This window comes from Hydrogenophaga sp. OTU3427 (genome assembly GCF_038440225.1).
Lineage (GTDB): Bacteria > Pseudomonadota > Gammaproteobacteria > Burkholderiales > Burkholderiaceae_C > Hydrogenophaga.
Window position 1 is genome coordinate 1 of record NZ_JASATI010000037.1, and the last position, 49543, is coordinate 49543.

At 67.7% G+C, this 49543-nt stretch carries 40 protein-coding genes; 17 read left to right on the forward strand and 23 right to left on the reverse strand.

The features are described 5' to 3' along the window. Positions 1-180: 180 nt before the first annotated feature. From AAHB17_RS18325 to AAHB17_RS18345, 5 genes are all read left to right on the forward strand, one after another. Entirely contained in the window at positions 181-942 is a 762-nt protein-coding gene (locus AAHB17_RS18325; protein ID WP_342132200.1) for a transporter substrate-binding domain-containing protein, read from the forward strand. Positions 943-1022: 80 nt separating this feature from the next. Beyond that, the gene (locus AAHB17_RS18330) at positions 1023-1712 is read left to right on the forward strand and encodes an ABC transporter permease (protein ID WP_342132201.1); all 690 of its coding nucleotides are present in this window, start codon (positions 1023-1025) and stop codon (positions 1710-1712) included. After that, on the forward strand, positions 1709-2422 hold the full coding sequence (locus AAHB17_RS18335) for an ABC transporter permease (RefSeq protein ID WP_342132202.1): 714 nt from the start codon (positions 1709-1711) through the stop codon (positions 2420-2422). The genes AAHB17_RS18330 and AAHB17_RS18335 overlap by 4 nt, the downstream gene beginning before the upstream one ends. Positions 2423-2436: 14 nt before the next feature. Beyond that, positions 2437-3567, forward strand: coding sequence for a succinylglutamate desuccinylase/aspartoacylase family protein (locus AAHB17_RS18340; protein WP_342132203.1), 1131 nt, complete (start codon positions 2437-2439; stop codon positions 3565-3567). 8 nt (positions 3568-3575) lie between these two features. After that, complete coding sequence (locus tag AAHB17_RS18345; RefSeq protein ID WP_342132204.1) at positions 3576-4343, forward strand: ABC transporter ATP-binding protein; 768 nt, start codon at positions 3576-3578, stop codon at positions 4341-4343. Positions 4344-4355: 12 nt separating this feature from the next. Here the strand turns inward: AAHB17_RS18345 and AAHB17_RS18350 are convergent, their stop codons facing one another. Beyond that, on the reverse strand, positions 4356-5273 hold the full coding sequence (locus AAHB17_RS18350; protein WP_342132205.1) for a LysR family transcriptional regulator: 918 nt from the start codon (positions 5271-5273) through the stop codon (positions 4356-4358). Positions 5274-5414: 141 nt separating this feature from the next. Between AAHB17_RS18350 and AAHB17_RS18355 the strand changes: the two genes are divergently transcribed. Genes AAHB17_RS18355 through AAHB17_RS18380 form a run of 6 tightly spaced genes read left to right on the forward strand, consistent with a single transcriptional unit; the run spans position 5415 to position 12631 of the window. Beyond that, positions 5415-6278 carry a fumarylacetoacetate hydrolase family protein gene (locus AAHB17_RS18355; RefSeq protein WP_342132206.1) on the forward strand — a complete coding sequence of 288 codons (864 nt, stop codon included), beginning with the start codon at positions 5415-5417 and terminating at the stop codon, positions 6276-6278. Positions 6279-6293: 15 nt separating this feature from the next. Next, positions 6294-8372 carry a hydantoinase/oxoprolinase family protein gene (locus AAHB17_RS18360; RefSeq protein ID WP_342132207.1) on the forward strand — a complete coding sequence of 693 codons (2079 nt, stop codon included), beginning with the start codon at positions 6294-6296 and terminating at the stop codon, positions 8370-8372. A 23-nt stretch (positions 8373-8395) separates the two neighbouring features. Further along, entirely contained in the window at positions 8396-10177 is a 1782-nt protein-coding gene (locus tag AAHB17_RS18365) for a hydantoinase B/oxoprolinase family protein (protein WP_342132208.1), read from the forward strand. Further along, positions 10174-10551, forward strand: a complete 378-nt coding sequence (locus AAHB17_RS18370; protein ID WP_342132209.1) for a hypothetical protein — start codon at positions 10174-10176, stop codon at positions 10549-10551. The genes AAHB17_RS18365 and AAHB17_RS18370 overlap by 4 nt, the downstream gene beginning before the upstream one ends. Positions 10552-10561: 10 nt before the next feature. Then, positions 10562-11644 carry a CobW family GTP-binding protein gene (locus tag AAHB17_RS18375; protein WP_342132211.1) on the forward strand — a complete coding sequence of 361 codons (1083 nt, stop codon included), beginning with the start codon at positions 10562-10564 and terminating at the stop codon, positions 11642-11644. Between the two features lie 24 nt (positions 11645-11668). Next, a complete protein-coding gene (locus AAHB17_RS18380; protein ID WP_446719620.1) occupies positions 11669-12631 on the forward strand; it encodes a Bug family tripartite tricarboxylate transporter substrate binding protein in 963 nt (320 codons plus the stop codon). Positions 12632-12637: 6 nt separating this feature from the next. On the opposite strand, the gene AAHB17_RS18385 is transcribed toward AAHB17_RS18380, so the two are convergent. After that, positions 12638-13093: a cyanophycin metabolism-associated DUF1854 family protein gene (locus AAHB17_RS18385; RefSeq protein WP_342132213.1), complete on the reverse strand. Its 456-nt coding sequence runs from the start codon at positions 13091-13093 to the stop codon at positions 12638-12640. Further along, the gene (locus tag AAHB17_RS18390; RefSeq protein WP_342132214.1) at positions 13090-15363 is read right to left on the reverse strand and encodes a cyanophycin metabolism-associated ABC transporter; all 2274 of its coding nucleotides are present in this window, start codon (positions 15361-15363) and stop codon (positions 13090-13092) included. Before AAHB17_RS18390 ends, AAHB17_RS18385 begins: the two co-directional genes overlap by 4 nt. Before the next feature lie 206 nt (positions 15364-15569). On the opposite strand from AAHB17_RS18390, the gene AAHB17_RS18395 reads away from it, so the two are divergent. Continuing rightward, complete coding sequence (locus AAHB17_RS18395; RefSeq protein WP_342132216.1) at positions 15570-17747, forward strand: cyanophycin synthetase; 2178 nt, start codon at positions 15570-15572, stop codon at positions 17745-17747. 7 nt (positions 17748-17754) lie between these two features. Continuing rightward, the gene (cphA, locus tag AAHB17_RS18400; RefSeq protein WP_342132217.1) at positions 17755-20325 is read left to right on the forward strand and encodes a cyanophycin synthetase; all 2571 of its coding nucleotides are present in this window, start codon (positions 17755-17757) and stop codon (positions 20323-20325) included. A gap of 417 nt (positions 20326-20742) precedes the next feature. Here the strand turns inward: cphA and AAHB17_RS18405 are convergent, their stop codons facing one another. From AAHB17_RS18405 to AAHB17_RS18435, 7 genes are all read right to left on the reverse strand, one after another. After that, on the reverse strand, positions 20743-23244 hold the full coding sequence (locus tag AAHB17_RS18405; RefSeq protein ID WP_342132218.1) for a penicillin acylase family protein: 2502 nt from the start codon (positions 23242-23244) through the stop codon (positions 20743-20745). Position 23245: 1 nt separating this feature from the next. Next, a complete protein-coding gene (locus tag AAHB17_RS18410) occupies positions 23246-24205 on the reverse strand; it encodes an LD-carboxypeptidase (protein ID WP_342132219.1) in 960 nt (319 codons plus the stop codon). Positions 24206-24221: 16 nt separating this feature from the next. Then, positions 24222-25649, reverse strand: a complete 1428-nt coding sequence (gene tadA, locus AAHB17_RS18415) for a tRNA adenosine(34) deaminase TadA (protein WP_342132220.1) — start codon at positions 25647-25649, stop codon at positions 24222-24224. A gap of 16 nt (positions 25650-25665) precedes the next feature. Beyond that, complete coding sequence (locus AAHB17_RS18420; RefSeq protein ID WP_342132221.1) at positions 25666-26310, reverse strand: FMN-binding negative transcriptional regulator; 645 nt, start codon at positions 26308-26310, stop codon at positions 25666-25668. Between the two features lie 91 nt (positions 26311-26401). Then, positions 26402-27322 carry a UbiA family prenyltransferase gene (locus AAHB17_RS18425; RefSeq protein ID WP_342132222.1) on the reverse strand — a complete coding sequence of 307 codons (921 nt, stop codon included), beginning with the start codon at positions 27320-27322 and terminating at the stop codon, positions 26402-26404. After that, positions 27319-29979 (reverse strand): hypothetical protein, encoded by a 2661-nt coding sequence (locus AAHB17_RS18430; RefSeq protein WP_342132224.1) that lies wholly within the window; start codon positions 29977-29979, stop codon positions 27319-27321. Before AAHB17_RS18430 ends, AAHB17_RS18425 begins: the two co-directional genes overlap by 4 nt. A 215-nt stretch (positions 29980-30194) precedes the next feature. Then, positions 30195-31160, reverse strand: a complete 966-nt coding sequence (locus AAHB17_RS18435) for a tripartite tricarboxylate transporter substrate binding protein (RefSeq protein WP_342132225.1) — start codon at positions 31158-31160, stop codon at positions 30195-30197. 134 nt (positions 31161-31294) lie between these two features. Between AAHB17_RS18435 and AAHB17_RS18440 the strand changes: the two genes are divergently transcribed. Then, a complete protein-coding gene (locus AAHB17_RS18440) occupies positions 31295-32317 on the forward strand; it encodes a LysR family transcriptional regulator (RefSeq protein WP_342132226.1) in 1023 nt (340 codons plus the stop codon). Positions 32318-32324: 7 nt separating this feature from the next. Here the strand turns inward: AAHB17_RS18440 and AAHB17_RS18445 are convergent, their stop codons facing one another. The 3 genes from AAHB17_RS18445 to guaB form a co-directional block, all read right to left on the reverse strand. Further along, entirely contained in the window at positions 32325-32954 is a 630-nt protein-coding gene (locus AAHB17_RS18445; protein ID WP_342132227.1) for a 2'-5' RNA ligase family protein, read from the reverse strand. A 37-nt stretch (positions 32955-32991) separates the two neighbouring features. Then, complete coding sequence (gene guaA, locus AAHB17_RS18450) at positions 32992-34608, reverse strand: glutamine-hydrolyzing GMP synthase (protein WP_342132228.1); 1617 nt, start codon at positions 34606-34608, stop codon at positions 32992-32994. Positions 34609-34679: 71 nt separating this feature from the next. Then, the gene (gene guaB, locus AAHB17_RS18455; protein WP_342132229.1) at positions 34680-36149 is read right to left on the reverse strand and encodes an IMP dehydrogenase; all 1470 of its coding nucleotides are present in this window, start codon (positions 36147-36149) and stop codon (positions 34680-34682) included. Between the two features lie 72 nt (positions 36150-36221). On the opposite strand from guaB, the gene AAHB17_RS18460 reads away from it, so the two are divergent. Continuing rightward, positions 36222-36788, forward strand: a complete 567-nt coding sequence (locus AAHB17_RS18460; protein WP_342132230.1) for a DUF4124 domain-containing protein — start codon at positions 36222-36224, stop codon at positions 36786-36788. Between the two features lie 22 nt (positions 36789-36810). On the opposite strand, the gene AAHB17_RS18465 is transcribed toward AAHB17_RS18460, so the two are convergent. Next, positions 36811-37140 carry an RnfH family protein gene (locus AAHB17_RS18465; RefSeq protein WP_342132232.1) on the reverse strand — a complete coding sequence of 110 codons (330 nt, stop codon included), beginning with the start codon at positions 37138-37140 and terminating at the stop codon, positions 36811-36813. Beyond that, the gene (locus AAHB17_RS18470; protein WP_342132233.1) at positions 37137-37586 is read right to left on the reverse strand and encodes a type II toxin-antitoxin system RatA family toxin; all 450 of its coding nucleotides are present in this window, start codon (positions 37584-37586) and stop codon (positions 37137-37139) included. Before AAHB17_RS18470 ends, AAHB17_RS18465 begins: the two co-directional genes overlap by 4 nt. Before the next feature lie 56 nt (positions 37587-37642). Between AAHB17_RS18470 and smpB the strand changes: the two genes are divergently transcribed. Beyond that, positions 37643-38128, forward strand: coding sequence for an SsrA-binding protein SmpB (gene smpB, locus AAHB17_RS18475; RefSeq protein ID WP_342132234.1), 486 nt, complete (start codon positions 37643-37645; stop codon positions 38126-38128). Positions 38129-38132: 4 nt separating this feature from the next. On the opposite strand, the gene AAHB17_RS18480 is transcribed toward smpB, so the two are convergent. The 8 genes from AAHB17_RS18480 to rimP form a co-directional block, all read right to left on the reverse strand. Then, positions 38133-39272, reverse strand: coding sequence for an enoyl-CoA hydratase/isomerase family protein (locus AAHB17_RS18480; protein WP_342132236.1), 1140 nt, complete (start codon positions 39270-39272; stop codon positions 38133-38135). Next, positions 39272-40189 (reverse strand): DMT family transporter, encoded by a 918-nt coding sequence (locus tag AAHB17_RS18485; RefSeq protein ID WP_342132238.1) that lies wholly within the window; start codon positions 40187-40189, stop codon positions 39272-39274. The genes AAHB17_RS18480 and AAHB17_RS18485 overlap by 1 nt, the downstream gene beginning before the upstream one ends. Positions 40190-40299: 110 nt before the next feature. After that, positions 40300-42126 carry a translational GTPase TypA gene (gene typA, locus AAHB17_RS18490; protein WP_342132239.1) on the reverse strand — a complete coding sequence of 609 codons (1827 nt, stop codon included), beginning with the start codon at positions 42124-42126 and terminating at the stop codon, positions 40300-40302. Then, positions 42123-43103, reverse strand: a complete 981-nt coding sequence (truB, locus tag AAHB17_RS18495) for a tRNA pseudouridine(55) synthase TruB (RefSeq protein ID WP_342132241.1) — start codon at positions 43101-43103, stop codon at positions 42123-42125. The genes typA and truB overlap by 4 nt, the downstream gene beginning before the upstream one ends. 2 nt (positions 43104-43105) lie before the next feature. Further along, complete coding sequence (gene rbfA, locus AAHB17_RS18500; protein WP_342132243.1) at positions 43106-43477, reverse strand: 30S ribosome-binding factor RbfA; 372 nt, start codon at positions 43475-43477, stop codon at positions 43106-43108. 15 nt (positions 43478-43492) lie between these two features. Further along, complete coding sequence (gene infB, locus AAHB17_RS18505; protein WP_342132244.1) at positions 43493-46411, reverse strand: translation initiation factor IF-2; 2919 nt, start codon at positions 46409-46411, stop codon at positions 43493-43495. A gap of 29 nt (positions 46412-46440) precedes the next feature. Further along, positions 46441-47940 carry a transcription termination factor NusA gene (gene nusA / locus AAHB17_RS18510; protein WP_342132245.1) on the reverse strand — a complete coding sequence of 500 codons (1500 nt, stop codon included), beginning with the start codon at positions 47938-47940 and terminating at the stop codon, positions 46441-46443. Between the two features lie 93 nt (positions 47941-48033). Beyond that, the gene (gene rimP, locus AAHB17_RS18515) at positions 48034-48615 is read right to left on the reverse strand and encodes a ribosome maturation factor RimP (protein ID WP_342132246.1); all 582 of its coding nucleotides are present in this window, start codon (positions 48613-48615) and stop codon (positions 48034-48036) included. A 270-nt stretch (positions 48616-48885) separates the two neighbouring features. Here rimP and AAHB17_RS18520 point away from each other — a divergent pair. Further along, a partial coding sequence (locus AAHB17_RS18520; RefSeq protein ID WP_342132247.1) for a glutathione binding-like protein occupies positions 48886-49543 on the forward strand: 658 nt, incomplete at its 3' end.

Here is a 49543-nt window from a genome sequence, read left to right on the forward strand (position 1 = left end):
ATCTATAAGGCACGGGTAGGTGGCCAAGTGCGTCAGTGCTGTTCAGCCGAACGATTGGCCCCAGGAAAACACCAAGCCGCTGGCACCGTGCCTGCCCGGGCGGCCACCTAGAATAGAAAACCTGTCCGGGCCCGAGGTGCAGGCCGCACCCCGCCCGCCAACCTTTTTTTCAGGATGCCCATGAAAAAGCTGCTTCTGACGCTGGGACTGGCCGCCGCCGCTGGCGCCGCTTCCGCGCAAGACCTCAAGGTCGCCATCGACCCGACCTACGAGCCCTTCACCTACAAGACCGCCGACGGCAAGCCGACCGGTTTCGATGTCGACATCGCGCTGGCCATCTGCGAGCAGATCAAGCGCAAGTGCGTGTTCGTCGAGCAGGTCTGGGACAGCATGATCCCCGGCCTGCAGGCCCGCAAGTACGACGTCATCATCAGCTCCATGTCGGTGACGGAGGACCGCAAGAAGGTCGTCGACTTCAGCGACCGCTACTACAAGACGCCCAGCAGCATCGTCGTCAAGGAAGGCACGGCCTACAGCGGGCCGGCCTCGCTCAAGGGCAAGAAAATCGGCGTGCTCAAGGGCAGCACGCAGGAGAAGTTCGCCATGGGCGAACTCAAGCCTGCTGGCGTGACTGTCGTGCCCTACGAGGCACAGGACCAGGTCTACCTGGACATCAAGTCCGGCCGGCTGGACGGCACGGTGGCCGACAAGGTCGAGGTGGGCGGCGGCTTCCTGAGCAAACCCGAGGGCAAGGGCTACGGTTTTGTCGGCCCCGACCAGTACGACGTGAAGTACTACGGCTCGGGCATCGGCGTGGCCATGCGCAAGGGGCAGGACAAGCTCAAGGGCGAGATCAATGCCGCCATCAAGGCCATCCGAGGCGATGACCGTTATGCCAAGATCAGCAAGAAGTATTTCAGCTTCGACCCCTACGGCAACTGATTCGGGAGACCGGGCCACACCAGCCACCCTGACCGGGGCGCCTCGTGCGCCCCGTGTCGTTTGATCGAATGGGCCACCCCTTGAGCGACTACTACCTCTCCATCCTGCAAGGCGCCGCGCTCACGGTGGGCGTGTCGCTGGCCGCCCTGCTGGTCTCGATCGTGCTGGGCTTGCTGGGCGCCACCGCCAAGCTGTCGGGCCGCCCGCCGCTGGTGGCCGCCGCGACCGTCTACACCACCCTGATCCGCGGCGTGCCCGAGCTGGTGCTGATGCTGCTGGTCTTCTACGGCGGCACCATCGGCCTCAACGCCCTGATGGAAGCCTTGGGCAGCGGTGAAGGCATCGACATCAACCCCTTCGTGGCCGGCGTGCTGACCATCGGCTTCATCTACGGCGCCTACATGACCGAAACCTTCCGGGGCGCCATCCTGTCCATTCCCAAGGGCCAGATGGAAGCGGCCTGGGCCTTTGGCATGGGGCCGGCGCAGACCTTTGTGCGCATCACCCTGCCGCAGATGGTGCGCTACGCCCTGCCCGGCTTCACCAACAACTGGCTGGTGCTGATCAAGGCCACCGCGCTGGTGAGCCTGATCGGCCTGCAGGAGATGACCTACCTGTCCAAGCAGGCCAGCGCCGCCACGCGCGAGCCGTTTGCCTTCTTCCTGTTTGCCGCCGCCCTGTTCCTGGTCTACACCTCGGTGTCGCTGTGGGTGCTCAGGCGCATCAACGCCCGCTACAGCCTGGGCGTCAAGCGGAGCACGACGTCATGAACTGGGCCGTCATCTTCGAGCCGGCCAACCTGGCGCTCTACGGCGAAGGGGTGGTCACCACGCTGTGGCTGCTGCTGTCCTCGCTGGCGGTGGGTGCCGTGCTGGCGCTCTTCTTTGCGCTGGCCCTGACCAACGGCCCGGCGCCCGTGCGCTGGCTGGTGGCGACCTACACCTACTGCATACGCGGCACGCCGCTGCTGATCCAGGTCTACCTGATCTACTACGGCCTGGCCCAGCTCGACTGGATACAGGCGCGCTGGGACGCCGTCTGGCCCTGGACCCATTTCAAGGAGCCCTTCTTCTGCGCCCTGCTGGCCTTCAGCCTCAACACCGCGGGCTACACCGCAGAGATGCTGGCCGGCGCCATGCGCGAGACCAGCGCCGGCGAGATCGAGGCCGCCCAGGCCATGGGCATGGGACGCTGGCAAGCGCTGCGCCGGGTGGTGCTGCCCAGCGCCGTGCGCCGCACGCTGCCGGCCTACAGCAACGAGGTGGTCATGATGCTGCACAGCACCAGCCTGGCCAGCACGGTGCCGGCCATGATGGACGTGACCGCCGCCGCCAGCCGCATCTACTCCGATTTCTACCTGCCCTTCGAGGCCTACCTCTTCGCCGCAGGCATCTACCTGAGCATCACCTTCGTGCTGGTGGGTGGCTTCAAGCTGGCCGAAAAGCGCTACCTGGCCCACCTGGCGCCCCGCCAGCACTGACACCGAGTTCAGCCATGGACACCCGACAACACCTCCTGCCGGCCGCCAGCCTGGGCCGGCAGACCACCGTCACCAGCCAACACTTCGGCACCCCGGGCGCCCGCCCCAAGGTCTACCTGCAGGCCAGCCTGCACGCCGAGGAACTGCCGGGCATGCTGGTGGCACACCACCTGCGCCAGCGTTTGCAAGCGGCCGAAGCCACTGGCCAGGTGCGCGGCGAGGTGGTGCTGGTGGCGGTGGCCAACCCCATTGGCCTGGCCCAGCGCCTAGACCACAAGCCCATGGGCCGCTTCGACTTCAACACCTCGGAAAACTTCAACCGACACTTCCCCGACCTGGCCCAGATCGCCTACGAGCGCGTGCAAGGCCACCTCACGCAGGACGGCGCCGCCAACGTCGCTGCCGTGCGCGAGGCCATCGCGGGCTGGCTGGCCGGACAGACACCCCAGACCGAACTCGAGGGCCTGCGCCACACCCTGATCGGCCTGGCCTTCGACGCCGACGTGGTGATCGATCTGCACTGCGACGGCGAGGCCGCCATGCACTTCTACACCGAGCGCCATTGCTGGCCGGTGCTGGAGCCGCTGGCGCGCTACCTGGGCGCCGAGGCCGTGCTGCTGGCCGACACGGCCTCCAACGGCGGACCGTTCGACGAACAGCTCTCCGGCCTGTGGTCGCAGCTGCCGGCCTTGCTGCGGGCGGCGGGCCAGGACCTGCCGCTGCCGGTGGGCTGCGCCAGCACCACGGTCGAATTGCGTGGCGAGGCCGACGTGAGCCACCCGCTGGCCCAGCAGGACAGCGCGGCGCTGTGGGCCTACCTGCAGCACCTGGGCGCGGTGGCCGGCCCGGCGCCCGCCGTGCCCGCCGCCTTGTGCGAAGCCACCCCCCTGGCCGGCTCCGAGAGTCTGAAGGCGCCCTGCCCCGGCGTGCTGGTCTTTGTCGCCGACATCGGCCAGCGCCTGGCCGTGGGCGACCCGGTGGCCGAAATCATCGACCCCACGCTGGGCACCGCGGCCACCGTGCGCGCGGGCACGGCCGGCGTGTTCTACGCCCGCATCCCGCACCGTTACATCCAGGCCGGCCTGGAGATCGGCAAGATCGCCGGCCGCATTCCTTTCAGAACCGGCAACCTGCTGGGCAACTGACGCACGACATGACCTTCAAACTCCAGGCCCTGGACATCCACAAAAGCTACGGCGGCCACGAGGTGCTCAAGGGCGTCTCCCTGCAGGCCCAGGCCGGCGACGTCATCAGCATCATCGGCAGCTCCGGCTCGGGCAAGAGCACCTTCCTGCGCTGCATCAACCTGCTGGAGAAGCCGCAGCAAGGCCGCATCGTCGTGGCCGGCGAGGAGCTGAAACTCAAGCCCGCCAGGAACGGCGAGCTCCATGCCGCCGACCCCGCCCAGCTGCAGCGCCTGCGCACCCGGCTGTCCATGGTGTTCCAGCACTTCAACCTCTGGGCCCACATGACGGTGCTGCAGAACATCATCGAGGTGCCGGTGCACGTGCTGGGCGTGCCGCGCGAGCAGGCGGTGGCCACCGCGCGCAAGTACCTCGACCTGGTCGGCCTGAAAAACGTGGACGACCGCTACCCCGCGCACATGAGCGGCGGCCAGCAGCAGCGCGTGGCCATTGCCCGCGCGCTGGCGGTGGAGCCCGAGGTGATGCTGTTCGACGAGCCCACCAGCGCTCTCGACCCGGAGCTGGTGGGCGAGGTGCTGCGCGTGATGCAGGTGCTGGCCGAACAGGGCCGCACCATGGTGGTGGTGACCCACGAAATGGGCTTTGCCCGCGAGGTGTCCAGCCACCTCATCTTCTTGCACCAGGGCCGCATCGAGGAACAAGGCCCGCCGCGTGCCGTGCTGGGCGCGCCCAAGAGCGAGCGGCTGGCGCAGTTCCTTTCGGGCAACCTCAAGTAGGGCGGCCCGTCTTCATGCGGGCTCGTGCAGCTGTCCGCCCCAGCCTTCCACCGTGTCCTGGATCAGCCGCGACACCAGCTTGCTGGCGGCCGTGAGCTGGCCCTGTTTGGGCAGGGCCAGGGTGACATGGCGGCGGCATTCGGGGTTGACCAGGCGCGCGGCCTGCAGGCGGCCGGTGCGCACATCGTCGGCAATCGAAAACGGGCCCAGCAACGCGTACAAATGGCTGGTCTGCGCCACCAGCTCCCTTTGCAGCCGCAAGGAGTCCGCCTCCACGTCCGCCAGCAGCGCAAACCCCTTGCCACGCGCGGACTCGTCCAGCACGGCCCGCCAGTGGGCCGGCCGGCGCGGCAACACCAGACGCAGCCCCTCCAGCCTGGCGAAGTCCACCGTATCGCCTTTGGTGAGCGCGTCGCCCGGGCGTGACACCAGGTAGGTGCCCACGGTGGACAGCAGCTTTTCATCGGGGCTGCTGGGTTTGCTGTAGCGGAACAGCACCGCCATGTCCACGCTGCCGGTGTCCAGCAGCGCGTCCAGTTCCGCGCCCTGACCCTCCCGGATGTTGAGCCGGATCTTGGGGTAGTCGGCCTGCAGGCGCAGATAGACCTGGGTCATGAGCGGGTGGGCGGCCGAGGGCAGTATGCCCAGCCGGACCTCGCCCATGGGCACGCCCGCATCGGCCCGGATCTCGGCCAGCAGCTGATCGGTGTCGCGCAGCCAGCCGCGCACACGGGCCTCGATGTGCTGGCCGAGGTCGGTCAGCACCACGCCGCGCCCCGTGCGCTTGAACAGGGCACCGCCACAGGCCGCCTCCAGTTCGCCGATCTGCCGGCTGATGTGGGACTGCACGGTGCGGCGGTGGGCCGCGACCTTGGTGAAGCTGCCGAGTTCGACGACGTCGAGAAACAGCCGGAAGTCGTTGGGATTCATCGCCTGCCTGCCTGGTTGTGACATGCCAATCCAAGCATGTCTGAAATCTCGGATTGCATTCTATTCAGATGGCCAACCGCTGCCTAGACTCCACCCCATCGACACCGTGCCCTTGGGCGCACACCACCGGAGAACACCCAGATGCGTTTCGCAAGTTTTGAAATCAATGGCATGGCCAGCTACGGCCTGGTGGACAGCGAGCAGCGCTGCTGGCCCGTGCCGGCCGCGTTCCTGGCGCGCTTTCCCGACCTCCAATCGGCGATCGCCGCCCAAGCTCTGACCGAGCTGGCGCAAGCCGCACAGGCATCGGGCACACCGGTGGCCCTCGAACAGCTGCGCCTGCTGCCGGTGCTGCCCAACCCCGGCAAGCTGATCTGCGTGGGCCTCAACTACAAGAGCCACGTGGCCGAAACCAAACGCGCCGACAGCGATTACCCCTCGCTGTTCCTGCGTTTCAACGACAGCCTGGCCGCCCACGGCGACGCCGTGCTGCGCCCGGCCTTCTCCGAGCGTTTCGACTGGGAAGGCGAGCTGGCCTTCGTGATCGGCCGGGGCGGCCGCCACATCGCCAAGGAAGATGCCTTCAAGCACATCGCCGGCTACGCCTGCTTCAACGACGTCAGCGTGCGCGACTGGCAGCGCCACACCCACCAGTTCACGCCCGGCAAGAACTTCCCCGGCACGGCGCCCTTTGGCCCGGTGCTGGTCACCACCGACGAGGTGCCCGACGTGACCACGCTGACGCTGGAGACCCGGGTCAACGGCCAGGTGATGCAGCACGCCAGCCTGGGTGACCTGATTTTCGACATCCCCACCATCGTCGCCTACGTCTCGCGGTTCACCCCGCTGTCGCCCGGCGACGTGATCGCCACCGGCACGCCTGGCGGCGTAGGCGACCGGCGCGAGCCGCCGCTCTACATGAAGGACGGCGACGTGGTCGAGGTGGAGATCACCGGCCTGGGCGTGCTGCGCAACACCATCGGCACCGACCACGGCGCCGCCTGACCCGGAGACACCCCCATGGCACACGCACCCCAACTCCGCATCGCCGTCGACATCGGCGGCACCTTCACCGACATGGCTGCCTTTGACGAGGCGACCGGCCAGTTGCTGTTCGGCAAGGCCCTGTCCACCCACGGCGAACTCGTCAAGGGCATCCAGTCCACCATCGACAGCGCCGACATCGACTGGCGCGACGGCAACCTGTTCCTGCACGGCTCCACCATCGCCATCAACACGCTGCTGGAGCGCAACGGCGCCCACACCGCGCTGCTGATCACCGAAGGCTTTCGCGACATCTACGAGATCGGCCGCGTCAACCGCCCCGACGCCTACAACCTGTTCTTCAACAAGCACCAGCCGCTGGTCAAGCGCTCGCTGCGTTTCGAGGTGGCCGAGCGCCTGCGCGCCGACGGCAGCCTGCACAAACCGCTGGACGAGGCCGCCGTGCGCGAACTCGCCAAGGACCTGCGTGGCCAGGGCGTCGAGGCGGTGGCCGTGCTGCTGCTGCACAGCTACCGCAACCCGGCGCACGAGCAGCGCGTCAAGCAGATCCTGCAGGAAGAGATCCCGGGGGCCTTCGTCTGCGCCTCGCACGAGCTGAGCCAGGAATACCGCGAGTTCGAGCGTGTCTCCACGGCCGTGGCCAACGCCTACGTGGGCCCGCGCGTGTCCGAGTACCTGGGCCAGCTCGAGGATCATCTGGCCGGCAAGGGCTTCGGTGGCGACTTCTACATCGTGCAGTCCACCGGTGGCCTGTTCCCGGTGGAGCATGCCAAGGTCGGTTGTGTGCGCATGCTCGAATCCGGCCCCGCGGCCGGTGTGATCGGCGCCCAGGCCATCTGCGCCCAGCTCGGCATGGGCGACGCCATCGCCTTCGACATGGGCGGCACCACCGCCAAGGCCGGCGTGATCAGCGATGGCCGGCCCCTGACCACCGGCTCGGCCCTGATCGGTGGCTACGAGCGCGCCCTGCCGATCCAGATCCCCATGATGGACATCCACGAGGTCGGCACCGGCGGCGGATCGATCGCCCGCGTCGAAACCGGCAACGCGCTGCGCGTGGGGCCGCAGAGCGCCGGCTCCATCCCGGGCCCGGTGGCCTATGGCCGCGGCGGCACCGAACCCACCGTGACCGACGCCAACCTGGTGCTGGGACGGCTCGATGCCGAGCACTTTCTGGGCGGTGAACTGAAGCTGGACATGGCCGGTTGCCAGCGCCAGATGGCCGAGCGCATCGCCGGACCGCTGGGCCTGGACCCGACCGCCGCAGCCGACGGCATCCTGCGCATCGCGGTGACGCAGATGTCGCACGCCGTCAAGGCCGTGACCACCGAACGGGGCCTGGATGCCGGCAGCTTCACCATGGTGGTGTACGGCGGCGCCGGCCCACTGCACGCCTCGGCCATCGCCCGCGAGATCGGCATCCGCAAGGTGCTCATTCCCTACGCACCGGGCTACTTCTCGGCCTACGGCATGTTGTTCAGCGACCTGCGCTACGACTATGTGCGCTCGGTGTTCCGCAAACTCGGCGACGTGTCCTTCGAGGACATCGAAGCCGCCTACAAGACCATGGAGGACGAGGGCCGCGCTGCGCTCGCGGCGTCGGGCATACAGGCCGACGGCGTGGTGATCGAACGCGCCGCCGACATGCGCTACGTGGGCCAGGAACACGCGGTGACGGTGGACCTGCCGCTGGCCTTCTTCGCGAGCAAAGACCGTTCGGCGATCAAGCAGCAGTTCGACGAACTGCACAAGGTGCGCTACGGCACCTCGGCGCCCAAGGAGCCGGCCGACCTGGTGAGCCTGCGCGTGACCGTGCTGGGCACCATGAAAAAGCCGCCCAAACACAGCGTGGCCGCCGGCAGCGCCACGCCCACCCCGGGCGCGGTGCGGGCCGTCAAGCCGGTCTACTTCCGCGCCGGCGGCTGGGCCGACACCCCGGTCTACATCCGCGACCGCCTGCTGGCCGGCAACGAGATCACGGGCCCGGCCCTGGTCGAAGAACACGCCTCGACCACGGTGGTGCAGCCCGGTGACGCGCTGCGCGTGGACGAACTCGGCAACCTGCAGATCGACATCGGCTCGGACCGTTCCTGAACGCGCGCCCCCAAGGAGAACCCATGAACACCCCCACCGCCCCCCAGGCTGTCGACCCCGTCACCGTCGAGATCATCCGCAACGGCCTCTATGCCGTGACGGAGGAGATGAAAACCAACCTCACGCGCACCGCCTACAACCTCATCATCTACGAGGCGCTGGACTTCACCGTCGGCCTGTTCACCAAGGAAGGCGACACCGTCTCCATCGGCCTGGGCCTGCCCATGTTCATCCGCGGCATGTCCGAGACGGTCAAGGCGAAGATCAAGCACTTCGGCTACGAGAACATCCTGCCCGGCGACATCCTGGTCACCAACGACGCCTACACGACCGGCAGCCACCTGAACCACTTCACGTTCACGATGCCCATCTTTCACGAGGGCCGGCTGGAGGGTTTCACCTGCTGCATGGCGCACTGGCTGGACGTGGGCGGCACGCTGGGCAACGTGACCACCGACATCTTCAGCGAGGGCATACAGATCCCCATCCTGAAGTACCAGCGCGAGGGTGTGGTCAACCAGGACCTGATCGACATCATCGCCATGAACGTGCGCCTGGCCGAACGCGCGCTGGGCGACCTGCGGGCGCAGATCACCGCCATCACCACCGGCGAGCGCCGCTACGTGGAGCTGCTGCAGCGCTACGGCGCCGAGGCGGTCAACGCATCCATCCGCCAGATCATGGATTCGAGCGAGGCCGTGGCGCGCAAGAACACGCTCTCCATCCCCGACGGCGTGTACGAGGCCGAATCCTTCATGGACGACGACGGCCTGGAGATCGGCAAGCGCATCCCCATCCGCGTCAAGGTGACGGTCAGCGGCGACGAGATGACGGTGGACCTGTCGGACGTGAGCAAGCAGGTGCGTGGCTTCTACAACAGCGGCTTCACCACCGGCATCGCCTGCGCGCAGGTGGCCTACAAGTGCCTGACCACGCCCACCGACTACCCGGTCAACGACGGCTCGTTCCGGCCCCTCAAGGTCATCATGCCCATGGGCACGGTGATCAGCGCCGAGCGCCCCTACCCGATGCGCGTGTGGATGACCTTCCCCATGACGGTGATCGACACCATCTTCAAGGCGCTGGCGCCAGCGATTCCGAACCGGTCGATTGCCGGCCACCACGCCGACCTGGTGTTCCCCAACATCCACGGCATCAGCCCCGAAGACGGTCGCCTGTTCATCGTCGGCATCGGCCCGCTGGGTGGCGGCTGGGGCGCCAAGAGCAGCGAGGACGGCGTGTCGGTCACGGTCTGCATCAACGACGGCGACACCCACAACAGCCCGACCGAACAGCTCGAAGCCAAGTACCCCGTGCTGGTGGAGAAGTACGAGATCCGCCGCGACAGCGCGGGTGCCGGCCGCCACCGGGGCGGCCTGGGCGCCGAGATGGTGGTGCAGGCGCTCTCGCCCTTCACCGTGACCACCCGCATCGACCGTGTGCACTGCAAGCCCTGGGGTCTGGAGGGCGGCGGCGATGCCATGGGCAACGGCCTGGCCGTGCGCCACAAGGGCGAGTGGAAAACCGACCACCTCAACGCCAAGATCTTCAACGTGCGCCTGGAGCGCGGTGATGCCTACAAGATGCTCTCGGGCGGTGGCGGCGGCTTCGGCAACCCACTCGAACGTGAGCTGGAGCTGGTGGCCGAAGACGTGCGCGAGGGCTACGTGAGCGCCCAGGTGGCGCGCGAGGTCTACAAGGTGGCGCTCGACGCCCGGGGCCAGGTGGACCAAGCGGCCACCAGCGCCCTGCGCAGCGGCGCGGCACCGGCCGCCGCCGAAGACCTGGCCTGGGACGGGCAGTGAGCACCGCCGTGGCCGATCCGCGTGCCGAGCGCCTGGCGCATCTCTGGAGCCGGCTGGCGGCCCAGCACGTGACGCTGGGCGCCGGCTGCGGTTGCATGACGGGCGGGGTCAGCGTCTCGCTGGAGGACTTCGAGCTCGACATCGTCGATTACCTCTGGGCCGAAAGCGAAAGACTGGGCCAGGCGGACGTGGAGGCCTTTCTGCTGGCGCCTGGCCCCATCCACGAACAGACCAGACCGGTGATGCTGCTGCTGGACCGGCTGGAGCATGGCGAGTCCGACGAGGCCGTGGCCGACTGGCTGTTGAGCCGACTGGCCCGCACGCTCGATTCCTTCGCCCGGCTGCACGGCCCGGCCGGCGCCAGCGACGACTGAGGCGCGCACCATGCCCTTCATCTTTCCCGCACTGGACAGCGCCGATGCCACCGATGCGGGCCAGCGCGTGCCCATCACCGTGCTGACCGGCTTCCTGGGCAGCGGCAAGACCACCTTGCTCAACCGCCTGCTGCGCCAGCCCGACATGCACGGCACGGCCGTGGTGATCAACGAATTCGGCGCCGTGGGCCTGGACCACGACCTGGTGGACCACACCGATGAACAGATGGTGTTGCTGGCCAACGGCTGCATCTGCTGCACCGTGCGCGGCGACCTGGTCGAGGCCTTCGAGCGCCTGGCGCAGAGCCCGCAGGCCCAGCGCGGCGAACTGCGCCACGTGGTGGTGGAAACCACCGGCCTGGCCGATCCCGCACCCATCCTGCACACACTGATGGGCGACCCGCGCCTGGCGCGCCAGTGGCGCCTGGCGGGTGTCGCCTGCACCATCGATGCGTTCAATGCCATGGCCACGCTGGACCGGCACCGCGAAGCGGTCAAGCAGGCCGCCGTGGCCGACCACCTGCTGCTGACCAAGACCGACCTCGTCGCCGACGCCATGTTGGCCCCCTTGCTGGAGCGGCTGCAGGGCATCAACCCCCTGTCCACCGTGGCCCGGGGCCCCGATGCCGCGCTGCAGGCGCTGGTGGGTTTGCTGAGCCGACCCAGCGCCGCGCGGTCGTCGCTGCCGGCGGACGAGGAACGTTCGTTCTTCTTTCCGGTGTCCGGTCCGGCGCAGCACGACCCAAGCCGGCACGACGACCAGATCCGCTCGCACGTGATCGTGCGCGAGCAGCCACTCTCGCGCGAAGGCTTCATGGCCTGGCTGGACATGCTCTCCAGTCTGCGTGGCAACGACCTGCTGCGTGTCAAGGGCATCGTGCAGCTGGCCGACGACCCCGAACACCCGATGGTGATCCACGGCGTGCAGCACCTGTTCCACCCGCCCGAAACGCTGGCGCGCTGGCCCAGCGAGGACCGGCGCACCCGCATCGTCTTCATCACCCGAAACATCGATGCCGAGGACATCGAGGCCACGCTGAGCGTGTTCGAAAGGCGCAGCCGCCGCGACCGCCGTCCCGCCCAACCTGTTTAATCACCCGTAGGAGACAACACCATGATGAAGAAGCTGATGGCCTTTGCCGTGTTCGGCGCTTGTGGCCTTTCGCCCGCCCTGGCGCAGGTCAAATTTCCGGAGGGGATGATCAAGCTGATCGTGCCGTTTGCCGCCGGCGGCGGCGTCGACCAGGCCGCCCGCCTGCTGGGCCGCCAGCTCCAGACCGACCTGGGCGTGCCGGTCATCATCGACAACAAGGCCGGTGCCAGCGGCACCATCGGCGGCAAGGCGGTGCAGACGGCGCCGCCCGACGGCTACACCCTGCTGTTCTCGGCCGCCACCCATGTGCTGGCCAAACAGGTGCTGGCCTCGCCTCCCTACGACCCGGTGACCGATTTCGCGCCGGTGGCGCGGGTGGGTGAGGCTTCGCTGCTGCTGGTCATCCCACCCAACGCGCAGCCGAAAAACGTGCGCGAGGTGCTGGACGCTGCGCGCCAGCAACCCAATGCCTGGACCGCCGCCGTGCCGGCCCTGGGCGCGCCCAGCCACCTGGCCACCCTGCTGCTGGCCAAGCAGGGCAACCTCAAGCTGACGCTGACGCCTTACCGGGGGACGGCCCCGGCCCTGGCCGATGTGGCCGGCGGCCACGTGCAGATCCTGCTGGACTCCATCATCTCGCTGCAGTCCATGGCCAAAAGTGGCAAGGTCAAGCCCATCGCCACCACCTCGGCCAAACGCAGCAGCGCCATGCCCGACGTGCCCACCGCGGCCGAAAGCGGCTTCCCCGGCATGGTCTACGAGTCCTGGTACGGCGTCTGGGCGCCCAAGGGGCTGCCCGACGAGCGCGTGCAGTTGCTGAACAAGGCCATCAACAAGGCCGTGGCCGAACTCAGCAAGTCGGGCTCGTTCACGGCCCTGGGCATCGAACCCGTGACCGAGTCGGTCGACCAGTTCCGCAAGTACATCACCACCGATGTGGCCCGCAGCGCGGAACTGCTCAGGGAATCGGGCTTCAAGCCCGAGTGATGGAACTCAAAGGAACCGGTCCAGCAGCTTGCGGCTGTGCCGGTCCAGGGCCGAGACGTCGCGGATCATGAACTGCACGCCGTGGGCGTCGGCGATCAGCATCACGCCGCCGCCCATGCGGCGGATGTCTTCCTCGCCCTTGAGCTGCAGCGTCGCCCGGCCACGGTCGGTCTCGATGTCCCAGGTGCTGGGCGTGGCGAAGCTGCTGACACCAAACAGGCGCAGGATCTCGGGCATGAACTCGCGCCGGCGGAGTTCTTCGTCGACCAGTTGGCGGGCGCTGGCGTCGAGCGTGTCCAGCGACTCCAGCCAGGCCAGTTCGTGGCCGTCGGCGCCGACGATGCCGATCATGCGGTCGGGCGCGCTGATGGGGTAGGCCCGCACCGGCACCACGCCCTCGTGGGCGATGCCGTCCGCCGTGGTCAGCACCAGCCGGCCCAGGTTGTTGCGTTGCAGGTTCATTCGCCGCTCCCGCCTTCTTCCAAGACATCGGCATGCCGGGCCTGCGCCTGGTAGAGCCGGAAGTAGGCGCCTTCGCGCGCCATCAGTTCGTCGTGGCTGCCCTCTTCCACCTTCTGGCCCCGGTCCATCACCACCAGGCGGTCGGCCTTGCGCAGCGTGGACAGGCGGTGGGCGATGGCGATGGTGGTCCGGCCCTTGACCAGGTTGTCCAGCGCCTTCTGGATTTCCTTCTCGGTCTCGGTGTCCACCGACGATGTGGCCTCGTCCAGGATCAGGATGCGCGGGTTGATCAGCAGCGCGCGCGCGATGCTGATGCGCTGGCGCTCGCCGCCCGACAGGCCCTGGCCACGTTCGCCCACCAGCGAGTCGTAGCCCTGGGGCAGGCGCAGGATGAATTCGTGCGCATGGGCGGCGCGGGCCGCCGCGACGATCTCCTCGCGCGTGGCGTCGGGTTTGCCGTAGGCGATGTTGTCGGCGATGGTGCCGAAGAACAGGAAGGGCTCCTGCAGCACCAGGCCGATGTGGCTTCGGTACTGGGCCACCGGCAGCGAGCGGATGTCGACGCCGTCGATCCGGATGGCGCCTTCCGAGATGTCGTAGAAGCGGCAGATCAGGTTGACCAGGGTGCTCTTGCCCGAGCCGCTGTGGCCCACCAGGCCCACCATTTCGCCCGGGGCGATGTGCAGGTCCAGGCCGCGGATGACGGCGCGGTTGCCGTAGCGAAAGCCGGCGCCTTCGATGGTGATGCGGCCCTCCACACGGGGCAGGTGCACCGGGTTGACCGGCTCGGGCACGCTGGAGACGTGGTCCAGGATGTCGAAGATGCGCTTGGCGCCCGAGGCGGCCTTCTGCGTCACCGAGACGATGCGGCTCATCGAATCGAGCCGGCTGTAGAAACGGCCGATGTAGGCCAGGAAGGCGGTCAGCACGCCCACCGTGATGGACTGGTGCGCCACCAGCCAGATGCCGAAGCCCCAAACCACCAGCAGCCCGATTTCGGTCAGCAGCGAGACGGTGGGCGCGAACAGCGACCAGACGCGGTTGAGCTTGTCGTTGACGTCCAGGTTGTGCTTGTTGGCGTCGCGAAAGCGCTGGGCCTCGCGGTTTTCCTGGGCGAAGGCCTTGACCACGCGGATGCCGGGAATGGTGTCGGCCAGCACGCTGGTGACCTCGGACCAGACGCGGTCGATCTTCTCGAAGCCGGTGCGCAGCTTGTCGCGCACCACGTGGATCATCCAGCCGATGAAGGGCAGCGGCAGCAGCGTGGCCAGTGCCAGCCAGGGGTTGATGGAGAACAGGATGACCGTGGTCATGCCGATCATCAGCACGTCGGTGGCGAAGTCCAGCAGGTGCAAGGAAAGGAAAACGTTGATGCGGTCGGTTTCAGAACCGATGCGCGCCATCAGGTCGCCCGTGCGGCGGCCGCCAAAGTACTCGAGCGAGAGCTTGAGCAGGTGTTCGTAGGTGGTGGTGCGCAGGTCGGCGCCTATGCGTTCGGACACCAGGGCCAGGATGTAGGTCTTGGCCCAGCCCAGCCCCCAGGCCAGCAAGGCCGCGCCCAGCAGGCCGCTGAGGTACATCACCACCAGCGACATCTCCACCGCCTGACCGTTCTGGTAGGGAATCAGCACCTCGTCGATCAGGGGCATGGTCAGGTAGGGTGGCACCAGGGTGGCCGCGGTGGAGGCCAGCATCAGCAGGAAGCCGGCCAGCAGCTGCCCCTGGTAAGGCTTGGCGAAACGCCACAGGCGCAGCAGCATCCAGGTCGATGGCGGCACCGTGTTTTCCTGCGCGCACGAGGGGCAATCCTCCTGGTCGGGGTCCAGCGGCGCCTTGCACAGCGGACAGGTGGCCTGCATCACCAGTTGCGGCGGCCGGCCCTCGCTCAAGGCCTGTTGCGCCAGGCCAAACTGGTTCACCAGGCGGGTGGCGGCCATCTGCTGCGCCAGGGTGTAGCGCCACACCGCCAGGCGGCCTTGTGGGTGGACCAGCTCGATCTGACCGACGCCGGCATGGTCGCTCTGGCGCAGGGCGAGGCCCGCGTCCAGCGGCCATTCAGCGGCCAGTTTGGGCGTTCCGTCGACCGCCTGCGTCCAGGCCTGCAGGCGGGCCGCCCCCACCAGCAGCAAGCCCGGCGCGAAGCACAAATCGGCGTTGAGATCGGTTTCCAGCCAGGCCAGCGGCGCGCCGTCCGGGCCGCCCGACAAGGCGCTTTGCCACACGCCGGGGCGGGATTCTGAAGCGCCGCTGGGCGCTGACATGGTGGTCATGCTGGAAAATAAATGTTTGTAACCGCTTTGGACCCGCCTCGGAGTGGGTACAAAATCGCGTTTCTGGTGCACGCCCCGTGGCGTTGCCTGGTTCACCTTGAAGGCCACATCAGGCCAGAAGATTGTAAGGCTGCCCCTCTGACCGCAGAACCGACATCCGCCCTGTCCAGCACGCCCCCGCGGCGCGGCTGCGGGCGACCATTCCCATGACTGAAAAAGACATCAAGATCCTGCGTCTGGCCTACCTGCGCGGCCCCAACATCTGGACCTACCGCCCGGTGGTCGAAGCGCTGGTCGACATTGGCGCCCTGGAGGATTGCCCGTCCAACACCCTGCCCGGCTTCACCGAGCGCCTGAGCGCCTGGCTGCCCGGCCTGGCCGAACACCGCTGCGGCGTGGGCGAGCCCGGCGGCTTCCTGCTGCGCCTGCGCGAAGGCACCTGGCCGGCGCACATCATGGAACACGTGGCCATCGAGCTGCAGAACCTGGCCGGCTCGCAGGTCGGTTTCGGCAAGGCGCGCGAGACCGAGCAACGCGGTGTCTACAAGCTGGCTGTGCGGGCCCGCCAGGAAGACGTGGGCTTCGCCGCCGTGCACGCCGCCCGCGAGTTGGTGCTGGCCGCCATCCATGACCAGGCCTTCGATGTGAAGGCCACCGTCAAGCAGCTCACCACCCTGGTGGACCGCCTGTGCCTGGGCCCCAGCACCGCGGCCATCGCCGATGCGGCAGCCGACCGTGGCATTCCGTCCATCCGCCTGACCGACGGCAACCTGGTGCAGTTGGGCTACGGCTCGCGCCAGCGCCGCATCTGGACCGCCGAGACCGACCGCACCAGCGCCATCGCCGAAAGCGTGTCGCGCGACAAGGACCTCACCAAGTCCCTGCTCAAGGCCTGCGGTGTGCCCATTCCCGAGGGCGAGATCGTGCACAGCCCGGGCGAGGCTTGGGGCGCGGCGCAGGACATCGGTCTGCCGGTGGTGGTCAAGCCCACCGACGGCAACCACGGGCGTGGCGTGTCGCTGGACCTCAACACGCAGGCCGAGATCGAAGCGGCTTTCCCGGTGGCTGAAGCCGAAGGTTCGGACGTCATGGTCGAGCGCCACATTCACGGCGAAGAACACCGCCTGCTGGTGGTGGGTGGCAAGCTGGTGGCGGCCTCGCGTGGCGAGGTGGCCAGCGTTACCGGCGACGGCGTCCACACGGTCGAGCAGCTGATCGAACTGCAAATCAACAGCGACCCGCGCCGTGGCGAGGAAGAGGGTTTTCTGCTGGACACGATTCGACTGAGCGAACACACCACGGCGGTGCTGGAGCTCCAACGCCAGGGCCTCACCGGCGCCAGCGTGCCCGAAGCCGGTCGCCACGTGCTCGTGATGCGCACCGGCAACATGGGCCACGATGTCACCGATGAGGTGCACCCGGACGTGGCCGAGATGGCCGCGCTGGCGGCCCGCGTGGTGGGCCTGGACATTGCCGGCATCGACCTGGTGGCACGCGACATCTCGCGTCCTCTGGCGGAACAGGGCGGCGCCATCGTCGAGGTCAACGCCGGCCCCAGCCTGCTGATGCACCTCAAGCCCGCCATCGGCAAGCCGCGCCCCTGCGGCGAGGCGGTGGTCAACCACCTGTTCAGCGCCAGCGACAGCGGCCGCATCCCGGTGGTGGGCGTGACGGGTGGCCCGGAGCGCACCGTGGTCGCCCGCCTGCTGGCGCGCACACTGCAGCTCAGCGGCCCTCTCACCGGCCTGGCCTGCGCCGCGGGCCTGTACATCGGGCAGCAGCGCGTCATCTCCGGCAAGCCCACCGACTGGGAAGCCGGCCAGCGCACGCTGATCAACCGCAACATCGAGGCAGCGGTGATCGAGAACAGCCCGCAGAGCATCCTCAAGGAAGGCCTGGCCTACGACCGCTGCCAGGTCGGCATCGTCACCGGCGTGCCCGGCCCCGAGGGCATGGACGATCCTTACATCCACGACATGGAGCGCATGCGCCTGGTGCTGCGCACCCAGGTGGACGTGGTGCTCAAGCAAGGCTGCGCGGTGCTCAACGCCGACGACGAGATCGCCCGTGGCCTGGCCGAGCTGTGCGATGGCGAGGTCATCCTCTACGGCACCGACATCGACGCCGCCGCCATGAAACAGCAGTGCGCCGACGGCGGCCGCTTCGTGACCGTGCGTGGGCACCAGGTGGTGATGTGCCACCAGCAGGTGCAGACGCCCCTGCTGGACCTGGACCAGCCGGCCATGGCCCAGCTGCTGGAGCGCGGCGCGCTCGGCCTGTCGTCCTTGCTGGCGGTGGTGGCCGCGGCCTGGGCCCTGGACCTGTCGCCTGGCCTGGTGCGCGCCGCTATTGAATCGAGCGCACCCGTTCTCACCGAATCCTGATCACGACATGCAAGTCTCACGCCTTCGCGCCTTGCGCGGCCCCAACCTCTGGACCCGGCACACCGCCGTCGAGGCCATCGTCACCTGCAGCGAGCAGGAGTGCAGCCTGGAGCACCTGCCTGGCTTCGATGAGCGGCTCAGCCGCCTGTTCCCGGCCATGGGCGCCCTGCCCCAGCCGCCGTCCGACGGCAAGCTCAGCACCGCCCACGCCCTCGAACGCGTGACGCTGGCGCTGCAGGCCCAGGCCGGCTGTGCGGTCAGCTTCAGTCGGACCACGCCCGCGCCCGAGGACGGCGTCTACCAGGTGGTGGTTCAGTACAGCGAAGAAGCCGTCGGCCGGCTGGCCTTCGACCTGGCCTGCAAGCTGTGCCAGGCGGCGCAGGACGACCAGCCCTTCGACCTTGAAGACGCGCTGCACCAGTTGCGCGAGATCGACGAGGACGTGCGCCTGGGCCCCTCCACCGGCTCCATCGTGGACGCCGCCGTGGCCCGTGGCATCCCTTACCGCCGCCTGACCCAGGGCAGCCTGGTGCAGTTCGGCTGGGGCGCGCGGCAACGCCGCATCCAGGCGGCCGAGGTGGACGCGACCAGCGCCATCGCCGAATCCATTGCCCAGGACAAGGAGCTGACCAAGAAGCTGCTGCAGGCGGCCGGCGTGCCGGTGCCCATCGGCCGCCCGGTGGACGGTGCCGACGACGCCTGGGCCGCGGCCCAGGAGATTGGCCTGCCGGTGGTGGTCAAGCCGCGCGATGGCAACCAGGGCAAGGGGGTCGCGGTCAACCTGACGACCCGCGAGCAGGTGGTGGCCGGTTACGAAGCGGCGCGGCATTTCCGCGACGACATCATGGTCGAGAAGTACCTGCCCGGCATCGACTACCGCCTGCTGGTGGTGGGCAACAAGCTGGTGGCTGCCGCCCGGCGCGACCCGCCGCTGGTGATCGGTGACGGCCAGCACACGGTGGCCGAGCTGGTGGCCCAGGTGAACACCGACCCGCGCCGTGGTGAAGGGCACTCCACCTCGCTGACCAAGATCCGTTTCGATGACATCGCCCGCGCGCGCCTGGCCGAACAAGGCCTGAACGAACACAGCGTGCCCTCCCTGGGCCAGCGGGTGGTGCTGCGCAACAACGCCAACCTGTCCACTGGCGGCACCGCCACCGACGTCACCGACGAGGTCCACCCCGACGTCGCGGCGCGCGCCATCGCGGCGGCGCTGATGGTGGGCCTGGACATCTGCGGCGTGGACGTGGTGTGCGAGAACATCGCCCGCCCGCTGGAAGAGCAGTCGGGCGGCATCGTCGAGGTCAATGCCGCGCCCGGCCTGCGCATGCACCTGAGCCCTTCCTTCGGCAAGGGCCGCAACGTGGGCGAGGCGGTCATCAACCACATGTTCCCCAACGGCGAGGACGGCCGCGTGCCCGTGGTGGCCGTGACCGGCACCAACGGCAAGACCACGACCGTGCGCCTGACCGCCCACCTGCTGCGCGCCAGCGGCCAGCGCGTGGGCATGACCAACACCGACGGTGTCTACGTCAATGGGCGCCAGACCGACAGCGGCGACTGCAGCGGCCCGCGCAGCGCGCGCAATGTGCTGATGCACCCCGACGTGGACGTGGCCGTGTTCGAGACCGCGCGCGGCGGCATGCTGCGCGAGGGGCTGGCCTACGACCGCTGCCAGGTGGCGGTGGTGACCAACCTGGGCGCCGGCGACCACCTGGGCCTGAACTACATCACCACGCTGGAAGACCTGAGCGTGCTCAAGCGCGTGATCGTGCTCAACGTGGCCAGCAGCGGCATGGCCGTGCTCAACGCGGCCGACCCCGAGGTGGCCGAGATGGCCGACGAATGCCCCGGCCAGGTCACCTTCTTCGCCCAGGACGAGCACCACCCGGTGATGGCCATGCACCGGGCCCAGGGCAAACGCGTGGTGTTCGTGCAGGACGGCCACGTGGTGGCGGCCGAGGGCGCGCGCGAGGTGCGCATTCCCCTGGCGCAGATTCCGGTCACGCGCGGCGGCACCATCGGTTTCCAGGTCGACAACGTGTTGTCGTCGGTGGCGGCGGTGTGGGCCCTGGCCGTGCCATGGGAGCAGATCTGCGAAGGCCTGGCCAGCTTCGAGAGCAATGCCCGCGCGGTGCCGGGGCGCTTCAACCTGTTCGACCACAAGGGCGCGACGGTGATCGCCGACTACGGCCACAACCCCGACGCCATCCAGGCCCTGACCAGCGCGGTGCTCAACATGCCGGCGCGTGAGCGTTCGGTGGTGATCAGCGGCGCCGGCGACCGCCGCGACGAGGACATCCGGCAGCAGACCCGCATTCTGGGCACGGCCTTCGACGAGGTGGTGCTGTACGAGGACGCCTGCCAGCGTGGCCGCGTTGAGGGCGAGGTGGTCGCGCTGCTGCGCGAAGGCCTGCAAGGCGCCACCAAGACGCGGCGCATCCACGAGGTCAAGGGCGAGTTCAACGCCATCGACCTGGCGCTGGACCACCTGCAGCCGGGCGACCTGTGCCTGGTGCTGATCGATCAGGTGGAAGAGGCGCTGGAACACATCGCCAAGAAGACGGGTTCCGCCTGACTTTTTGAGTTGTTGACGGGTTTCGCGCCGCCGCCTTGGGCAGGGACAGGCGACGCGTGCGCGTGGGCTGCGGCCACTCGCGGACGGTCCATTCGCAGCGCCAATGTCATGGCGTCAACACCGTGGTGGGTGTGCGCCTTCTGTGGCAACCGCAATTCGGCCTACGCCCACGCGCCCACCCCGCCTGTCCCCACCGAGCTTGTTGGCACGCCCACGTGGGCACGCCACGGATTGCTCACAGGGGGTTGGTGGGGTCTGCGGGCATAGGCCGAATTTGCGGTTGCCACAGAAACGGCGCGCCCACACGGCCTTGATGGAAGAATGTGGGTGTACCTGTGCTTCCGACCGCGAGTGGCCGCAGCCCGCAGACCACGCCAGCCACCTGGCGCGAGGTCTACGAACGAAACGTAACGCAGATCACGGCATCAAGGTCAAAGAGGACAGGAACTCACCCGGCGACATCTTCAAGGCCCGGTAGCGCACCGCCGCCCACTCCGACGACATGTCCCGGTAGCGATCAGAGAACACGTTGCCGCTCTGCCCCGTCTGGTAGATGAAGCGCGAGTTCTCCAGGTCCGACAGGTCGTACAGCGCCCGCAGACTCGCCGCGTGTCGGTTGGCGTAGGGGGCGTCGGCCTTGTCCAGGTGGTACTGGCCCACGTTGACCGTGAACGGGTCGCCACCGGTGGGCACCCGCACCTCGAACAGCTGGGCCAACGGCGCCACGCTGCTGAAGGGACGGTGGATGGACAGGGCCGGGTGGGCCGCGCCCCAGGTCCACTTCGCCACATCGCCGCCGTGGCTGCGCTGCAGCCGGTCCAACGCGCGCGTGAGCGCTTCGCCAGAGGCCTGGGCGCAACCCGAGGCACCACACCAGGCCTTGTCGTCGCGCGCCAGCATGCCTTCCACACCGGCGCGGAACAGGCGCTTGCCGTACAGCTTTTCAAACCTCGCCTGGCCCACGCGGCCACCGATCACACCACGCGTGAACTCGTCGATCCAGGCGCTGTAGATCAGGGGCGCGGCGCTGTCGGCGCGCATGTGGCCGTCAAAGCCCTGGAGCTGCGCCTGGGCGGCGCTCGCCAGCGGGTGGGCCGATGGGGCCTTCTGCAAGTGGGGCAACAGCAGCATGGTGGCGCCCGACCACTGGTCGCCGTGCAGGGCCTGCATGCTGGTCAGGTCGTGCTTGGGGGTCTTCTCCAGCAGTTGCTCGATGCGCTGCTGGCGCCAGGGCGGCGCCCAGTCCTGCGTGAGGAAATGGGGGTAGTCCGGCCCATGCACGCGCTGGTTGGCGGTGGCGATCCAGCCGCGCGCACCGTCGTCCTGCGGCGTGGCTTCATAGGGCAGCCAGCCGCTCCAGTCGTAGCGGGCGTCCCAGCCGGGGGATGGCGCCACGCCCCGGATGTCGTTGCGCGGGTCGCGCAGCGGCACCTTGCCCGCCGCCTTGTAGGCGATGCGGCCGCTGACGTCGGCCGCCACCACGTTCTGCATGGGCGAATGGAAATGGCGGTAGGCCTCGATCAGCTCGGGCACCGAGCGCGCCTGGTTGGCCAGCACGCCGGCCAGCACGTTGCTGTTGTCGGCGTCCAGCGCGGTCCAGCGCAGGGCCAGCACGAAGCGCGTGGTGTCCAGCACCTCGCCATGCGTGGGCTGGGCGTCGCTGAGCACCGGGCCGTGGCGGGTGTGGCGCACCACGTGGCTCACGTCGGGCTGGCCCTTGACATGTATGGTCTCGCTGCGGGTCTCGAACGTGGCCCAGGCGGTCTGGCCCACGGGCGCCGGCACACGGTACTGCGCCGGGTTGGCCGGGTTGATCTGTTCCAGATAGAGATCCTGCACGTCGGGGCCGGTGTTGGTGAACCCCCAGGCCACCTGGTCGGTGCGGCCCAGCACCACCGAGGGCAGGCCCGGCAACGTGGCGCCGATCACGTTGAGGGCGGGTTGGCCATCGGCGGCCGGGGCATGCAGGTGGGCGAAATACCAGATGGCCGGCGCGCTCAGGCCCAGGTGCGGGTCGTTAGCCAGCCAGGGTTTGCCGGTGGCGCTGCGGCTGCCGGCCACCACCCAGTTGTTGCTGCCCTTGCCGTCGACGTTGCCCACCTCGTGGGCCCAGGCGACCACGTCTTCGGCCAGGCGCGCGCGCCACGCGTCGGCCACGCCCCGCGGCACGGGCGCTGGGACGGCCGAGGTCTTCTGCTCCACCGGCTTGTAGACCCCGAGACTACGGTAGAGCTGGGCCAGATCGGCGCTGGCGGCCGGTGGCTCGCCGGGATACGGCGGCAAGGCCTGCCACAGGGCCGGCGTGTCCAGCACCTGCAACAGGGAGAGGCGGGCAAACTCGGTGCCCCAGTTGCCGCCCAGGTCCAGCGCCATCATCAAGGACCAGCCCATGCTGTCCAGCGCGTCCCAGTAACGCCCTGCCCTCGCCGCTTCGCGGGGGTTCACCTGCAGGATCTGGAACTCGGGCGACAAGGCCTGCGTGCCTTCGGCGAAGAAGGCGTTGACGCCCTGCGCATAGGCTTCGATCTGTGCCTTGGCCTGGGGCGGCAGCCTGTCCCACTGGGCCTGTGCGGCCTGGCGGATGCCAAGGGTGCGCATCAGCTTGTCGGTCTCCAGCGTGGCCGGGCCCAGCACGGCCGACAGTTCGCCACGCACGACGCGGCGGTTGAAGTCCATCTGCCAGCCCCGCTCCTGCGCGTGCACGTAGCCGATGGCACGCATGGCGTCCAGCGGCGACTGCGCGAGGATGTGGGTCACGTCGGCCGCGTCGCGCTTGACCTCGACCGGGGCCCGCAGCACGCTCAGGCGCAGCTGCCCATCGGTCATCGGCAGGCTGCGCTGGATGTACAGGGCCAGCGCCCCACCCGCGACCACGAGCAGGGCCAGCAGACCCCACAACAGGCGTCGTGTCCAGCGCACCTCAGTCTTCCTGGTCGTGGTCGTGGCCATGGGCCCAGAGCAGCATGGCGTCGCGCCCCTGCACCACCAGGCGGACCGTCTGCCCCACGGGCAGCAGCACCTTGGTGGGGACGTGGCCAAAGGGCAGGCCGGTGAGCACGGGCACCTTCAGTTGCGAACGCAGCCACGACACCACGGCGGGCATGCCGAATCCACGGTCGTAGCCGGGCACGAGCTTGTAGCCGCTGAAGGCGCCCAGCACGATGGCCTTTTGCTGGCCCAGCACGCCCGCGTGCAACAGCTGCGTGAACATGCGCTCGACGCGGTAGGGGTGTTCGCCCACGTCCTCGACGAACAGGATGCCGCCCTGGACGGCGGGCAGGTAGGGCGTGCCCACCAGCGAACACAGCACGCTGAGATTGCCGCCCCAGAGGGTGGCTTCCGGTGTCATCCAGTCGGCCAGCGCGGGCTGGGCCTGCAGGTCGGCGGCAGGCAGCCGCCAGCCCGCGCCCTCGCCATGGCCTTCCAGCAAGTCGTCGAAACAGGCTTCCATGATCATGTCCGGGCTGCCGTCGGCTTCGACCTCGGCGCCAAAATCCTCGCCCACGGCTGGCCCGGCCCAGGTGGTGGCACCGGTCTTGGCCAGCAAGGCCAGCTGCAGCGCGGTGAAGTCGCTCAGACCCACCCAGCGGCAGCCCTGGGCGATGCTCCTGGCGATGGCCTTGTAGGGCAGGCGCTCCAGCAGGCGGGTCAGGCCGTAACCGCCCCGCGAGATCAGCACCACGTCGGCGCCACTGGCGGCGGCTCGGGCCAGGGCCGCGAGCCGGGTCTCGTCGTCCCCGGCAAAACGTTGGTGGTGGGTACGGGCTGCGGGGTCGAGCTCGACCGCGTGCCCCAGGGCCTTGAGCCGGGCCACGCCGCGCCGGAAAGCCGGCTTGTCGCGCACCGCGCTGCTGGGGGAAACGATGTAGATGTGGGACATGGGAGGTGGAAAACGATCAGGCGCTGAATTGTCGCAGCGCGGCCTGGGCGATGACCGCTCCGTGCTCTTGCACGAAGTGGCCCGCCTGCGGAAGGACCATGGGCTCGGGGCAGCCGCGGATCTGCGCCCGCAAGGCCTGCATCACGGGCAGGCCCAGCACGGGGTCTTGCGCCCCCACGGCCATCAGGCTGGGGCCCGTCCAGCGCTCGCGCCAGAATGCGCCGGCCTGGCGCGAAAGGGCCGCGCCGTCGGCATCGGGCGCATCGGGCACCAGGGGCGGAAAGGCCCGCAGCGCCGCGCGGTGGCCCCGGTCGGGGAAAGGCGCGTTGTAGGCCGCGCATTCGGCGGCGCTCATCTGCGGGTTGCCGCGCGCGAACAGGCGCGCGACGTCGAACTCGGGCTGCTGGGCGCACATCTCCCGCCAGGCCAGGAAACCCGGCGACAAGGGCACATCGCCGGTGGCCAGGGTGGTGTTCATCACCAGCAGCGCCTGGTAACGCTCGGGCGCGGCCATGGGCAGGGTCAGGCCCAGCAGGCCGCCCCAGTCCTGCACCACCAAGGCCACACGCCGCAGGTCCAGCCGCTCGATGAGTTCCAGCAACACCTCGCGGTGCCAGGTGAAGCGGTGGGCGGCCTCCTTCTTGGGTTTGTCGCTTTTGCCAAAACCGATCAGATCGGGCGCCACCACGCGGTGCCCGGCCGCAAGGAACACCGGGATCATGTGCCGGTAGAGGTAGCTCCAGGCCGGGTTGCCGTGCAGACACAGCCAGGTGATGGGCGCGTCCGCCGGGCCTTCGTCCAGGTGGTGCAGGCGCAGGCCGTACAGGCTGGGCAGGTCGCTCACATAGCGAGGCGCCCAAGGGTAGCCGGGCAGATCGGCAAAACGGCCGTCGGGCGTGCGCAGCGCGTCGTCGCGCAGCGGATGGGGGTTGTTCGCGCGGCTGGCCTGCCGGCGTTCAGCAAAAAAGGATTGCAGCACGTCGGCGCAGTCGCCGGCCAGCACGCCAGAGGTGACCTGGGTCTGGTGGTTGAGCCGGGGTTCGCCGAACACATCCAGCACCGACCCGGCCGCGCCGGTCTTGGGTTCGGCCGCGCCAAAGACGACACGCGACACCCGGGCATGCAGCGCCGCCTGCGCGCACATGGCGCAGGGCTCCAGCGTCACATACAACTCGCAGCCGTCGAGCCGGTAGTTGCCCAGGCGCGCGGCAGCTTCACGCAAGGCCAGCATCTCGGCGTGGGCGCTGGGGTCGTGGGTGGACACCGGGCGGTTGTGGGCCTGGGCCAGCACCTCGGCGCTGCCGTCGGCGCGGCGGCGCACCAGCACCGCGCCCACGGGCACCTCCCCCGCTTGCGCACCGGCCTGCGCCTGGGCCAGGGCCAGGCGCATGAGGTCCTGGTCCGTGGCGTGGGGTGGCAAGGCGGGCACTGCGTCTGGCGGCATGGCCCGCAAGTGTAGGTCAGGGAGCGGTGCCCACCAGTCCCAGGTGTTGCATCCAGCGCGCCAGGCCCTGCTCCTGCTCGTTGCCGCCCACGTACCCGGCGTGCATGGCCGCGTGCGACTCGCTGCGGTGCTGGTTGAGCTTGAGCTTGCACTCGATCTGCTCGATGCGCAGCTCGAAGCCGACGATGCCCGCCAGCATGCGCTGCGCGAAATCATCCCCCAGGTCGCGCCATTGCTGGGCATAGCCGGGTTCGTGGTCGGCGATCAGCCGCTTGAGCAAGGCGTCCTTGGCCTGGGGCTCCTCGATCAGGCGGGCCTCGACCGTGGCGTGCACGGCCAGGTAGTTCCAGGTGGGCACCCGGGCCTTGTCGGGATAGACCTGGGGCGACAGATAGGCGTGGGGCCCCATGAAGCTCACCAGCGCGCGCGGCCGGGCCGCCAGCAGGCGCCAATGGGGGTTGGGCTTGGCGCAGTGCCCCAGCAGCGACCAGCCACCCTCCCCTTCCAACAGGTGCAGCGGCAGGTGCGTGACGAAGGGCAAGCCGCCGTCATCGACCGAGATCAGGCTGGCAAAGGGGTGCTCGCGCATCAGCCGCGCCGCGTGGGCGGCGTCCTGGCTGCGGAACTGAGGGGGCAGGTAGACGGTGCTGGATGGGGGCATGGGCGAACTCCTTGTCCTGCACTGTAGCGGGCGCAACGCCCCGCATTGCTGCATTCGACGCATCGCTGTGATCGCGCGCACACCCGGCGGATCAAGGACCGGCGCCGAGCAGCCGCAGCGCGGCGCTGCCGGCCATCAACACACCGATCAAGGCGTAAAGCCGCCGGTAGCAGGCCTGGAAGCGCAGCAGGCTGTCGAAACTCAGGCCGGCGCGCATCGCCCGCCACGAGGCGTGCAGGTGCACCGGGTAGAACACCAGGGCCACCAGCAGCACGCGGGGCAGCGCTCCCCACAGCACCAGGACCGCCAGCAGCGCGTAGGCCGCGCTGAACAGGACACTGGCCGCCCCGAAGCTGCGCGCCTTGCCAAAGGCCACGGCATTGGTCTGGATGTGATTGAGCGCATCCCCTTCGTGGCCGCGCGTCTCGTGCACCAGGTGGCCAGCGGCAAAGATCAGCCCAAAAAAACAAGCGACACCCACACTCGATGCCGTCACCGGCGCGAAGGCCGCATGCCCGAGCAGGAAATGCAGCGTGCCCCCCACCAGGTGCAGCACCGAACTGAGCACAGGACGCCCCTTCATGTGCACGCCAGGGGCCGAATAGAGCGCGCTCAGGACCAGTATCGCCAGCGCCAGCAGAAAAGGCATGGGCCCGAGCGCGCCCAGCAGCAGCAGGCTCAGCACCAGCAAACCGATGGCGAGCCAGCCGATGCCGCCGCGGCTGGCCCCCTTGGCCGAAAACGTCCGGGCCGACCGCTGGGGATCCCGCAGATCGCCCTCGATGCCGGCCCAGTCGTTGAGCACGAACACGTGGGCCACCAGGCAGAGGCTGCCGGCGACAAACACCAGGCCTCGCAAGAAGCCGTCCAGCGTCAGCACCTCCAGCGCGAGGAGCGCCCCCAGCCACGGCGTGCCTTGCAGCACCAGGACCTCGTCCAGGCGTATGCAGGCCAGCAGGCGCCACAGGGACCGTGCGGGTCGCTGACGGTTCGCCACCGTGGTGTCGCTCATGGCCGGGCGCCCTGCCCCGGGGTTTTCCGCTCCGGCCCAGGCGTCCGGGCGCGCTCGTTCTCGGCATACAGCCTCAGCCACAGGGCGTAACCCAGTTCCTGCGACCAGTAGAAGCGGCTGACCGAGGCACTCAAATCGTTGTGATAGAACAGCAGCGGGTCACGCGCGAGCATCCCAAAGCCGCCGCTGGCCAGCCGTGCCAGGAAAGCGGCGTTGTCGGCATGGACGGCGGCGCTGGCCCCGCCACCATCTTCGAGCCCTTGCAGGCGCTCCAGCAGTTCCAGCCACACGCCCTGCCCCGCCACCGTGGTCCGCAGCCGCTGGGGCGGCAAATCGAGGGAACATCCCGCCTGGCGCAGTTCGTTGCGGCGCAAGACCACCACCGGCGGGGCCATCCTGTAATAGACCCACAGGCTTTCGTCGCTTGCCCGTTTCCGCATCGCCTGGCACAGCCGGCGCGCGGCCGGTGGGTCCGCCTGCGCCAGCAGCAGGAACACATGGATCTGGATGCCGATGTCGGGTGGATTCGGGTCCTTGCCCGGGTCCAGGCATTCGTAGCGGTCCTGGGGTGCAAGCCAGGTGCGGTACAGGCCGTCTGGGGTGCGGAACCGGTTCAGGGTGGCCAGCGCCATGGCCAAGCCTTCCGCCCGTTCACCTGGCGCGATGCGCCAGACCAGCGCGGTATCGTCCGCGTCGGGGGTGATGCGGCAGCCCAGGGTGCCGTGGGTTGGCAGCTCGGGTCGGCCGTGGTAGCGCACGAGTCCGTTGTCCTCGATCTGGCTGGCCAGGAAGGACCGCGCGCGCGCCAGCATCTCGCCCACACCCACCTCCTGAGCCACGGGGCCGAGGACATCGATCATTTCGGCGTTGGCAAACAGATTCAGCTCCTGCACCGGGCGTTCGAAGCGGGGTGCCTGGGTGTGTGCGGTCAGCCAGTAGCCGCTGCCATGCTGGCGGTGCGCAAGCACCGCAGCCACGTGCTGGGCCGCTTGTGCCAGGCTCCAGTCGCGGGGCACAAATTCGTCGATGCGGGGCGGCACGGTGAAACGGCGTTCAGGCAGGACGCGCGGTTGCGCGCCCGCAGCGGACCGGACCAGGACGGTGAGCACATGCTCGCCGGGGGCCAGGTCACCCAGGGGAAACGTGACACGCCAGCCACTGGGGCTGGCTTCACCCAGCGCACGCACCACGTCCGGTCGCTCGAAGAACGTTCCGGTCGATGCCACCCGCCGCTGGCCGTCCACCAGCAGGTGCAGGTCGAACGGCGAATGTCCGCCCATCAACGCCCAGCCGGCCACCTCGACCTCCCGCCCCGCCGTCACCGTTGCAACGTCGATGGTGCCACGCAGTCTCGCACCGAGTTCGTTGGGCAGTCTCAGGTCGGCAATGAACGGCGTGTTACGGATGTCCCAGGCAGCGTGTTCGGCGGCGGCCCTGACGGACATGCCCGGCCGGGCGGACAAGGCGGCCAGCGAGGTCGCATGGGTTTCGCCTGTGTACCAGAACGCCCCCAGCACTTCGATCAGCACGGCGACCACACACGCCGCCGAAAATGCGGTCCTCCCCACGCGAGACAGCCCCACCACCACCGGTGCCAGCATCCACATCAGAATAGGCAACATCGCGGTCAGAAACCGGGGACCCCAGCTGACCCCCTGCACCCACTGCACCGCGCCGTAGAACAGGAGTTGCGCCAACACCGCGATGCCCAGCACCCAGGCGAAGCGCCGCGACCGCGGATCGGAGCGCACACGGGCCCAGCCGAAAGGAAGGAAGAGCAGAAACGGCGAAAACACCAACAAGCCGTGCACCGGGCTGAACAGCAGGCCAGCCACGCCGGAAAAGGCACTTCCCACCGACAGCGCGAGCTTCTTTTTACCGGTGAACAGGCCATAGCTCCCCAGGAGGTGGCCCACCGCGTCCAGGTTGTAGGCCAACAGCAGACCCGTCGGCGCCAGCCCGCCCAGCAACAACAGCGGCCACCGGCGCCCCGCCCACCACAGGGCGCACAGGCCCAGACCAGCCGCCAGGAAAACATCGGGCGGCCGATTGCACGCAATCAGCGCACAAACCAGACCCATGGCAACGGTGCGCCACCTCGTGCTGGGTCCGGTGATCAGCCACAGGCCCAGGACCACCAGCAACTGGGCCAGCCCGTGCATCCACAGGGCCTGGCTGCTGATGCCCCAGGTCGCCGTGCCAAACGCATACACCAGCGTGAGCCAGATGGCCAGCATGCGGGCGCAGCGCCGCCGCAACACCAAGTACATCAGCATCACCGACGCGGATGCCATGAGCGACGCGCAGATTTTCTCCATGATCCGGGCCATGTGATCGACCCGTTCCGACTCCCAGCCGGTCATCTGCAGGTAAACAAACGCAGGCAGATACAGCGGCGTCAGAACCACGGGGGTCACCACCGGATACAGCGAGACCAGATGGCCGCGTGGGCCCTTGGTCATCCAGTAGGCCCCCGTGACTTCGCCCGCGGCGGTGGGCGCCTTCATGCCCTGGGCCACCAGTGTCTCTATCGGGTCCAGCGCGAGGCTGTGGTGCTTCCAGATGGAAAGCGGAAGGTAGCGCGCCGGATAGGTGTCGCCCGCGCCGATGGAGCGGAGGTTGGCGTTGTAGACCAGGAAGGCCAGAAGCCCGAGCAACAGGCAGACCACCGAATCCCGCCACCACCCGCCCCCCGGCTGCGGCGGCCTCGCGGGGGATTCAGGCGACTCCGCCTCCCATTCCGTGGTTGAGGCGTCTGCTGCCTGCATAAGACCCGAGCGTGTGGACAAGCGGCGGATTGTAGATGAGTGCCCAATCGATGAACGGCCGCTTTGCAGCGGTCAGGATTCGCTCGCCGGGTGGCCCGACCGGCTCACTCGGCCGTCAACCGGTGTTCGGTGATCAGTGTCGCCCACAAAGCCTGCTCTCGTGTCACGGTGGTGGCCAACTCGGCCGGGGACGGTTTGTCGACGAACAGGCCACGCTGTTCCAGTTCCAGGCGCAGTTCGGGCCGCGCGAGCACGGTCGACGCTTCGGCGCTCAGGCGTTCGATCACCGATACCGGCGTTCTGGCCGGCACAAACAGCGATTGCCAGGTGGGCACCGTGACGGTGGCGTGGCCGGCCTCCGCCAAGGTGGGAACCTCGGGCATGGCCGCGCTGCGCTGGGGCAACAAGGTGGCCAACACCCGCACGCCGCCGGAGCCCAGCCGAGGCAGCGCCAACGTGACCGGGCCGAACATCACCTGGACGCGTCCCGCCAGCAGATCGGGCATGGCCTGGCTGCCGCCTTTGTAGGGCACACGGGTCAAACGCACGCCGGTGACCTTCATGAACTGCGCCGCTGCCATGAATTCGCCCAGGGTGCTGGTGGCGCAGTTGAGCTGGTCGGGGTGGGCACGGGCATGGGCCACCAGCTCGGCCACGGTGCGCGCGGGCACGTCCGGATGCACCATCAGACAGAAAGCCACGCGGCCCAGCTGCCCCACGGGAGCCAATGCGGACAACCAGTCGAAGGCCATCGGTTTGCCCAACAAGGGCAAGGCCAGCATGGACCCGGTGGCGTAGAGCAAGGTGTGGCCGTCGGCCGGCGCGACCAGGGCCTCGCGCAAGGCGACGGCACCGTCGGCGCCTGGCTTGTTGTCGACCACCACCGCTTGCGACAACCCGACCGACAAACCTTGTGCGACGGTGCGGGCCATGAAGTCGGAAGGTCCACCGGGCGGCAACGGCACGATGAGCCGCAGGGGTTTGCCGGGATAAGCGTCCTGGGCCGATGCGGCCCAGGCGCTGCAGGCCAGGCCATTCACAAACAGCCGACGGGTGATCGAGGTGGGCATGTGGGCACTCCGGGGTGGGGATGTCGATCAAATCTACCCCTGGCCACCGCTGCGCGAAACGGCCCACGAGGCAATAATCGCTTTAACCAAGGGTTAACGCCGCGCACCTTGCGGACCTTGGGGCGGAGGCACGGATGGACAAGCTCAGGGCCTTGCACTACTTCATTGCCGCCGCCGAAGCCGGCAGCTTTTCGGCAGCCGCCCGGCGGTTGGAGGTGAGCGTGCCCGCCATCACCAAACTGATCGGTGCGCTGGAGCGGGAACTGGGCGTGCGGCTGATGGACCGCAACACCCAAGGCCTGCGGCTCACGGCCCAGGGCCAGAACTACCTGGACCTGTGTCAACCCCTGGTGGCGCAGCTGGCCGGTGCGGAGCGCGCCCTGACGTCCGGCGCCACGCCCTCCCCGCGCACCCTGGTGGTGGGCGCGCCCGGGCTGCTGTCGCGCCTGCTGCTGGTGCCCGCGCTGGGCCTCTACCGCGAGCGGCACCCCAGCGTGCAGGTTGAGCTGCGCTCGATAGACCACCTGACGGTGACCGATGCGCAGGCGCAAGGCCTGGACGTGCTGGTGGCACTGGGCTGGCCGGGCAACGTGAGCCTGGTGCAAAAGCGCCTGGCGCAAAGCCGGCTCATCATTTGTGCCAGCCCGGCCTACTGGGCGCGGCGCGGAGTGCCGGCGCGGCTGGCCGATCTGGCCGGGCACGACTGCCTGCTGGTGCGCACGCCGGAGGGCACCGTGCTCGATCTGTGGCGCCACGCGCGGGGCGACCAGTCCGAGCAGGTGGCGGTGCGGGGCTGGCTGGTCAGCGACAGCCGCGACTACGTGCTGCAGGCCGTGCTCGAAGGGCTGGGCGTGGGCCGCTTCGCCGACGTCTCGGTTTGGCCCCACGTGAAGGCCGGCCGGCTGCAGCCCGTGCTCGCCGACTGGGACAGCAAGGATTCACCGCCCTTCAGCGCGCTGTACCGGGCCGAGGCCAGGAACGATGTCGCCGTCCAATCCCTCATCGCGTTTCTGGGTGAGCTGCTGGAAGGACTGGAATCCGAATGCCGGCGTGCCATCGGCGAGCGTCCCACCACCACCACGCGGCCCGCCTGGTACGCCAAACGTCAGGGACGCGCGTCGGCCACGGCCCCCCCTCGGCGCCCCGCTGGGCCTTGAGGATCCATCAGGCCCGGGCCGACAAGGGCCACTCCGCCAGACGTTCGTGGTGGCTTGCGCCCACATGGCTGTCGATCAACACAAGGGACGTGGCAGACCAGCCCATGGGCGCTGTCGCCTCTTCGGGCAAAACCCCGGGCGTGTAACGCAGCGTGAGATGGGGCGTGAATGAGCCCGAGACACGAAAGCCGTTCTGGGCCAGTGCAAGCCCGAGGCGCCGATGCAGGGCAAACAAGGATTCGGACCCTGCCCCTCCAGCCTGCCTGAGCACCAGTGGATGCCTGTCCGGTTGCCCCCGTGAACCCGAAAAACTCATCACACGGTCAAACGTCAGCGGACATTCGGCGGCGCGGACGCGCCCGCCCGCTTCGCATGCCAGCTCAACCACCTCCAGCGGCACCAGCGTCTCGCCCGACCACACACCATGCAAGGACACATGCAAGAGGTCCGCCCTCATGGCCTTGCCACCCAAGCCACGCCGCGCACACAGCTTCGCGGTCCAGTCGACCCACTGCTGCGCCACCTCGAGCGGCGGCGTCAACGCAAAAAACAGGTTGTGCCTGGGCCGCGAAGCAACGGATATCGCTGCGGGAGGCGGAGCCTCAAAACCCGGCAGATCGAGTTGGCCTGGGGTCATCTTGGCGTCCTCACATGTCAGGCTCAAATGGCAGGAATCACTCCCACTCGATCGTCGCCGGCGGCTTGCTGCTCACGTCGTAGGTCACGCGGTTGATGCCGCGCACCTCGTTGATGATGCGGCTGGACACCTTTTTGAGCAGGGCGTAGGGCAGCTCGGCCCAGTCGGCGGTCATGAAGTCGCTGGTCTGCACCGCGCGCAGGGCCACGACGTAGTCGTAGGTGCGGCCGTCGCCCATCACACCCACGCTCTTGACCGGCAGGAAGACCGTGAAGGCCTGGCTGGTGAGCTCGTACCAGGTCTTGCCGCTGTTGTGGTCGATGGTGGAGCGCAGTTCCTCGATGAAGATGGCGTCGGCGCGGCGCAGCAGGTCGGCGTACTCTTTTTTGACTTCGCCCAGGATGCGCACGCCCAGGCCCGGTCCCGGGAAGGGGTGGCGGTAGACCATGTCGTGCGGCAAGCCCAGGGCCACGCCCAGTTCGCGCACCTCGTCCTTGAACAGGTCGCGCAGCGGCTCCAGCAGTTTCAGCCCCAGCTGCTCGGGCAAACCACCCACGTTGTGGTGGCTCTTGATGGTGACCGCCTTCTTGCTCTTGGCCCCACCCGACTCGATCACATCCGGATAAATAGTCCCTTGTGCCAACCACTTGGCGCCTTTTGTTGAAGCACCACTTGAAATGAGTTTGGCGGCCTCGGCCTTGAAGACCTCGACAAATTCGCGGCCGATGACCTTGCGTTTGGCCTCCGGATCGCTCACGCCGGCGAGGTGGCCCAGGAACTGGTCGGCGGCGTCGACGCGGATCACCTTGGCGTGCAACTTGCCGACAAACATGTCCATCACCATGTCGCCTTCGTTCAGACGCAACAGGCCGTGGTCGACGAAAACGCAGGTGAGCTGGTCGCCGATGGCGCGGTGGATCAGCGCCGCGGCCACCGACGAATCGACGCCACCGGACAGGCCGAGGATGACCTCTTCGTCGCCGACCTGTTCGCGGATTTTCTGCACCGCTTCGTCGATGTGGTCGCGCATGACCCAGTCCGGCCGGGTGCCGCAAATCTCGAGCACGAAGCGTTCCAGCAGCGCCCTGCCCTGGACCGTGTGCGTCACCTCGGGGTGGAACTGCACGGCGTAGTAACCGCGCGATTCGTCGGCCATGCCGGCGATCGGGCAGCTGTCGGTGCTGGCCATGAGCTTGAAGCCCGGGGGGAGCTCGGTGACCTTGTCGCCATGGCTCATCCAGACCTTGAGCATGCCGTGGCCCTCGGGCGTGGTGAAGTCGGCGATGTCCTTGAGCAGGGCCGTGTGGCCACGGGCGCGCACCTCGGCGTAGCCGAATTCGCGGGTGGTCCCGGCCTCGACCTTGCCGCCCAGCTGCTGTGCCATGGTCTGCATGCCGTAGCAGATGCCCAGCACCGGCAGTCCGAGCTCGAACACCGCATCGGGTGCCTTGTCGTCCACCTCGTAGACGCTGGCGTGGCTGCCCGAGAGGATCACGCCCTTGAGCTGGCCATCGGCGGCGAATTCACGCACCCACTCGCTGCTCACGTCGCAAGGGTGCACTTCGCAATAAACATGTGCTTCGCGCACGCGCCGGGCGATCAGCTGGGTGACCTGGGAGCCGAAGTCGAGGATGAGGATTTTCTGGTGTTGCATGGCGGTCAAAGCTCGTGTGGATCAGAAAACAAAAAGGCCGTCCGGCGGGACGGCCTCTGGGGCAGACCAGATCAGTCGGCCCGGTAGTTCGGGGCCTCTTTGGTGATCTGCACGTCGTGCACGTGGCTTTCGCGGATGCCGGCGGAGGTGATCTCCACGAACTCGGCACGGTTGCGCATGTCCTCGATCGTGGCGCAGCCGCAGTAGCCCATGCTGGCGCGCAGGCCACCGGCCATCTGGAACAGGATGCTGACCACCGAGCCCTTGTAGGGCACGCGGCCTTCGATGCCTTCGGGCACCAGCTTGTCGGCGTTGGGGTTGCCGGTGCTGCTTTCCTGGAAGTAGCGGTCGGCGCTGCCCTGCTGCATGGCGCCGATGCTGCCCATGCCCCGGTAGCTCTTGTAGCTGCGGCCCTGGAACAACACGATTTCGCCCGGCGCCTCCTCGGTGCCAGCGAACATGCCGCCCATCATGACGGTGCCGGCGCCGGCCGCGATGGCCTTGGCGATGTCGCCGCTGTAGCGGATGCCGCCGTCACCGATCAGGGGCACGCCGGTGCCCTGGAGTGCGGTGGCAACGTTGTCGATGGCGGTGATCTGGGGCACGCCCACGCCGGCCACGATGCGGGTGGTGCAGATGGAGCCCGGGCCGATGCCGACCTTGACGCCATCAGCGCCGGCCTCCACCAGCGCCAGCGCGGCGGCACCGGTGGCGATGTTGCCGCCGATCACGTCCACCTGCGGGTAGTTCTGCTTGACCCAGCGCACGCGCTCGATCACGCCCTTGCTGTGGCCGTGGGCGGTGTCGACCACGATGGCGTCGACGCCGGCCTTGACCAGGGCTTCCACACGTTCCTCGGTGCCCTCGCCCACGCCCACCGCCGCGCCCACGCGCAGGCGGCCAGCGGCGTCGCGCGCGGCGTTGGGGAAGTTGAGCTGCTTGGTGATGTCCTTGACGGTGATCAGGCCCTTGAGCTCGAAGGCGTCATTGACCAGCAGCAGGCGCTCCAGCTTGTGCTTGTTGAGCAGCTTCTTGGCCTCGGCCGGCGTGGTGCCGTCGGGCATGGTGACCAGGCGCTCGCGCGGCGTCATGATCTCGCTCACGGCCAGGTCATAGCGGGTCTCGAAGCGCAGGTCACGCCCGGTGACGATGCCCACCACCTTGCCGGCGTCCACCACGGGGAAACCGGACACGCCCAGCTCGTCCGACAGCTTCATGACCTGGCGCACCGTGGTCTGGGGGCTGATGACGACCGGATCGCGCAGCACGCCGGACTCGTAGCGTTTGACCTTGGCCACGTGCGCGGCCTGTTCCTGGGCGGACAGGTTCTTGTGGACGATGCCGATGCCGCCCTCCTGGGCGATGGCGATGGCCAGGCGTGCCTCTGTCACCGTGTCCATGGCGGCGGACACCAGGGGCAGGTTGAGCGCGATGTTGCGAGTGAACTGGGTGGCGAGAGAGGTGTCCTTGGGCAGGACTTGGGAGAACGCGGGCACCAACAAGACGTCGTCGAAGGTGAGCGCTTTTCCGAGCAGGCGCATGTGAAAGCTCCAAAAAACGTATTGTACTGGTGCCCCGCGCCCAGCCTGGAGCGACGGCGCTACACTGAGGCGATGAAGCCGATTTTCCCCCTCAGTCCGTGCCTGTCCCGCCCGCTGGGGCTGTGCTTGCTGGCCGCCGCCGCCATGGCTGCGGGGGCCGCCTCGGCCCAGTGGCAGTGGAAAGACCCGTCGGGGCGACCCGTGTTCAGCGACCAACCACCGCCGCCGTCGGTGGCGGACAAGGACATCTTGAAGCGCCCGGGCGAACGCGCTGCCCCGGCCACGGCTGCGGCGGACGCGCCCAAGGCGACCGGCGCCACCGAGAACACCACGCCACCCGCCGCCACCAACAAGCCGGTCTCCCCAGCGGTGGCCGATTCGCAGCTGGAAGAGAAGAAAAAGCAACTCGAAAAAGCCGAAGCCGACAAGCGCAAGGCCGAAAGCAAGGCGGCCGAGGAGAAGGAGGCCAAGGCCCGCGCCGCCAATTGCGAAGCGGCGCGCAGGAACAAGGCATCGCTCGATTCGGGCGCCCGGCTCACGGTGCCCAATGCCAAGGGCGAGACCGAATACCTGGATGAGGCCGGGCGAGCCACCCAACGGCGCCGCGCTGAAGAGGTGATGCGCGAAAACTGCCGCTGACGCGGCTGGCCGGCACGGGTGTTCAGTAGCCCTGCTTCGCTCCCGGGCGGCGTTGGGCGAACAGCCCGGTGCTGCGCGCGCCCTGGCGGACAAAACGCTCACGCCGCGCCACCTTGGGGTCGACCCGCAGCGGCCGGTAGACCTCCACCCGGTCGCCTTCGCGCAGCAGCACATCCAGCGCCTGGCGGCGGCCCCAGATGCCCGTGGACGGTTGGGCACCCCAGTCCGGTCCACCGGGCCGTTGCCAGCCGGCCGCGCGCAGCGCATCGGCCACGCAGCTCCCCGCTGGCACGTCCAGCCGCCACACCCGCGTCTCGCGCGGCGCGGGGCTGAACACCAACTCCACGTTCACACAACACCTCCGTAGACCTGGTCGGCGCGCTTGACGAAGGCGTCCACCAGGCTGCCAGCAATCTTGTCGAACACCGGCCCCACCAGCGCGGCCAGTGTCTGGCTGGAGAAGTCGTAGTCGAGCGTGAACTCGACCTTGCAGGCACGCTGCGCGCCCTCCCCTAGGGGGCTGAAGCGCCAGTGGCCTTCAAGGCGGGAAAAGGGCCCATCCACCAGCGCCAGATCGACCCGTTCGTTCTCGACGTGGCTGTTGCGGGTCGTGAAGCTCTGGCGGATGCCGCCGATGGCGATGCCGACCTGGGCCACCACGCCGTCGGCGGTCTGCTCCAGCACGGCGGCGCGGTCGCACCAGGGCAGGAATCGGGGGTATTGGGCCACATCGGTCACCAGCGTGAACATCTCGTGTGCGCTGTGCCAGATGAGGACCGACTTGTGAACACTTTTCATACAATCGCGGGTCGCGTCGGGATTGTATTCGTCCCGCAACGCCTCAGATTGCCTACATGAACAAGCCCGCAGCCAAAAAACCCAGCACCGACAGCCGCATCGCCGACAACAAGAAGGCCGTGTTCAACTACGCGATCGAGGAACGCTTCGAGGCGGGCATGGTGTTGCATGGCTGGGAGGTGAAGGCGCTGCGCGAGGGCAAGGTGCAACTCACCGACGGTTATGTGCTGATCCGCGACGGCGAGCTCTACCTGATCGGTTGCCAGATCAACCCGCTGCGCACCACCTCCACCCACGTGAGCGCCGACGCCGCGCGCACCAAGAAGCTGCTGCTGCACAAGGCCGAGATCGGCCGGCTGGTGGGCAAGGTGGAGCAAAAAGGTTACGCCCTGGTGCCGCTCAACCTGCACTGGAAAAACGGCAAGGTCAAGTGCGAGATCGCGCTCGGCCGCGGCAAGGCCGAACACGACAAACGCGACACCATCAAGGAGCGCGAAGGCAAGCGCGAGGTGGAGCGGGCCATGAAGGTGCACCACCGCTAGGGGTTCAGTCGAGCTGACGCAGCGGATGCGCGTCGGCCGGCCAGGGGCTTTCAAAAAACGGCGCCACCATCTCGGGCGTCACGTCTTCGATGCGGGCCGGGTTCCAGCGCGGTGTATGGTCCTTGTCCACCGCCAGCGCGCGTATGCCCTCCACCGTTTCACTGGCCGCGCCGCTTCGCTCCAGGTGGCGCGTGAAGAAGCAGTGCCGCACCAGATCGCGTTCCATGCGCAGGTCCTCTGCCAGGGTCATGCCGCGGGCCCGCCTCAACTGCGCCAGCACCACGTGCAGCATCAGGGGACTGCGGTGGCGCAGCATGCCGGCGGTCTCGGCCGCGGCCTGGGTGTCGGCGCGTTCCAGCGCCGCCACGATCTCGGGCACGGTGGCCAGGGCAAACGCAGCCTCCAGTTCCGGGCGGAGCGTCTCGGGCGCTTGCGAGGGCACGTTCCAGTGCGCCTGTTCGCACCAGCGGTGCCACAGCTGCCGCAGCTCGTTGGGCGAGCCGGGCCGGAAATGTTCCAGCGCCTCCCAAGCCTGGTGCAAGTGTTGCGAAGGCACGATCAGGTCGGCCAGGTTCCAGGCCACGGCCTGCGCGCCGCCGATCACGTGGCCGGTCAGCGCCAGGTACTCCCCCACCCTGCCCGGGCAGCTGCCGAGGAAATGGCCGCCGCCCACATCGGGGAAGAGGCCGATGTTGGTTTCCGGCATGGCCATCTTGGTCCGCTCGGTCACCACACGCACGCTCGCGCCCTGGCTGATGCCCATGCCACCGCCCATGACGATGCCGTCCATGAAGGCGATGTAGGGCTTGGGGTAGCGAAAGATCAGGTGGTTGAGCGCGTACTCCTCGGTGAAGAAGTCCTCCAGCGCCGGGTCGCCCGCGAGCGCCGCCTGGTGGAAGAAGCGGATGTCGCCACCGGCGCAGAAGCCACCGAAAGGGCCTTCCTTGGTGCTGCCGCGTATGGCCACACCGTGGATCTTGGCGTCCTCGCGCCAGCGCAACAGCACCTCGGTCAGGCTGCGGACCATGTCCAGGTTGAGCGCGTTGAGCGCACGGGCACGGTTCAAGGTGATGAACCCCACGCCTCCCGTGACCTCGGTCAACACATCGGGGGCATCGCTGTTGCGGGGGGGCTGCTGGCTCATCACGGTTCTCCTGCGTCGGTGTCCAAGGTCTCGATGTGGTAATGGCCCGCGCGTTCGCGCCAGCCCAGCCACTCGTTGGCCAGCAGGGCACCCGTCACCAGCAAGCCACCCAGCATCACCTGCTGTGAAGGCACCTCGCCCGCTCCCAGCCACGCCAGCACGATGCCGAACAGCACTTCGAGCAAGGCCAGCAAGGAGACTTCGGGCGCACTGAGGACACGCGCGCACACCACCGCCAGCGCACAGGGTACCGCAAGCTGGCCCAAACCCAAGCCCGCGAGCAGGGCAATGTCGTGGGCGCTGGCGACGAACGGCCAGGCCAGCGGCAAGGTGGCCAGCGACGAAATCACCGCGCCCACCAGGACCGCCGGCACCAGATCGACCTGGTGGCCGCTGCGCTGGCTGCGTTGGACCAGCGTCCAGTTGATGGACGCGGCCACGGGCACGCAGAAGGCCACCAGCGTGCCCAGCACGCCGCCTTCACCCAACTGGCTGCCGAACATGTAGGCGATGCCCAGACCGGCCACCACGATGGCCGCCCAGGTGCGGGCGGGCAGCCGGTGCCCGATGACCACACGTGCGGTCAGGGCCGTGAGCAGCGGGCCGGCCGCCAGCGTGATCAGCACATTGGCCACCGAGGTGAGCGTGAGCGCGACCATGAAGGCGGTGAACATCACGCCCCAGCAAAGACCGGACAACAGCAGTGCCCGCCGCTCGCGCCACATGCGGGCCCACACGTCCCTGCCCTGCCACAGCGGCAGGATGACCATGAGCGACAGCGCGGTGAAGAAGCTGCGCCAGAACGTGATTTCGAACGCACGGGCGTTTTCCAACTGGCGTGTCACCACACCGGCCGTCGACCACAGCAGCGGCGCCAGCACCATCAGCCAGACGGCATGGGAATGTTTCAACTTCATTGCGAACACAGACCTGTAACAACGGCGCCAGCCCACAAAAAGCCCGGCCCCAAGAAGCTGCAGCCCCCGAAGGGGCTGCAGCGCTCAGATCGAGGGAGTATGCCTGCCGATCATGCCTCGCGCGAAGCGCGCTTGCGGTCGTGCTCCTTCAGGTGGCGCTTGCGCAGGCGAACGCTCTTGGGGGTGATCTCGACCAACTCGTCGTCCTCGATGAACTCGACACCGTACTCCAGCGTCAGCAGGATGGGCGGCGTGATCTTGATGGCGTCTTCCTTGCCGCTGACGCGGAAGTTGGTCAGCTGCTTGGTGCGGGTGGCGTTGACGACCAGGTCGTTGTCGCGGCTGTGGATGCCGACGATCATGCCTTCGTAAACCGGATCGTTGGCCTTGACGAACATGCGACCGCGGTCGTCGAGCTTGCCCAGGGCGTAGGTGAAGATTTCACCGTCGTCCATGGAGATCAGCACACCGTTCTTGCGGCTGGCGATGTCGCCCTTGTGCGGCTCGTAGCCGTCAAAGATGTTGGAGATCAGGCCGGAACCACGGGTCAGGTTGAGGAACTCGTTGGTGAAGCCGATCAGGCCACGCGCCGGGATGCGGTATTCCAGGCGCACGCGGCCACGACCGTCCGGGTCCATGTTGACCAGCTCGCCCTTGCGCTCGCCCAGTGCCTGCATCACGCCGCCTTGGTGCTGTTCTTCGATGTCGGCCGTCACCAGCTCGATGGGCTCGTTGCGCTCGCCGTTGATGTCCTTGAACACCACACGCGGTTTGGACACGGCCAGCTCGTAGCCTTCGCGGCGCATGTTTTCCAGCAGGATGGTCAGGTGCAGTTCGCCGCGGCCGGCGACTTCGAACACGCCGTCTTCATCGGTTTCCTTGACGCGCAGCGCCACGTTGTGCTGCAGCTCTTTCTGCAGGCGGTCCCAGATCTGGCGGCTGGTCACGTACTTGCCTTCGCGGCCGGCCAGCGGGCTGGTGTTGACGCAGAAGTTCATGATCAGGGTCGGCTCATCGACCTTGAGCATGGGCAGCGGCGCGGGGCTCAGGGGGTCGGTCACGGTCACGCCGATGCCGATGTCGGCGATGCCGTTGATCAGCACGATCTCGCCCGGGCCGGCCTCGGTCACCTGCACGCGGTCCAGGCCCTGGAAGGTCAGCACCTGGTTGATGCGCCCCTTGACGCTGCTGCCGTCCGGGCCTTCCATCACCAGCACGTCCATGCCAGGCTTGATGGTGCCCTGACTCACGCGGCCCACACCGATGCGGCCGACGAAGGTGGAGAAGTCCAACGCCGAGATCTGCAGTTGCAGCGGCGCGGCCGGATCGCCCTTTTGCGGCGGCACGTGCTTGAGCACGGTGTCGAACAGAGCCGACATGTCGGGGCCCCACTGCTCGCCCTGCGGGCCTTCTTCCAGCGAGCTCCAGCCGTTGATGCCCGATGCGTACACCACGGGGAAGTCCAGTTGCTCGTCGGTGGCGCCCAGCTTGTCGAACAGGTCGAAGGCGGCGTTGACGACCTTGTCGGGGTTGGCGCCGGGTTTGTCGACCTTGTTCACCACCACGATGGGCTTGAGGCCCAGGGCCAGCGCTTTCTTGGTCACGAAGCGGGTCTGGGGCATGGGGCCTTCCTGGGCGTCGATCAGCAGCAGCACGCCGTCGACCATGGACAGCGCACGCTCGACCTCGCCGCCGAAGTCCGCGTGGCCCGGGGTGTCGACGATGTTGATGTGGGTGTCTTTCCAGCTGACCGCGCAGTTCTTCGCCAGGATGGTGATGCCCCGCTCGCGTTCGATGGCGTTGTTGTCCATCACCGTGTCAACCACTTTTTCGTGGTCGGCGAAGGTGCCCGACTGGCGCAGCAGTTGGTCGACCATGGTGGTTTTGCCATGGTCCACGTGGGCGATGATGGCGATGTTGCGAATCTGTTTGCTCATGACAAGTCCTTTGCTGCTTCTGTATCGCGCAGCGGGTTTTCTAGAATCTGTTGAATTTCGATCGGGCTCAACAGCCGCCCGGGTATCAGTTCACCGGCCACCACGTGTGCAGTGCCCAGCAGGGTGTGGGGGTTGGTGCCGTAGACAGCCACCTGATCGGCGTCGGGCCAGTCGCCCCGGCGGCGCAGGCCACTGAGGAAACGCCCGGCATCTTCGGCGCCCAGCGTGACGCGGGTGTGTCCGTCCAGCAAGGTGTCGACCGGCATCAACGCCGCCCAGCGCTGGTCTTCGTCCATGGCTTCGAGCGCTGCCAGCGTGATGGTCTGTGCCAGCCCGAAGCGGCCGGTGTGGGTGCGGCGCAGGGCCGTGAGGTGCCCGCCACAGCCCAGGGTTTCAGCGATGTCTTCACCCAGGGTGCGGATGTAGGTGCCCTTGGAGCACACCACGTGCAGGTCGAGGTGGGGCGTGTCGCCGTCCAGCTGCATGTTCAGCAGATCGAGGTCGTGGATGACGACGTGGCGTGGCTCGCGCTCCACAGCCTCGCCGTCCCGCGCGTACTCGTACAGCGCCTTGCCGTCCTTCTTGAGCGCGCTGTGCATCGGGGGCACCTGAGCAATGGGCCCCATGAAGCGGTCCAGCACCTCCACCACCTGGCCCACGCTACAGGTCACAGGGCGCGTTTGCACTACCTCGCCCTCGGCATCGGCTGTGGTGGTCGTTTGCCCCAAGCGCACCGTGGTGTCGTAGGCCTTGTCGGCGTCCAGATGCAATTGGCTGAACTTGGTGGCCGCGCCAAAACACAAGGGCAAGACACCGGTGGCCAGCGGATCGAGCGTGCCGGTGTGGCCGGCTTTTTCGGCGCGCAGCAACCATTTGGCCTTTTGCAAGGCCTGGTTGCTGGACAGTCCCAGCGGCTTGTCAAGCAGCAACACCCCATGCACAGGGCGCCGCTGCACCCGAGTGCGTGGCGCGGTCATGCTCAGTCCTCTTTGGCGCGCGAGGAAACCGCCTTGGCGATCAAGGCATTCATGTCGGCCGCACGTTCGGTGGTGCGGTCGAACACGAAGTGCAAGGTCGGCACGGTGTGGATGTGCAGGCGCTTGAACAGGCCGTTGCGCAGGAATCCGGCGGCCTGACTCAAGGCCTCCTGGGTCTCCTGCGGATCGCCCGTCAGCAGGCTGTAGAACACCTTGGCGTGGGCGTAGTCGGGCGTGACTTCCACTGCCTGGATGGTGACCATGCCCACGCGCGGGTCCTTGAGCTCACGCGCGATCAGCTCGGTCAGATCGCGCTGGATCTGATCGTTGACGCGGTAGCTGCGGTTGGGGACGGAGGACTTCTTCTTGGGCATGTCGGCCTGCTTCGCTTACAGCGTGCGCGCGATTTCCTTGATCTCGAAGAACTCCAGCTGATCACCTTCCTTGATGTCGTTGTAGTTCTTGAGCTTGATACCGCACTCGAAGCCTTCCTTGACTTCGCGCACATCGTCCTTCATGCGCTTGAGCGAGTCGAGTTCGCCGGTGTAGACCACCACGTTGTCGCGCAGCAGGCGGAAATGCGCGCTGCGGGTGACGTGGCCGTTGGTGACCATACAGCCCGCGACCGTACCGATCTTGGTGGCCACGAACACGGTGCGGATCTCGGCGTTACCGATGATTTCTTCGCGCTTCTCCGGCGCCAGCATGCCCGACATGGCGGCCTTGAGGTCGTCCACCGCGTCGTAGATGATGTTGTAGTAGCGGATGTCGATGTCGTTGCCTTCGGCCAGCTTGCGGGCGCCCACGTCGGCGCGCACGTTGAAGCCGATGACCACCGCCTTGGACGCGATCGCCAGGTTGATGTCGGATTCGCTGACACCACCGACGCCGGCGTACACCATCTGCACCTTGACTTCCTCGGTCGACAGCTTGAGCAGCGAGGCCGCCAGCGCTTCCTGCGAACCCTGCACGTCGGCCTTGAGGACGATGGGCAGCATCTTGACTTCGCCGGCGCCGATGTCGGCAAACATGTTCTCCAGCTTGGCGGCTTGCTGCTTGGCCAGCTTGGTGCTGCGGTACTTGCCGGCGCGGTAGGTGGCGATCTCGCGGGCGCGGCGCTCGTCCGACATCACCATGAAGTCATCGCCAGCCTGCGGCACCTCAGCCAGACCCTGGATTTCCACCGGGATGGACGGACCGGCTTCCTTGGTCGTGCGGCCGTCCTCGTCCAGCATGGCGCGCACGCGGCCCGAGGTCTGACCCGCCAGCACCACGTCACCGACCTTCAGCGTGCCGGACTGCACCAGCACGGTGGCCACGGCACCGCGGCCCTTGTCGAGGCGGGCTTCGATCACCAGGCCCTTGGCCATGGCATCCACCGGCGCCTTGAGCTCCAGGACTTCGGCCTGAAGCAGCACCTGCTCCAGCAGCGCGTCCACGCCCTCGCCGGTCTTGGCCGACACGCCCACGAAGGGCACATCACCGCCAAACTCCTCGGGCACGACCTCCTCGGCCACCAGCTCGGAGCGCACCTTCTCGAGGTTGATGCCGGGCTTGTCGATCTTGGTCAGCGCCACAACCATGGGCACACCCGCCGCCTTCGCGTGCTTGATGGCTTCCTTGGTCTGGGGCATGACGCCGTCGTCGGCCGCGCAGACCAGGATCACGATGTCGGTGGCCTGGGCGCCACGGGCACGCATGGCGGTGAACGCCTCGTGACCCGGGGTGTCGAGGAAGGAGATCATGCCGCGATCGGTTTCCACGTGGTAGGCGCCGATGTGCTGCGTGATGCCGCCCGCTTCGCCGGCCGCCACCTTGGCGCGACGGATGTAGTCCAGCAGCGAGGTCTTGCCGTGGTCGACGTGGCCCATGACGGTGACCACAGGGGCACGCGGCAGGGCTTCTGCGGTCTGTTGCGAGACCTCGTCGTCGGTGAAGGCCTCGGGATCGTCCAGCGCCGCCACCACGGCCGTGTGGCCCAGTTCTTCCACCACGATCATGGCGGTGTCCTGGTCCAGCGACTGGTTGATGGTGACCATCTGGCCCAGCTTCATCAGCTGCTTGATGACCTCGGACGACTTGAGCGACATCTTGTGCGCCAGTTCGGCCACGGTGATGGTTTCGGGCACGTGGACCTCAATCACCTTGGTCTCGGTCGGCTGGGCAAAGCTCGAACCGCTGTCGCGGCTGTCGCGGTCGCCACGGCGGCCACCGCCACGCGGGCCGGCACGCCAGTTGCCACGGCCACCGCTGGTGTCGCCACGGGTCTTGATTTCCTTCTTCTTGGCCGCGTCATCCTTCCAGGTGGAGGACAGGTTCTCGGACTTGACTTCCTTCTTGCCACCAGCGCCAGGGGCCGTCACGGCCGGACGGGCGGTGCCGGTGGTGGCGGGCTTGTGCAGCGTGCCCTTGATGCCGGCCTTGGCATCGGCGGCCGGGGTCACCGGCTTGGGTTCTTCCGGCTTCTTGGCCACCAGCACCTTCTTGGGCGCGGCCATCATGGCGCGGATGTTGGCGGCTTCGGCCTCGGCCTTGCGGCGGCGTTCCTGCAGATCGCGGGCGCGGGCCTCCTCGGCCTGCTTCTCGGCGGCGGCCTTGTCGGCCACGGCCTTGCCTGCGGCGGCTTTGTCGGCAGCGGCTTTTTCGGCCGCTATGCGTGCGCCGTCGTCCACCACGGGCGCGGCGGCCGCCGGTGCTGCGGCCTGCGCCTGCACGGGCGCCTTCTCGGCCGATGCGGCAGCGGCCGCAGCGCGCTCGGCTTCGGCCTGGGCGGCCTTGGCCGCCTGTTCGGCGGCAGCAGCGGCTTCGGCAACCTGGCGCGCCCGCTCAGCCTCGGCTTCGCGGGCTTCCTGCTCTTCGCGCTCGCGGCGTTTCTGCGCCAGCTCTTCTTCCTGCAGGCGCAGCAGCTCGGCCTGATGACGGGCGTCTTCCTCGCGGCGGGCCAGCTCGTCCTGATCGACCCCAGGCGCGGCGCTCTCGACCGGGGCATCAACCGCGCCCAGTTCGTCGTCGCGCTTGATGAAGGTGCGCTTCTTGCGCACTTCGACCTGGATGGTGCGGGCGCGGCCGGTGGCGTCCGCCTGCTTGATTTCCGTGGTGGACTTCTTCACCAGCGTGATCTTCTTGCGTTCGCCACTGGAGGTGCCATGGCTGGCTTGCAGATAGCCCAGCAGCTTGTGCTTGTCTGCCTCGGACACGGCGTCATTGCCCGACGATTTGGGCACACCAGCACCGGCGAGCTGATCCAGCAGGACGGTGGTGGGTTTGTTGAGTTCGGCTGCCAATTCGGCGACGGTGGTACTGGTCATATGGGGTGTTCTCCGCTGAGGCCTCCGGTTCAGGACGCTTGGTTGGCCTGGTCGCCAGTGAACCAGTGCTCGCGCGCCTTCATGATCAAGGCGGTTGCTTCTTCAGGCGTCTGACCCGTGATCTCGGTCAATTCGTCGGTGGCCAGATCGGCCAGATCGTCGCGGGTGTGCACACCCGACTCGGCCAGCTTGGCAATCAACTCGGCGGTCAGTCCGTCGATGTCGCGCAGGTTCTGCGAGACTTCCTCAACGTCTTCTTCCTTGGCGATTTCCATCGTCAGCAAAGCGTCCTTGGCACGGGCACGCAGCTCGTTGACGGTGTCTTCGTCGAAGGACTCGATCTCCAGCATTTCCTGCAGCGGCACGTAGGCCACTTCTTCCAGGCTGGTGAAACCCTCTTCGATCAGGATGTCGGCGATTTCCTGGTCCACGTCCAGCTTGGCCATGAACAGCTTGCGGATGCCGTCGGCCTCTTCGGCCTGCTTCTGCGCCGACTCGTCGGCGGTCATGATGTTGATGCGCCAGCCGGTCAGCTCGGACGCCAGGCGCACGTTCTGGCCACCCCGGCCGATGGCGATGGCGAGGTTTTCCTCGTCCACCACCACGTCCATGGCGTGGCGCTCTTCGTCCACCACGATGGAGACAACGTTGGCCGGTGCCAGCGCACCAATGACGAACTGGGCCGGGTCCTCGCTCCACAGCACGATGTCCACGCGCTCGCCAGCGAGTTCGTTGGTCACGCCGTTGACGCGGGAGCCGCGCACGCCGACGCAGGTGCCGATCGGGTCGACACGCTTGTCGTGCGACAGCACGGCGATCTTGGCGCGTGAACCAGGGTCACGCGCGCAGCTCTTGATCTCGAGCAGGCCCTGCTCGATCTCGGGCACTTCCTGGCGGAACAGCTCGATCATGAACTCGGGCGCCGAACGCGACAGCAGGATGGGCGCGCCACGCAGGGTCAGGTCCACTTCCATGATCATGGCGCGCACGCGGTCGCCGGTGCGGAAGTTTTCCTTGGGGATCATTTCGCCGCGCTTGAGGCGCCCCTCGACACGGCCGCTCTCGACGATCAGGTCACCCTTGTCCATGCGCTTGACGGTGCCGACAAAAATCTTGTCGCCACGGCTCATGAAGTCGTTGAGCAGCATTTCGCGCTCGGCGTCGCGGATCTTCTGCAGGATGACCTGCTTGGCGGCCATGGCGCCGATGCGGCCGATCGGCACGCTTTCCACCGGCTTCTCGATGTGGTCGCCCACCTCGATGTCCGCCAGTTCGTCGCGGGCGTCGCTCACCAGCTCCTCGGCGTCGGGGTTCTGCAGGCCGGCCTCGTCGGGCACCACCAGCCAGCGGCGGAAGGTTTCGTATTCGCCGCTGTCCGGATTGATGGCGACGCGGATATCGACCTCGCCCTTGTAGAGCTTCTTGGTGGCAGAAGCCAGCGCCAGCTCAACGGCGCCCAGCACAACATCGCGCTCCACGTTCTTTTCACGTGAGATCGCATCGATCAGCATCAACAGTTCGCGATTCATTTCACCGCCACCTTTCCAGTCTTTCGTTTCTTTTTTGGACCATGCCCGACAGGGCACGGCCACCTCATTCGTTTGGCCGACAGCCGTCCGGCCTCAGCCCCCGTCCGAGGACGTGGGCGCCGAGCGCCCCTTGAAGCTGACAATAGGCGCGAGCCGCGCCTCGCGCAATTCGTCCCAGACAAAACCCAGGGCATGGACCGGCGCCGGCGGGCGGTTCTTGCCCACCTTCTGTCCAGGCTTGAGCACCGGCTCATCGGCCCAGACGATCTGCCAGCCGGCGCCATCGGCGGTGCGCTCCAGCGTGCCGCGGAATTTCTTGCGATTGACCGCCACGCCCGAGCCGGTGGCGCCAATGGGTGCCTTCAGCGTGATGTCCACCACCTGGCCGGCGAAGCGCTCGAAATCGCGGTCGTTGCGCAAGGGGCGATCGATGCCGGGCGAACCCACTTCCAGCCGCTTGTAGTCGACGTTCTCGACCTCCAACAGGAACTGCAGCTGGCGGGTGACCTTCTCGCAGTCCTCGACGGTGACGAACTGCTCGGCCGCCGCAGGCTGGCCGGGCTCCCAGGGCAGGTCGATGGTCACGCGCAGCAAACCCCCGGCGGAACGTTCAAGCTCCACCAGGTCGTACCCCAGTCCGGTAACGGTCTGTTCAACTGCGTCTTGCCATGCCATCGTGATGTGCTGCCCCGATCAATGAATGTGTGCCTGCACCGCCGTTTGCCCTGCCAGGACCCCGACAGCAACCCCTGCCGGAACGCCCTGAAAAACCAGGGAGCAAAAGCGATCGACCAAAAAAAATGGGCCGGTGATAACCCGCCCATTTGGTCGTGAAGCTCGCATTTTAGCACCAACACTGGTGATTTGACAGTGTCCCCAGCAACTTTTGCGCCACTGTCTTACAGTGCCACATCCCATTCCATGCAAACCCCCTCGAAGTCCACGATGATCGACGTCTATTCCTGGCCCACACCCAACGGGCACAAAGTGCACATCATGCTGGAGGAATGCGGCCTGCGCGAAGGCCGTGACTGGCGCGCCCACCCGATCAACATCGGCAAAGGCGAGCAATTCCAGCCGGAATTCCTCCAGATCAGCCCGAACAACAAAATCCCGGCCTTGGTCGACCCCCATGGCCCCGACGGCAAGCCGATCACCCTGTTCGAATCGGGCGCAATCCTGATTTACCTGGCGTCCAAATTCGGCAAATTTATGCCCAAATCCGACCGCCACAAATTCGAAGTCTTGCAATGGCTGATGTTCCAGATGGGCGGCGTTGGCCCCATGCTGGGCCAGACCCACCATTTCCGGCTCTACGCACCCGAGAAAATCGACTACGCCTACGACCGCTACACCAACGAGGCCAAACGCCTTTACCGCGTGATGGACAAGCGCCTGCAGGCCAGCCCCTGGCTGGGCGGCAAAAGCTACAGCATCGCCGACATCGCGGTTTTCCCCTGGCTGCGCAACTGGCAGAACCAGGGCATAGACTGGGCGGATTACCCCGCGCTCAAGGCCTGGTTCGACAAGGTGGCCGCGCGCCCCCCCGGGGGGCGCGGCGGGGCGGGGTTGGGGGCTGTTGGCACACCCCAAAACCCCCACC

What these genes read in the sequence shown, in the direction of transcription:
- AAHB17_RS18325 (WP_342132200.1), top strand. Translation starts at nt 181, where the DNA reads ATGAAAAAGCTGCTTCTGACGCTGGGACTGGCCGCCGCCGCTGGCGCC.
- AAHB17_RS18335 (WP_342132202.1), top strand. Translation starts at nt 1,709, where the DNA reads ATGAACTGGGCCGTCATCTTCGAGCCGGCCAACCTGGCGCTCTACGGC.
- AAHB17_RS18340 (WP_342132203.1), top strand. Translation starts at nt 2,437, where the DNA reads ATGGACACCCGACAACACCTCCTGCCGGCCGCCAGCCTGGGCCGGCAG.
- AAHB17_RS18345 (WP_342132204.1), top strand. Translation starts at nt 3,576, where the DNA reads ATGACCTTCAAACTCCAGGCCCTGGACATCCACAAAAGCTACGGCGGC.
- AAHB17_RS18350 (WP_342132205.1), bottom strand. Translation starts at nt 5,273, where the DNA reads ATGAATCCCAACGACTTCCGGCTGTTTCTCGACGTCGTCGAACTCGGC.
- AAHB17_RS18355 (WP_342132206.1), top strand. Translation starts at nt 5,415, where the DNA reads ATGCGTTTCGCAAGTTTTGAAATCAATGGCATGGCCAGCTACGGCCTG.
- AAHB17_RS18360 (WP_342132207.1), top strand. Translation starts at nt 6,294, where the DNA reads ATGGCACACGCACCCCAACTCCGCATCGCCGTCGACATCGGCGGCACC.
- AAHB17_RS18365 (WP_342132208.1), top strand. Translation starts at nt 8,396, where the DNA reads ATGAACACCCCCACCGCCCCCCAGGCTGTCGACCCCGTCACCGTCGAG.
- AAHB17_RS18375 (WP_342132211.1), top strand. Translation starts at nt 10,562, where the DNA reads ATGCCCTTCATCTTTCCCGCACTGGACAGCGCCGATGCCACCGATGCG.
- AAHB17_RS18380 (WP_446719620.1), top strand. Translation starts at nt 11,669, where the DNA reads ATGAAGAAGCTGATGGCCTTTGCCGTGTTCGGCGCTTGTGGCCTTTCG.
- AAHB17_RS18385 (WP_342132213.1), bottom strand. Translation starts at nt 13,093, where the DNA reads ATGAACCTGCAACGCAACAACCTGGGCCGGCTGGTGCTGACCACGGCG.
- AAHB17_RS18390 (WP_342132214.1), bottom strand. Translation starts at nt 15,363, where the DNA reads ATGACCACCATGTCAGCGCCCAGCGGCGCTTCAGAATCCCGCCCCGGC.
- AAHB17_RS18395 (WP_342132216.1), top strand. Translation starts at nt 15,570, where the DNA reads ATGACTGAAAAAGACATCAAGATCCTGCGTCTGGCCTACCTGCGCGGC.
- cphA (WP_342132217.1), top strand. Translation starts at nt 17,755, where the DNA reads ATGCAAGTCTCACGCCTTCGCGCCTTGCGCGGCCCCAACCTCTGGACC.
- AAHB17_RS18410 (WP_342132219.1), bottom strand. Translation starts at nt 24,205, where the DNA reads ATGTCCCACATCTACATCGTTTCCCCCAGCAGCGCGGTGCGCGACAAG.
- tadA (WP_342132220.1), bottom strand. Translation starts at nt 25,649, where the DNA reads ATGCCGCCAGACGCAGTGCCCGCCTTGCCACCCCACGCCACGGACCAG.
- AAHB17_RS18420 (WP_342132221.1), bottom strand. Translation starts at nt 26,310, where the DNA reads ATGCCCCCATCCAGCACCGTCTACCTGCCCCCTCAGTTCCGCAGCCAG.
- AAHB17_RS18425 (WP_342132222.1), bottom strand. Translation starts at nt 27,322, where the DNA reads ATGAGCGACACCACGGTGGCGAACCGTCAGCGACCCGCACGGTCCCTG.
- AAHB17_RS18435 (WP_342132225.1), bottom strand. Translation starts at nt 31,160, where the DNA reads ATGCCCACCTCGATCACCCGTCGGCTGTTTGTGAATGGCCTGGCCTGC.
- AAHB17_RS18440 (WP_342132226.1), top strand. Translation starts at nt 31,295, where the DNA reads ATGGACAAGCTCAGGGCCTTGCACTACTTCATTGCCGCCGCCGAAGCC.
- AAHB17_RS18445 (WP_342132227.1), bottom strand. Translation starts at nt 32,954, where the DNA reads ATGACCCCAGGCCAACTCGATCTGCCGGGTTTTGAGGCTCCGCCTCCC.
- guaA (WP_342132228.1), bottom strand. Translation starts at nt 34,608, where the DNA reads ATGCAACACCAGAAAATCCTCATCCTCGACTTCGGCTCCCAGGTCACC.
- guaB (WP_342132229.1), bottom strand. Translation starts at nt 36,149, where the DNA reads ATGCGCCTGCTCGGAAAAGCGCTCACCTTCGACGACGTCTTGTTGGTG.
- AAHB17_RS18460 (WP_342132230.1), top strand. Translation starts at nt 36,222, where the DNA reads ATGAAGCCGATTTTCCCCCTCAGTCCGTGCCTGTCCCGCCCGCTGGGG.
- AAHB17_RS18470 (WP_342132233.1), bottom strand. Translation starts at nt 37,586, where the DNA reads ATGAAAAGTGTTCACAAGTCGGTCCTCATCTGGCACAGCGCACACGAG.
- smpB (WP_342132234.1), top strand. Translation starts at nt 37,643, where the DNA reads ATGAACAAGCCCGCAGCCAAAAAACCCAGCACCGACAGCCGCATCGCC.
- AAHB17_RS18480 (WP_342132236.1), bottom strand. Translation starts at nt 39,272, where the DNA reads ATGAGCCAGCAGCCCCCCCGCAACAGCGATGCCCCCGATGTGTTGACC.
- AAHB17_RS18485 (WP_342132238.1), bottom strand. Translation starts at nt 40,189, where the DNA reads ATGAAGTTGAAACATTCCCATGCCGTCTGGCTGATGGTGCTGGCGCCG.
- typA (WP_342132239.1), bottom strand. Translation starts at nt 42,126, where the DNA reads ATGAGCAAACAGATTCGCAACATCGCCATCATCGCCCACGTGGACCAT.
- truB (WP_342132241.1), bottom strand. Translation starts at nt 43,103, where the DNA reads ATGACCGCGCCACGCACTCGGGTGCAGCGGCGCCCTGTGCATGGGGTG.
- rbfA (WP_342132243.1), bottom strand. Translation starts at nt 43,477, where the DNA reads ATGCCCAAGAAGAAGTCCTCCGTCCCCAACCGCAGCTACCGCGTCAAC.
- infB (WP_342132244.1), bottom strand. Translation starts at nt 46,411, where the DNA reads ATGACCAGTACCACCGTCGCCGAATTGGCAGCCGAACTCAACAAACCC.
- nusA (WP_342132245.1), bottom strand. Translation starts at nt 47,940, where the DNA reads ATGAATCGCGAACTGTTGATGCTGATCGATGCGATCTCACGTGAAAAG.
- rimP (WP_342132246.1), bottom strand. Translation starts at nt 48,615, where the DNA reads ATGGCATGGCAAGACGCAGTTGAACAGACCGTTACCGGACTGGGGTAC.